Raw genomic sequence first — 57671 nt, forward strand, 5'->3', positions numbered from 1 at the left:
GAAGCTGACCATTTACCGCACCGCTCAGGAGGTCGACCCCATTCGGGTCAGGCTCAACGTCTAGCGGGTTTATCTCTTGCGCGTTTGCGACTGCGGGCAGCATCAATGCTGCGACCATTGCTAGAACCAAACCGGCAAGCTGCTTCGCAGCGCTCAAGTGGAGACGTGCAAACCAGATCATTTGTTGCGCCCTCCGCTGCGTCCCCATGGAGAAGAAACGATTTCAGCCATCGCGCACAGAACAGCTGGGCGTTCGCCCATGATTTTCTCGGCTTGCGCCTGAAAGTGCGCATCTGGCTCGGAGGCGAGTTCACATATCTCGTCGCGCCATTTGCGCCGCTGACCGACACCAGCAAAGTTCCGCTCACAGCTTTCGACCGCAAACCCCTTTGCGATTAGGGTTGGAGCGGACTGTACCGGCGCGATAACAGCCACCTTGCGTCCGTCAGCAGCCTCCCGCGCAAGACAAGCAGCACCCGGAACGAGCTTATCCGCTTCGACTTGTGCACTTGCCTCTTCAGGAGAGATCGAAATGCCGGTCGCGATCAGAGCGGTGGCAACTAGAATGCTGCGGTATTGCGACATGGAAAAGCACCTGTTGAGCGACATCTGCGAAAGATTGGATTGCGCCAATTTCTTCAAAGCTCCTCACCTCCACCGCCACCACAATTGCCGGTCAGCGCAGTGAGCTGTCCGGTTGAGGATGCACCGAGCGAATCCTCAACCGTGTATGTGAATTGAGAAGAACCGAAGCTTGTATTGTCGAAATCGATTTGGATCGTACTTGCAGAAAAGACAGACGCGCTCGATCCACCATTATTGTGCACCACGCTTGTAACCGTCAGCGGATAATTGCCCTCAGGGTCAGTATCGTTGGCGGTTACATTGACGAAGGTCGTCGCGAGGCAAGGACCTGACGCAGAGTCCGATGCCGTGACCGGGGGGTTATTACCCGGAGGCGGTGGTGGCGGCGGAGGCGGAGGCGGAGGTGGTGGCGGCGGAGGCGGAGGCGGAGGCGGTGTCGGCGGCGTGCACTCTGTCGCTCCAGCACTGGTATTGGTTGCGTATTCCGTCCGGTTATCGGCCTGATCATAACAGATCGACTGTGTTTCGCCGTCATTTTGGCTGCCAGTGCCGCTCGTCACAACTTTTACTAGCCTACCCAAGGAATCGTACGTGTATTCTTCAGTGCTTGATTGAGCGTGAGCCTGTTCGGCAACCGTAAGCGGCACCAATGCTGTACCCGCTAACAACAGGATTCGAAGAATCAAATCAGCCCCCTAGTATTTCAATATCCAAGCATGAGAATTTCAAAATAAGAGTCAATGATTCGAAACATATAATTGCGAAAAGGTGCCAATCCCTTCGGAGAAACACGAACTTTGGCACAACATGATCATTTGGGCTGGGCCTGATAGATCGTCCCGAAACCCTCAATTCTTGGGGTTCACTCCAACGCTGAACACTGGACGATTCCAATGATCGTCCGCAACTGGGTCGGAAGTGGAAGGTCAGGTTATGACAGTTTCACCATAATGGGTGGTCACTCCGGTGAGAGCCCAGTTGCGGGCTGTCTGCTTTTGAGATCTCGGCGCTCGGTCTGGACGCTCACCTGACGACCCAGTCACAGTTACTATCCACCTCTCAGTTTTCGCTTTGGCTTTGTTGAGCATTCTAAAGGTCTGGCGGGAGCACGACGACCCGAATGCCCTTTGATCATGCGCAGTTGATTGAGCATCGGTCGAAATCGCCAAAACTGCGCGGTCTAGGTTTTCGAGACAAGCTTGATCAGGTCATTCTTACGCTCAGTGATCCACTGGTTTATCAAATCGGAAGTCGCCTCGGAGGGCGCGAGCAGCACTTTCCTTCGGTCCGAATTAGTCGATGATTTCTGTATCCACCCTTGAGCAATTAGCCGATGAAGATATCTGGTAGCGGTTGCCTGAGGAACTCCACTCGCAAGGACTGCATGTTTTATGTAGCACCTTCTTTGCTCGGACTGAGCCCAATAGATTTCCATCACAATGTCCAATGCCGGACTTTCACACCAGTCAGCGGGTAGAACTCCGCGCCTTGACTGCTTCGAACGCTCTAGATCAACAAGAACATCGTTGCTTGAGATATGAGCACCTCCACTGACATGTAGTAAATCTGCAGCGGCGGCTTGCAGCGTGGCTGCAGCAGTCTGAATATTGATATTGAAATTTTCACCCATCTACACACCCTCAAAATCAATAGGCGATACGAAAAGGAATCGGTGTCCTTTTTTGCCTGAGTGAATATTTAGCGGTGCAAACAACCTTAAGTGGCACTACATATTTTCTATAGTACACCCATAAACTTCACTCATTTTGGGGATTAAAATTAGCGAATTTTTGCAAAATTCAAATCTTCGTGACTCAAATTTGATCTAGATTAATTCGGGCTATTATCGGGCGGAGTGGACAACCTCGCAGCTCGCCCGTGTCGTTTTGCGAACTGCTTCGTTCAATGACATCAAGAAATAGTACCAAAATGAGTTCTAGTACGTAGTTTCGCGCATAATCTATCCAATTACATTCCAGTACGCCAATTGCCAGTGTTCTAACTGAATAGGCCTTGATTGGAAAAATGGTTACATCAGTGCACAAGGATGAGCTCCTTACGAGCGGACCACCGACTTATGATGGTGACGCAAAGGGTTCCTCTCCAACTTCAGCGAAGGTTGCTCTTGGTACGATCAGCACTTTGGGCGCGGCGGCATGTGGAGGGAGCGGGGCAAACGGGAGTGCGCCGCCGATCCAATCGAACGGCAATAAAGGGTCGGGCGAACCCAAAAACGACGCGCTGAGCGAGGCGCAAGCTGCCCGCTTCTTGCTTCACGCGACCCTTTCTGCATCGGCCGAGCAAATCCAAAGCGTGATCGAGATGGGGTTTTCAAGTTGGTTGGAAAATGAAATGACAAGGCCCAATGATGGCACTGCTCGCCAATTCTTCAGCGATCGGAACTTCGATACCATCGATGAAAACAGCTATTTTAACGAGCAGCGGATGGCTGATTATATGCTCTGGAACCAGCTAATGGCTGGCGGAAATGGGCTCCGGAAGAGAATATCACTCGCACTATCAGAATTTTTTGTCGTGAACCTCGAGGACCTCAACATCAGGTGGCGCCCGCTAGCAATTGGCACTTACTGGGACATGCTCAACGACAATGCGTTTGGGAATTTCCGGGAACTGTTGGAGGATGTCACGCTGAGCCCGGTGATGGCTAGCTTTCTTGATGTCATTGGTAGCCAAAAATCCGACAAATCGACAAATCGAGAGCCGGACGAAAACTTTGCAAGAGAAATCATGCAGCTTTTCACGATTGGTTTAGTTGAACTCAACCTAGACGGCACACCGAAAGGACAAGCAGGTGAGGTTATTGAAACCTATACCAACGATGATGTGGTCGGCTTGGCCAAGTGCTTCACTGGATACAACCTCGATTTCTCAAATACGAGCATTTCCACGCATCCGACCGCAGGTTGGGCGCTAGAAGAGCCAGATTTCCTTTATGAGCCCATAACGGCTGATCCGCAAAAGTGGCGAAGGCCGCAATCATCCTCTCTTCATTCATTCGAAGAGAAATCATTTTTAGATGTGATCATTCCAGCAGGATCCGGGCCTGAGACAACGCTGGAGCTAGCTCTGGACACATTGTTCGCCCACCCCAATGTGGGACCATTTTTTGGCAAGCAGATGATTCAGCGTCTAACGACAAGCAATCCTTCACCCGGATACGTGAGCCGTGTCGCCAGCGCCTTCAATGACAATGGAAACGGCATAAGAGGTGATTTGAGCGCGGTTTTCAAAGCAATTCTTTTGGATGATGAAGCGCGTTCGGAAGCATCAGTAACCGATCCTCGGTTCGGTAAGCTCAGAGAGCCGATCCTGAGGCTTGCACAGTGGGGCCGATCTTTCCATGCATCGTCGATCTCAGGGAATTGGACGATTGATCGACTTGATCGAAACTACGACCAATTGGGTCAATCCCCATTTCGGTCGCCGACGGTCTTCAATTTCTTCAGGCCGTCATTTGTCGGTGGAGCGTCAAACGCACAGCGCAATGAAATGGTCGCACCAGAGTTTGCTTTGGCGAATGAAACCTCAGTCGCAGGATACCTCAATTTCATTCAACTTATGATCGACGGTCAAGGGTACGCATCTCGGGATGTTCGAGCTTCATTCTCAGATCAAATTGAGCTGGCAAATGATCCGCAAGCCCTGGTGGACCATCTCGATTTGGTCATGACAGCTCAACAGATGAGCCCTCGCACTAAGTTACTGATACTGGAGGCTGTGGAATCAATCGCTCTGGAAACGTCCGCCGATCAAGCCGGGAAACTGAAGCGCGTCCGGATTGCCGCATTCTTAACCATGGCCTCCCCCGATTACCTCGTGCAACGTTAGGAGCCCGCCATGTACATTGGAAAATCGAGCGAATTGTCGCGGCGTGCCTTTGTTAGGCGATCAGCCCAATTGGCTGCCGCTGGAGCAGCTTCATCCTATGGGCTTGGCCTTGCCGGGATCGCCGAAAGCGCCGCATTCGGAGCGACTGATGAATACAAGGCCTTAGTTTGCGTATTTCTTGCTGGGGGCAATGACCATGCCAATACTCTAATACCGTATGATCCTGTAAACCATTCAAAGTACTTCGCAATTCGAGGGCATCCAGACCCAGCGACCGGTCAGATCGTTGGTTTTGACAGGAATCAGTTGTTACCGACTGCATTGGTTCAGGATTCACACCAGGTACTAACCGACGATATTCGTTACGCCCTATCCCCATGGATGCCGCGCTTGAAGATGCGGTTTGACGAAGGTCGGTTGGCTCCTGTTCTGAATGTCGGAACTTTAGAAGCGCCTTTGACTAAGGCTCAATACGAGAATGGTGACAAAGCGAGATTCCCCCGCCCCCAATTCCTGTTCTCCCACAATGATCAGAGCTCGATTTGGCAAAGTTCACAGCCGGAAGGTGCGCGTACTGGCTGGGGAGGCAGGATGTCCGACCTTGCACAAGAGACGAACCAGAATTCGATGTTTACGTGCATCAACCTCGCGGGAGCAAGTGTATTCCTAAATGGCGAGACAGCAGTCCCTTACCGCATAACACCATCTGGGCCCGGAATGATCTCTGGCTTGAGGCGAAATGTGCAAGGCTCAAGTACGGCGAGCCGAGCGTTGGATGAACTGATTAGATCGACCGACCCCAATATCCTCAAGACGGACTATACAGATATCAGTCGCCGGTCGATCGAGTATGGTGCATTCATAAATGATGCTCTTGCTCGCTCAGCAGTCTCTACCGACTTTGGGTCCGGGAATGATCTGGCTGACCAACTCTCCGTTGTCGCTAGACTAATTGCCTCAAGAAACTCGCTCGGAGTACGCCGACAAGTGTTCTATGTGACCATCAAAGGTTTCGATAGTCACAGCGACCTCAATGCCCATCAAAGGCTGCTGGGTGAAGTTGACTATGCACTTGATGCTTTTTATCGCTCGACGTCAGAAATGGGGATCGCAAATCAGGTAACACTATTCACGGCATCCGATTTTGGACGAACCTTGAGCATCAACGGAACTGGAAGCGACCATGGATGGGGTGGGCATCACTTCGTTCTCGGAGGCGCTGTACGTGGGCACCGGTTTTACGGGACCGCACCTAAAGTGTCATTGAATTCAGAGGATCAAGTCGGCAGGGGACGCTTGTTGCCGAGCACTTCGGTTGACGAATATTCCGCAACACTCGCAAAATGGTTTGGTGTCGCGGAAACCGAATTGAGCAGCATACAACCGAACATCAGTAGGTTTGCCAACCCAGACCTTGGATTTATGTCAAATTCGAACCTGCATTAGTGCAGGCCGTATTTCCTAACTTGTGATCTTCCTTGCGTTGCGTCGAGGCTCGGCGCTCGGCCACATTCCCCGTCCGAATAGATTGCGCGGGTCGATCGCGCGGGTCGGCGAAGGGAAACCGTACAGCTTTCGTTGCACCGCCCAGTCAGTCGGTATATTCGAGTTCAATAGTACCTTCCTGTCCAGTTCTTTTGGTTGAGTTCCATCGATGATCGCCGTCTTGATATCGGGCGCGAGATAATTGAGCCTGATCAACCTTGCAAACTGCGCTGGGCGACAGCCCTGCCTTTTAGCGAGTGCCTCTAGATCAAGCTCACGATGCTCCTCCACGAGATGCTGTGCCCTGCGAGCGCTGCGAACCAGCTCAATCAGTTTCTTGTCCGGAACGCCTTTGCAGTTGTCTCTTCGAGGAGAGATCTGAAGCGATGGCCAACGTTCCGCTGTTACCGCCCTAGCCGCAACGTTTTGTATATATCGAGCATCGCTGCATGGCCAGTCGGCGGGCCGACCTCGAAAAGCCATTTCGCTGTCCCATTCCAAGTAGCGCCGGAGTTCGAGCACTCGGAACTCGATCGAGATTTGGTCTTCACCAAGCTCAACTCGATAAGCGATTGCAGCAAATAGCTCTTTCAATTGCGATTTTGGGGTCAACTCGAGGCGCTTGGCCGCTGCGCTACCTTTTTCACCAAGTCGGCCAAGCTCTTCATCAAATATTCCAAAAGATTTTAGTGCTTTGCGTAGCTTGCGCCGGTCTGAGAGAAATTCTGCAGTAGAAGCGAGTACTAGTGCATCTAGATGATCTGCCGTCGACCGATACTGTCGCTTGCACTCCTTTTGGGACCAGATGGCGTTACTCGATACGTACGTGGCATATGTTTTGCCACGATGCCAATGCAGGTCGAGACGCATATGCCGACCGAGTTCGTCCCAAAGGAGTCCTGCCAAAAAGTGATCTGTGTTTCGGCTGTCCGGATCACGCTTCTTTCTCGATATGCAGACTTTCTGGGCTCTCTTCCACGTATCTCTCGATATTAGTGGCTCATGCTGACCAACATAGTTCGTTTGATGCCCGCGAATTTCGCCAACATACATTGGGTTTTGCACGATACTGTAAACCGTGCTCGGGCTAATTGGTGTGCCGCCTCTAGGCTTTCCACGAGGTGAGTATTTCACGGAACTACAATATCCACGTTCACGGACTGCGGTCATGACCTGGGTATATCTGCGTGTTCGTAGGAACTCGGCGAATATGAAACGGACGATTTCCGCTTCCGGTTCGTCGACTACCAGACCCTCGGGCGTCGCGATATATCCGAACGGCGGTAGGCCGCCATGCATTTTCCCATGCCGCTTTCTAGTTCTGATGCTGTCTCGAACTCGCTCTGCAATCAGCTCTCGCTCAAATTGCGAGAAGGTCAGTAGGACATTTAGGATCATTCGACCCATGCTGTCAGATGTATCGAAGGCTTGCGAGATCGATACGAGCGAAATGCCGCGCCGATCAAAAATCTCAGTAAGTCTAACAAAATCAGCAAGGCTTCGTGTTAGACGGTCAACCTTGTAGACGACGACCACATCGATCTTTCCCGCCTCAATGTCTTTCATCATCTTTGACAGAGCTGGACGATCAATACCGCTGCCCGAGTGGCCGCCGTCGTCATAGTGATTGGGCAACGCTACCCAACCTCTGTATTGCTGGCTCTTGATGTATGCGCTGCTGATTTCTCTTTGAACGACCAGTGAGTTTACGTCATGCTCAAGTCGCTTGTTCGTACTCTTGCGAGTATAGATGGCGCATCTTTTCTGCGGTCTAACTGAGTTCATGTTCATTGGACGCCTCCGAATAGTTTGTCTTGTAATATCACAGAGCGTTCCGCGGGTAGATCACGGCCGCCGAAAACGATTCCAATCCAAAACTTCAACAAATGGCCAACACTAAGGCGATAGCGTACACATCATTCACTGGCAGCTACCTGGTTTTCGGATCAACGCTTTCCTGACCCATAGAGCTCTCCGGGGCGCAAACGTCCTGCTTATGGAAACGCGAACCGAGGGGTTGGCTGATCTAAAGATGGCTGCCTTCCTAGCTTGCGCGCCTAGAGCTGCGCACAACGATACCTCAAAGCGAAGAGTATTAGACCTCGTCAGAACAACTTGGCGGAGCTTCTCGAATTTTGTGCGGAATTTTACTGGTAAAACAATGGAATCTTGAGCAAAGTAACGATGCGACGCGGCTAATCGGCGAGCGTTGAAACACAGGGGAATTTATGAAGAAAGCAATTTTCGCGTCCTGTTTGGCAATTTCAGTGACGGCATGCGCCAATAATTCGCTAATGGTCGAGACACCTAACGCAAGTGAATTTCGCACCCAATACGCAAAGATCGAAGGGGGAAAATCCACCGTTTCAGTAGATGCCGAAAACGAAGCCTATACTTTGCGGAAGCTGAATGACGCTTTCTTTGGGGGGAGCACGCCATTGTTCAATGAAGGCGAAGGCATTATTGTGCGTCACCGCTACGTGACCTTCGACGAAGGAAGTCAAGTCGGTCGGTACCTCGGTGGCGGCCTATTTGGAGGCGGGTCCAAGGTGGTTCTTGAAGTCACATTTTCGAACCAAGCCGGTGAGGAACTCTCAGTCGTCCGGAGTGAGGCTTCTGTAAATGGTGGGTTCTTCGGTGGTTCAAATAAGTCGGGTATTGATGCGGCTGTAAAGAATATCGCTGAATATGCGGCAGCTGAGTTCCGCTAGGCAGTATGCTTTTGTCCTTGGTCTTTTTTCTTTCTGCCGTCCCTGCGGGTGAAACATTCGCCTGCACACCGACAGCCGTCTGGGACGGAGATGGCCCAGTATGGTGTGAAGAAGGACCAAGGATCAGGCTGTCTGGTATCGCGGCACGCGAACTGGACGGTTCTTGTAGCGACGGTCACCCATGCCCATCAGCAAGTGCGCAAGAAGCTCGGGACGCGCTGGTCAGCCTGGTTGGAGCGCCGACAGGTTTGGGTCAACACGGTCACATCCTTGTCCGAGGACCGACGATGACTTGTCGTTCAGATGGCTCGGCAGGCCGTAAGAGAATAGCGGCATGGTGTGTCTCACCCAAGGGCGGCGATCTATCGTGCGCGATGGTCGCAGGCAGGTGGGCTGCAAAATGGGATCGTTACTGGAAAGGCCACAGTTGCAAATGAGAGAATGGGGGCACAGCAGTGATCGAGCTAAGGCATCGGTACGTATCGAGTTCGCATTTCTCTCGATACCCTTGGTCATCGCGCTTGTTGCAGCGCTAATCTCCATCGCCCTGCCGGAGCCAGCAAGCGCGCATCCCGGAGGCTTGGCATCGGACGGTTGCCATAACGATAGGAAGAACGGGGGCCGCCACTGCCATCAAGGTAAGAACGCAGGAAAAGTCGTTTCGAAGCCTGCGGGTGGCAAAACCTATTATCCGAATTGCGCAGCTGCAAGGCGCGCTGGCGCGACACCAATCTTACGTGGTCAGTCTGGCTATGGAAGGCACTTAGATCGCGATGGGGATGGCAGGGCCTGCGAGTGAGGCTCGCCACGTCATTTTGTTGTTACCCTTTCCCTCATATATTGACGCTTGCGCTGGGCGCGGGGTCTTCAGGCGGCAGAATTACTGAGGAACCGTATGTCTATCACTCGTGACCAAGAATTATGGGCCATGGCTCTTTGGGTAGAGAAGCATCACGGGAAAGGTGGCTGGCTGCATATCGCCCAGCAACAAGATCGTCTTCTCGAACAAAACGACCTCGCAGGCGTCGAGATGTGGAGAGAGGTCTCGCAGCGCTTCGACAAGCTTTCCGAACCTGGCGCAACCAACTGAGCTCATCCGTCCGGTTTTAGGCTCGTGTGATGGATTGATTTACTTCGGAAATTGGGGGTGAAAACGAACAATTCATAGATCAGCCCGATTTTCTAGCTCGTCGTTGCCGCTAACACTTTGCTTACCCGCCGTTTGCCCTGCCGCCGCTCCAGCTGGACGAACACATCGACGCTTTCGCGCACATAATGCCGCACATCGTCCCGGCTTAGTTTCGATCCGGCTTGAAGCACCAACAATGCAAGTTGCTCGATAGCCCGCTGGGGCGTGTCGGCGTGAATCGTGGTCATTGAGCCCGGGTGGCCAGTATTGACGGCTCGCAGGAATGTGAATGCCTCAATCCCGCGCAGCTCGCCAAGAATGATCCGGTCCGGACGCATCCGTAGCGCTGCAATCAATAGGTCTTCCGCGCTAACCATCGCCTCACTCAGTTCGCCCCGCGCAGCGATCAAGCCCACCGCGTTCTCATGCTTGATATGCAGCTCGGCGGTGTCTTCGATGAGAACAAGTCGTTCTTCGTCAGGAATTTCCGCGAGCAGGGAATTCAGAAATGTCGTCTTCCCAGTCGAGGTGCCGCCGGAAATCAGGATATTGCGTCTGGCCTTGACTGCGCCGAGAAGAAACGAGGCGGCCTCATGCCCGGAAAGCGCCTGAAACTCTCGCTTCTGCTCCATATCGGCCTGACTGGGTTCCGTTTCCGAAAACGCATCAGCATCCTCCCAATCGGATAGAGAAAGGTTGGAAGAGACGTGTTTGCGGATCGCAAAGGCATAGCCGTCGCGGGTCGCAGGCGGTCCGGCAATTTGAACGCGTGAACCATCCGGCAGCGTGGCGGCGAGCAGGGGTTGGGCCCTGCTGATACCTTGCGAGGAATGCGCCGCGATCTGCCGAGCAAGGCGCTCCAACAGTTTGAGATCGAGGCTCTCTTCTTTGAGCCGCTCAATCCCGCCACGCAGGCTTTCTACCCAGATCTCGCCCGGCTGGTTGATCCAGATGTCGGTAACATCTTTGCGCTCCATAATGGGAGCTAGCGGGGCGAGGAAACTGTCGAGGTAGTATCCGGCTTCGCTCACGGATCGACGCTCGAAAAATCGAGATCGCGCGCTACAAACACCGAGACGCTGGTGCCGTGCTTCACTTTAAGTGTCGGCTGGATGCGGCCTGAATCAGACACTTGCACATTCTGAGTGCTGCCGGGCAGTGCGACAATCACGCCGTCGCTTGCCTGATTGACTGCGAGGCCCACTCCAACATCGAGTACGGATTGCAAGATAGCATTGCCGAAACGCTGAAAGAATTTGCCGTCGACCTTGCCCTTGATCCCTGCCCGTCCGAGCGGATCGGACGATGGGGAATCCAGTGCGATCGTGACCCCGTCCGGCCGGATCAAACGGGTCCATTGCACAAGCGCGCGATTTTGGCCGCGTTGCAGACCTGCTTCGTATTCACCGTAAAGGCGGCTGCCTCGCGGGATCAGTACGCGCGTGCCATCGAAACTATAGACGTTGCGCTGAACGAGCGCGCGGGCGCCGCCGGGTCTGGTGGAATCCAGAGCGGTTTCGAGAACGGCGGGAATGACAGTGCCCTGAGGAATTGTTCTTGCCGGATTCAATAAGCGCGCGGCCGTCACTCTCTCGCCATCTGTGCTCTCGTTCTGGACGTTTGTGTCACTTTGAACGGGTCCGCGATTTTCAAAGACCACTTGAGGGGCCGGCAAAGGAGGGGGAGGAAGTTGCTGCGGAAACGGGAAGCGGGAAACCGGGGGCGGCAGGATCCGTTCCGATGTAGCCGGAACAAGCGGTTCAGACCGAGAAGCGGGAACAAGAGGTTGTATCGGTTCGGCGGTATTGGTTGGTGCTGGTGCATCGCTGAAACGGTTTGGGATTTGCAAACTGTCTGGTGCGCTGATCCGGGTGTTAGACGGTGCGGCAGATTGCAGCATTTCCGGTGCATTGGCGGCCTCACGAGCGGCTGAGAGCGCGTTGAACAGCCATGCTCCTGCGATGGCCAACAGTCCAAGGAACAGCCACAGACTCCAATTGGCAGAGCCGCCAGTGGTCACCATCGGGCGAATATCATGGCTTTGGCCAGCTTCGCCCAGAGCGTCAGCAGTGTCCTTGCTCATCGTGGGTCATCCCTTTTCGGGTTGCGTCTGGCGGTGGCTTTTTCCTTGTCGATGCGGAAAACGAGCCGGTCGTGCACGCGGTCGATGATGAATTTGTCCCCGCGCATATAGCCCGTAACCACTTCCTCATCGCCCGAAGCCCCAATCGCGAAGACGGCTGGCAAGGGCTGTTCAGGCGCGTATTCGATGACAGTTTTCTCGCCATTGTCCCTGATCGAGGAAGGCCGAACCGATCGATCCCCGCGCAACCGGTAAGACCATTGGAGATTTTCGATTTCCATGGGGGCCATCGCGGTAGGTTCCGGTGTTGAAACAACCGTATATTGCAGACGGACCACATAGGCCGCTTGCAGTCCTACACCGGTTTCCAGCGTGAATTCGTAGAGGCGGAGGTTCGTCTCGATCGACAAACTCGCTGTAGGAGCACCGGCTGATGGCGTTACCTGAAAGCTGTCCGCCTCCGCTGAAACGCTCACTTCCCAAGCCCGGCTGCCGCCCAAAACTGCGCGTTCGATCCGCTCACCGGGCTCAAGCATGGTTGTGAGCGTGGTTTCCGGCAGCGCTGTCAAAACGATAGGCTCGCCCGACTGCCAAATGGCGCTCTGAATGCGCGGACTCTCGGGATTTGGCGTAGGAAAAACCTGCGCAGCAACAGGAGCCGCGAAGAGGATTGAACAGAGGGCAAGGGCGGTTTTCATCATGGCGCGGCGTCGATACCTGCTGGTTGCTCAACTCCGTTCACAATGCCCTCTTGCGGCAGAGTTTCGGGATCACGGCGGTAACTCGTGACCTGAAATCCCAATGGATTGAGATAGCGGTCCGCTTCGCTCATTTCGGCTGTGACAAACTGATAGCCAATAACTGCGACCCAGTGCTGCGAAGGCTGAGAGCGTGCGCCGGGATCGTTGCGCGTCGTGACAAAGCGGACCATAGCGCGATTGCCATCGAGTGTGGAAACGCTCTTAATCTCGGTCGAGATCATCGCTCTGCTCGGCAGATATGCCAGCGGGCTTGATGGATTGGTCGCGCTCATTGCGCGGCTATATTGCTGCCCCACCACCGTGTCTGACATCAAGACGACCTTTCGATAGTCCTGCTGCAATGCGTCCTGCAAAAAGCTCTCACGGGCGGTCACATACTGGACCAGCATTGATCTGGTCAGTGCGGTATCCGGCGCGACAACACTTTCACCGAGCGGTGCAAGCGCTTCCACGTTTCCGGTCTGACGGTCTACCAGCAATGTGTAAGGTTCAACCGTTTTGAGCGGCAGGAGAAAGACCAGCGCGACCGCCTCTAGCAAGGCGATAATTGCCGCGATTATCGCCACAGCCCATGCGCGGCGGTTTGATTTTTCCAGATCGTCGGTGACGCTTGTCGCCCAACTTTCGGAGACTGGCACATCAATAGTTTCGAAATCGGGCTGAACCGTCATTGTGAGTTATCCCGCATTGTCTTGGATCGAAGAGGCCGTGTGCCCCGCCTGCGATAGGAACTGCCAAGCCGGGGAGCAGAAACAGTATCCGATGAATAGGTCGCCGCCGCACCCCCCGATGTGCGCGATGCAGATGTGTCTGGCGCCGCGCCCGGTATTTGGGACCGTTCGCGCCGGATTGTGTGCTCGACACTATTGCTGATCGACTCCGCTCGCCGTCCGCCATTTCCCGCAAGCGCGAGGTCGTTGGACGATTGGGGGCGATGCATCGCAAATGGGCGCTGGTTGGCGAAGTCGCTGGCGCTTGTATCGCCGGATCGAGGGTTTGAATCGGGGATGGTCGGCCAACCGCGATAGAAGGTGACCCTCGCGAGCAACCACAACAGCGCGAAGTGTATCAGCATGAATGCGAACATGGTCGCGAACAATTCAAGCGGGGCAGAAGGGGTCGCATAGCCAAATTCCCGCACACGTAGCGCATCCGCAAGCCAGGGTTCCACAATGGCAAGCTGAACGGTCAAACCCAGTGTAATCGCGATCGAGCCACCAATCGTGAATACCAATCCGCGTGCCCAACCGGCGAAAATGCCGCGTGATTGAGTGAAGAACAGCAAACCGGCTGCAATCGGGGTAAGGGCAAGCAATATCGCGGCCCCAATCCTGAGCAGCGCCAGAGGCGCGATGACGCCTGCAAGAAACAACAGCCGCGAATATCCGAAAGCGGCATCATCCTGAAGCGCAGTGCCTGCAAAGGTGGCTTCCGGAGCGGTCTCATTCAGAAATTGGCCGGTATTGCGGCCCGTCCCGACTGTGATCAGAGTGACTATGTCATTGTCGACACCCTGAAGGCGTTCAACCATCGTTCCGGAGGCTGCTGACTGACTGGATGCTTGCACGGCACCCACAATTTCAGCCGGACCATCAAGGGTGACATCGTAAACGACCGTGCGAAAAGCGGGCCAAGAGAATGCGAGGGTCAGCACCAACCCGATCTTGATCACGCTGTATACGACATCCCGCGCTCCGGGTGGCGGACCAAACATCATCCTGATGCCGAACAGCGCGATAAAAATCGTCAGTAGTCCAGTGACGAGGACAGAAGCGGGCGATCCGGGCTCTCCGAGAGCTTGATAGCCGTAGCTGCCGATTATTTGCGCCTGACAATCGATATGGGTCAGAACCCGTTCGAGGAACCTGTCTCCCGTGATGATTGCAGGGCATGTCATCAGGCTGCCTTTTCCAATAGGACGTGCAACCAATTGGCAGGGTCAGGGCCGGTCCGCGAAACCAGCTCGTCAAACAAACGCACCGTTTTCTCCCGTCCTGACAGGATTGTAAGCAGGTCGCTTTCACCCGACAGATCAAGCCGTGCAACAACACTTTCGCGGCCATGCTTGATCAGGAAACAATGCGAGGTATCTGGCAAGGTCTTCACAAGCTCGAATTCGTGACGGCTGAGACCAAAGCCGTTGATGTAGTCCTCGGCACGTGCCTTGGGATTGATCATGAATATCTGGGTTGCGGCCTGCTCTATAATCGAGCTGGCGATCTGGCTTTCCAAAGCGTCTTGTGCCGATTGCGTGGCAAAGCCGACCAGGCCGTTGCGCTTACGGATAGTTTTTTCCCAGTCTTTTATGCGGCGAACAAACACTTCATCGTCGAGAGCTTTCCAGCCTTCATCGATCACAATGATCGCAGGGTCACCGTCCAGACGTTGTTCCACACGGTGGAAGAAATAGAACATGGCAGGCGTTCGCGCCTGCGGATCATCCAGGATCGCGGTCATATCGAACCCGACGGTCTCTGCGGAAAGGTCGGTCTTGTCTTTGGCGTTATCGAACAACCAAGCCCGTTCGCCATCGCCCCACCACGGGCGCATGCGCGAATACAAGTCATCGGGGTGCGGTCTGGTCTCGCCTCGGAATAACTCGACCAGAAAACGCAAGCGGCGCTGTTCGATGGGTTGTTTGAAGTTGGTTTCGATAGCATCGCGGATTTGATCAAGCTCGGCGCTCGATACTTCGCCAGCCAACAATGTCAGCCATTCGATCAGAAACTGCCGGTTGGTCGCATTGTCTTCAAGCTGCAGGGGGTTGAGCCCAGAACGCGCTTCCGGGGTCAGTCTGTCATAGGTTCCGCCAATCGCTCTAAGGAACAACTCCGCACCGCGATCCTTGTCGAAGAAGATAATGCGCGGATTGAACCGGCGTGCTTGTGCAAGCAGGAAATTGAGCACGACCGTCTTACCCGAACCTGATGGTCCGATGACCGTGAAGTTACCCAAATCCTGTTGGTGCCAATTGAAGAAATACGGGCCTGCGGCGGTCGTCTCAAACAGAGTGACTGCCTCGCCCCAGTGGTTGCCCGATGATCGGCCAACTGGGAAGTTGTGAAGGCTGGCGAGTCCGGCAAAGTTGGTAGTCGAAACCAAACCGCGCCGCCCGATATAGCGGAAATTGGCCGGAAACTGCGCCCAGAATGTCGGCTCAAGCGCGATATCCTCACGCACGGCATTGATCCCGAGATCAGCCAGCATCGCCGTCACTTCGGCAACATGATCTTCCAGATTGCCAAGTGTATCCGCATGAACGGCGATGGTAGTGTGATGTTCGCCAAAGCCTGCGCGTCCCGCTGCAACTTCATCCTTGGCGACGGTAAGCTCGTCTCGTAGAGATATAGCCTCATCTTCGGCCGAACGCATGCGCCGCAGCGCCATATTCATTTGCCCGAGCGCCTGAGTTCGCTCGACCATTGCGAAACTCTGTGTGACGTGCAGTTCGAATGGCAGCCGGTAAAGCTCGTCAAACATGCCAGGAAAGGTCGCGCCGGGATAATCCTTGATCGAAATCATCGCGATAAATCGGCGGGCGAGCGTGCCTGAAGGGGCCAGTTCGATTGCATCCTGGCCGAAGCTGATCCGGCGCGCGGGAATAAAATGACCCAGATCGCCGTGCGGCAAGGCAACCGGACGCATGTCTGCGTTGAACAGGCATGAGAGAAACTCAAGCAGCTCGGAACGCTGCCCTTCGGCAGTGTCATAGACGCTCAAAACTCTTGGATCGTACGCAGACAGTGATGCGACCAATGCTTCGCGGGCCCGGTCAAGCGCGCTCTTTTCGGCAGCAATATGATGCGCGTTGCGATTTGATTTTCGGGAGAGCCAATCGCGGGCACGATCAAGGAAACCGATATGCCCCTGCAGCGGGCGGCGCACGATTGTGATGAAAAGCTCGTTTACATAGAGCTGCTTACCACTCAATTTTTCGCGCCAACGATCATCCAGCCGGCTTGAAAAATCATCTGCAGTGACGGGGTCCAGCGCCGCTTCAGCGCGGCGGCGGATAACATGATGGTAGACGGCAAAACGCGATGACCCGAGCGCACGGAGCATGGCATCGCGAAGTCCGGCCCGGTAATTCAGTTCATCGCTATCAGCCGTCTCAAACAGCAACCCGCCGAGCCGGATCGTCTGCACCAGCATGCCGTCGCGGGTTTCGATCGTCACATCATCGATATGGCGGGCATAGGGCAAGTGAACGCCGGCAGGCGCTTCATCGCGGATCGTTTTGGGGTCTCTTGTTATGGCCGGTAGGAATTGCATTTCCATACCTTGTGGTTCTTGATCCTCGGGCAATTTCTGACCCGTGTAATCCAAAGGTCAAAAATTCGCGGATCGCGTAAGCTAACCAGCATGCCAACGCCGTGGATGGCCACAGCCACGAGCAAGACCCACCAGGCTCTAAAAACAAGGAACAGTTCGACTGCAACAATCGCGTTTATGATGAAGAATGTGTAGGTAACCCCGGCAAACATTTGCGGCCGGGTAAGCGCGACAAACAATGTGTCGCTGCGCAATTCTTCACTCATCGTTCCCCCTCATGCAATTACTTCTCCATCCCGCGAAGGATTGATATTGCATTTTTATCGACTCGTTAGCCGGAGCGTATATCATCATGGCGTGATCTACCACTCTCAAGGACACTGTCAGCGCAAATGCACCTGATTGAGAATTGAGGCGATTGGGTTAGGGCGGCGTGATGCCCAGACCTCGCAAATCCGCCAGTCCGTCCCGCTATTTTAACTCGTCGCCTGAGATCATCCGCTTGGTTGTGATGATGTGGTTTCCTTCCGGCTCTCGCTGCGGAACGTTGAAGACCTACTGGCAGAGCGAGGCAGTGACATCTGCCACGAGACGGTTCTGCACTATTGGAATCGGTTCGGCCCGCTGTTCGCGGCTCATGTCCAGCGTCGCGGGTAAGTCGAATGCGGGGCTTTCGACAATGGCATCTCGATGAGGTCTACGTAAAGATCAATGGCGAGCTGCATTACTTGTGGCGGGCGGTCGATCAGGAGGGCGAGATCCTCGAGAGCTACGTCACCAAGACCAGGGATCAGAAGGCTGCGCTTCGGTTCATGAAGAAAACACTGAAGCGGCACGGCGCGCCAAATGAGATCACCACTGACGGCCTCACCTCGTACCGAGCCGCAATGAAGGAACTCGGCAATACTGAGAAACAGGAGGTGGGACGCTGGGCGAATAACCGAGTTGAGAACTCGCACCTACCGTTCCGACGACGAGAGCGAGCGATGCTCAGGTTCCGGCAGATGAAGAGCCTGCAGAAGTTCGCTTCAGTCCACGCCAACGTCCACAACCACTTCAACCAAGAACGCCACCTCATCCACAGACAGACCTACAAGACCCGCCGCTCAGCCGCACTGGCTGAGTGGCAAAACCTTATGGCCTGACCCGACAGCGGGTAAGGGATAGCTGCGCCTACCAGAGACAAGTTGCGATTAGACTGACAGCACCGCCACCCACCCCCAGCACCAATCTCAATTTACAGGGCGCCTGCGCAAAGCCGCGGTTTCTGCGGGATTCAGCAGCCCAAACCGCCGCTCGCGCGATCTTCAGCATCAGTCTCAACGCGCATCAAGCGAGATCTACGCGGCCAGTCTCTGCGCCGATATTTGAGGATGGAGCTTAATCGGATTGATGCAAACTAGTCCGCGTCATCCAACGCATAGGCGATAACATATCCACCTTTCCCGTCACGCACACTTTGCGAGTCCAAATATTCGTTTGTCGCGGGGTCACGCGGATAGCGCCAACTTGGGTTGGGCACAGTCACGATCAGTGTTTGGCGGCCAGATTGAGGCGCGCGATAGGACATGGGAGTGGATTGCCCGTTGCCAGGTAGATCGGAGGCCCATTCTTCCTCACCCGTGCGCACGTTATAAGCGCGCACTTTTGCGTCCATGGTTGAACTTATGAAGGTCAGCCCGCCGCGCGTCGTCAGCGTGCCTGCTCGCACCGCAGTGCCGACATCAATTGGCAACCCGCTGCGCAAGTTAAACGGCCCCGCAGCGCTCATATCGCCAACCGGGCGGCTCCAAAGCAATTCCTTGGTATTGAGGTCGATCACAGCAATGCGAGCCCAAGGCGGTTCAAAGCACGGAATGGCAGTGCCCAATCGCGACATAAACGGCATTGGAATACCGAAATACTTCACGCGCATTTGATCGAAAGGATCGTTCGGATCGACTTCTGGCAAGTCTTGGATTGGAGCGTTCTCATCCATTCGCACTGCGGGGTGATCTTCGCCCAGAACGGCGGCGGCTCGCGGGCCGACTTCCTGCACTTGTTCGGGGGTCGCCAAAAGCACTCTGTGCGCAAGCAGCATCGGCGCAGCGATCAGCAGGCCATTATCCGCATCAACCGAAACGCTGCCCCAATTAAACCCGCCAAAGTTGCCCGGAGCCAGCAATGTGCCGCCACGCGTCGGCGGCGTAAACATGCCCTCATACCGCATCATCCGATATTCGATCCGGCACACCATCTGATCGATCGGTGTCAGGCCCCACATGTCCGCTTCATACCGATAGGGATGGAAGTTGGGCAATGGTGATTGCGGCTGCGTTGGTGAGAGAAAGTCGCCTAGCTCTGGGTCCTGCGGCACGTCCACCTCGGGGATCGGATGCACGGGGGTGCCATCACGGCGATCAAGCAGGAAGATTGAACCCATTTTTGTTGGCAATGCTACCGCAGGCACATTCTCGCCGTCGAGAGTTACATCGACCAAGACCGGTTGAGCGGGAGCGTCGTAATCCCAAACATCGTGATGAACTGTTTGATACTTCCAGCGCGGTTCGCCGGTTTGGCCGTTGAGCGCGACGATTGCAGAGGACCATTCTTCGTCAAAATCGCGGCGTTCTCCGCCGTAATAATCAGGATTGGCATTGCCCGTTGGCAGGTAGACGAGGTCAAGCTCCTCATCATAGCTCATTACTGACCAGACATTTGGGGTGCCGGGAGTGTATGTCTCACCCTCGGCTGGCTCACCATAATATCCTGGATTGCCCATATCCCACGCCCAAGAGAATGCGCCGGTGGTGGCATCAAAGGCGCGGACAACACCCGATGGCAAACCGAGTTTCTGGCTGTCGAGAACCAAACCTCCGACAACCAGGTTATCACCTGCAACGGTTGGGGGTGAAGTGTGATAGTACTCTTTGGGCAAATGTTCGCCCATGCCGGTGCGCAAATCGACGATACCGTTCTCGCCAAAATCTTCACACAACGCACCAGTTTGCGCATCGAGCGCAATCAGGCTGGCATCGACGGTGGCGGTAACAATCCGCGCCGGGCATTGACCGGCGTATCCCTCACTAGCCTCATGATACGCCACGCCGCGACAAGTGATGGCATATTGATGCTCATCTGGTGGATTGATTTTCGGGTCATATTTCCAGACCTCTTCCCCGGTTTCGGCATTCAATGCGATCACGACATTGGCCGCAGCGCAGAAATACAAATTGTCGCCAATTTGCAGCGGGGTGGCTTTGAAATCTTCCTCGCTGCCCGTTCTGTAGCGCCACACTTCTTTAAGCCCGCCAACGGTTTCAGGCGTGATGTCGTCAATCGCAGCAAAGCGTGTCCCACCCCCTGTGTTGCCGTAGCTGCGCCAGTCAGAGGATAGCTCTGCAATTTCCTCACGCACGGTGCCCGTGCCATTTTGAGTGTAACTTGGGATGCTGGCGACAAGCATGAGTGCCGCCCCAGCGAGAGATGGTGCCCCCACCAACCAACGATTGGGCGCAAGCGGTTCCGCGCCGTCTGCGCTGGCGCGTAGTGATTGGCGATACCAAGGCGTCAGGAAATAGAGACCAACGACTAACCACGCGGCGAGCCGGGGCAAGAGTGCGAAGAGATCAAGCCCTGCCTCAAACAGCGACCACACCACCGTTAGAGCCAATATGGCCCCGTAAATGAGGATTGCACGTGGAGACCTGCGGAACACGAAGAACGCCGTGAGCAATGTGGCCAGTCCGGCGAGCAGGTAATACGGGCTGCCGCCGAGATAAACGAGGCCCCCTCCTGGCACAGCGAGTAACAGGCCTATCAAGGCCAGCAGGATCGCAAAGACCCAATGGGCAATGGCTCGCATCGTTTTCACCTCTCCAAGGGGGCAGAAGTCTTACATGGGGTGGATCGTGTGCCCACCGTCCAAAATAAGCGTGCGCCCGGTCATAAAATCGCTGTGGTCGGAAGCAAGGAAGACCGCTGGGCCTTCCATATCCTCAAGTGTGCCGATGCGGCCAATCGCGGATCTCCGACGCGCTGCATCCTGAAACGCCTCGCTAGTGTTCAGCGACATTTCGGTTTCGATAAAGCCCGGCAGGATCGCGTTGACGCGGATGCCGCCCTGTCCCAGCTCCAGTGCAAGCGCTTGAACAAGCCCAATGACCGCAGCCTTGGTCGTGGAATAACTTGCCGCACCGCCAGTGCCGACCAATGCAGCCACAGATGATGTGACGACCAGCCGCCCACCTTCGCCCCGTGCAAGCATATGCTCTGTCACAGGTTTCCAGGTCTGCACGACGCTCATAAGATTGAGGTCGATGGAGCTAAGCCATGTTTCGCGGCTCGTCAGGTGCGACATACCGCGATATCCTCCTCCGCCTGCATTTGCGAAGCAGCTGTCCACTTTTCCAAACCGCTCGATAGTGCCTGCAAAAGCCTCTGCGATCTGATTTTCATCGGTCACATCGCAAGCGAAGGCCTCAGCCTCGCCGCCCATGCCGCGCAGCTCTTCAACCGCTGCCGCATTCTTATCCGCATTACGGCCCCATACGGCCACCTGCGCACCGCATTTTATCAGACCGCGTGCATATGCGAGGCCCAGTCCACCATTGCCGCCGGTGACCAGCGCAACTTTGCCAGTAAGATCGAACATTGAAACTCCTGAGATTATTTGGTGCCGTTGTTGGCGAAATTTTTGGCTGAGAATGGCGATGTGTCCGCAACTTTATGCAGCACCAACAGATTGCCATCGGGATCGCGCCCAAAGATCGCTTCGCCAGAGGCAAAGCCCTCTGGCCCACTGACAATCTCGCCGCCTGCATCCATCAGCCGTTGGCGCGCTTCATCCAGACTTGAGACATCAAGCACGATCATATTGTAGCCAGGCGCATCCAATGGTCGAGGTTGCGCGAGGGGGCTGGGCGTGTGGCTGTGATACTGGAATATTTCGAGCTCCAGATTGCGGATTTGGAACCACGCCATTTCCAACTCGCTACCGTCAAGGCCGGAGACCTTGTCCACGTTTTCACCCGAAACCAGTGAAAGCCAACCCACATGGCGCGCCTCTTGCCCACCAAGAAACGCCGAATAGAATGCAATCATCGCATCCAGATCTGGCGTTGCTAGCGAGACATGGCGGATACGATACTTGTTCTTAGGAGGTTCGGGCAGGTTCAGAGCCGCAACATCAACCTCTTCGATTTCTGTAATGATTCCCTGCGGATCCGCGACATATCCATAATAAACCGGATTTTGCGGGTTGAGGTGAACCAGATCATCGACCCCCAGGGGCTTTCCTCCTGCTGCAAGCATTCGGGCATGAGCGTCGGTTTCGCGCGCAACTTGGAAGCAGACATGCGCTATGCCTGTACCATTAACGGGCACAGCTTTGGTTGCTCCGCCAATGTCAGAACGATTGGTTGAACCCATCAAAAGCAATTGGGCGTTGCTGCTTCGGACCAAGCGTGACCCAAGGGCGGAATCGGAACTTTGCGGCTTGGCAAACTGAGAGAGGAATCCCTCTGGTAAGAGGTCATTGGCTTCAACCGCTTGGGTGCCGACCGAGTTCGCGTAATAGGCTTCCGCAGCATCCAAATCCTCGACAAATAGGCCGACGAAATTCACACCCAAGATGACAGAGTCAGGTTCAACCTCTCGCAGTGTAGCGGATTTGACCACCGTATAACCCAGCCAAGCCGCTGCAGCGGCAAGTGCCAAGACAACCCCAACCAGTGTTACGATAATCTTGCGCTTCTTTGTCATAATTTCCCTGACTGGAGGCCTTCGCATCCCGCATTCCATTTATCACAGATGATCATAAGTGCACTTTAAGTCAAATTAATTCCTTTGACATCGCTATTTTTTGGCATATCAAGCGGCATTGAAGGACGTAAAGTCCATTTAGATGGGAGAGGGAAAATGTCCGCGACAGTCGGGAAAACAATCAGATTTGCTTTGCTAGCGGGGGGCGCGTCGCTTTCCGTCACCGGCCTTGCTGCGCCTCTCGCAGCTCAGGAACTGGATGAGACGTCAAGTAGTGATGCCGATAACGGGAACGGCAATGTCATCCTAGTTACCGCTCAAAAGCGTTCGCAAGACATTCAGGATGTTCCGATCGCCATCTCGGTATTCGACGGCTCGACTATCGATGACAAAGTGATCGACGACGCCGTTGATCTGAGCTTCTCAGTCCCAAACCTGACGGTTGACCAGTTTGGCGCATCTTTGCGCGGGGTAGGCAATCTTGCCATCTCTTCAACGTCTGAAGCAGGCCTCGGCTTTCATGTGAACGGCGTCTATCTCGGCTCAGCGGCGACAGAGGCCGAATTCTATGACCTCGAGCGGATTGAGGTTCTGCGCGGGCCGCAGGGCACACTCTATGGCCGCAATACGACGGCGGGTGTCCTCAACATCATCACGCAAAAGGCGACAGATGAATTTGAGGGTTATGTCACTGCAGGTTATGGCAACTTCAATTCGATCAAACTGCGCGGGGCGATCAACGTGCCGCTGTCCGATAATCTGTCAACGCGAGTTGCGGGCTTTTATCTTGACCGGGACGGTTACGCCACCAACCTTTTCACCGGCAATGATGTTGATAATCGTGAAATGTTTGGCGTACGCAGCAGCACGCGACTTGATCTTGGCGATACGCGTGCTGACCTTGTTGTTTCATACTTCCGTGAAGACGACCGCCGTCATTTGCGGACCAAAGTGCAATGTGTAGCCGATGCAACCTTGGGCTGCTCGCCGCTTGAAACAGGTTTCGAAGTGCCCAATGCACGTTCAACTATCTTTTCGGCCGTCGGCAGCGCGCTTGGCCTGATCGTACCAGGTTCCAACTATTTCGATGGCAGTCTCAATCCCGCTGATACGCGGCTTCTGAATGAGGATGTTGACCCATCATATTTCGTTGAGGAGTGGCAGGCTTCGCTAGAAATTGAACACAGTTTTGGCGACATCACACTTACGTCGCTCAGCGGCTATTCCGAACTTGAGCGCGACAGTTTCCGTGACTTTGATCGTTTCGTTTCAACCGCAACCTTGCCGATCCCAGTCACATTCGACTTCTTTGGCGATGGCAGTTCGGTAACTTCCAACTCAATCCTGGCAGGCCGTCGGGACCAAAGCGAGGCGCGCGAATATTATCAGGAGCTGCGGCTTGCTTCTGATTTTGACGGACCTCTAAATTTCATTCTTGGTGGGAATTACTATGATCGTCGCAGCTCGGGCAGGTCGCAGTTTACAAGCTCCATCTTCGCAGTCCGGCAACAAGTAACAGGTCTGAGCACAGACTTCGCTTCACTTACCAACGAATCCGACCCCTCAACCACCAAGAGCTTCGGCATTTTTGGAGAGGTCTATTTCGATCTTTCAGATCGCACCCGAATAACGGGAGGCCTGCGCTATTCTGATGACAAGAAGACCATTCTCACCCGCCAAATTTTCTTCAACCCTCAGGCCGATGGCAGCGTGCCAGACTTCACCTTTGGCGAATTTGAGCGCGGTGTAGTGACCGGTCGTTTTGTGGTTGATCACCGCTTCTCCGATGATTTGCTTGGCTATGCGAGTTTCTCTCGCGGTTATAAGGCAGGCGGCATCAACCCGGGCGAGGTGGATGTCGAGCTTCAGGGTTTCGATCCTGAGTTTCTCACCGCCTATGAAGTTGGACTAAAGGGCGCCACGTCTGACGGAACGCTTACAGCATCCCTGGCGGGCTTTTACTATGACTATGAAGGGCTGCAGTTGGGCCAAACCACCCCAACTGCGGCGCGCACAGTGAATTCTGATGCAACCGTTTGGGGTGTGGAAGCCGAGTTCGCGCTACGCCCGTCCAGCCGTTTCCAAGTTGACGGAAGCTTTTCCTACCTCAACACTGAGATTAACGGGTTCCAGTCGATTGATGAAACCGACCCGTTCGGAGTGGCTCCCGGCACAGTTATCGTCGGCGCAACACCTGCTGGCGTTATCAAGGATGCGGATGGCAACCCGCTCCCATTCTCACCTACGATCAAGATTGCGATCGGCGCGCAATGGGAAATCCCGGTGGGCGCCTGGACTGTCACGCCCCGCATTGATCACTATCTGCAAAGCGAATTTGTCAGCTCGGCTTTCGACAAACCAATCGATCGCTTCGATGGATACGGCCAGACGGATTTCAAAGTCCTCTTGGCACCTGACGATGGCCCATTTGAAATCCGCGGCTTTGTCAAAAATCTATTCGACAATGACGACATTACCCGTGTGTTGCCAGCTGGTCGCTTGGTAGGTCGGTTCCGCGAAGTCGTAATCTTGGAACCACGCACATACGGGGTTGAGGCAACGTTCCGGTTTTAGAGCTGGCTCTCCAATTAAGCTCTCTCCTGATGGCTCGGTCGACATTCTCGATCGGCCATCTTTGCTTTTGCGCCTAAGTTGATGGGATGTAAGTGGATGGCCGACTGACCTCTAGTGGTTAGACGATCATTGGAGGCGGCCTTGGCATCAGCGTTACCTAACGGAGGTCGCTGGCAACATCTTGAGGTTGACGAAAATGTGGCGGCTTGGATTACCCACTAGCGCTTAAGCGCTCTCTTGCGCACGAGGTAATCATCACGCACACCGTTGATCGTGCCGATGATCATTGAAACCGTAATGTCTTCCAACTGAGCCATGTCGACTTTCTGTCGCAAGAGATATGATCCCGCGGACACGGGCACACCAAAGGATATGTCGGTCACGGTTCGTGCAGTCTCGATCGGTAGATCGAAATTATCGTGCACAATTTTCGCAAAATATTCGACAGCTACCTCGCGATCAAAGGTGGCTGGATCGGTCAGATCAGATATCGCTGGATCGGACTGAAGGCGCTCAATGAGGAGGCCTCGTTCTTCAATGTAGCGAAGATAGACCTTTGTCACACCGCGAACCATATCTTCAAAAGTTCGAGCATTTTCGGCAGCCGAGAACTGTGCTTTGCGCAGAGTGATAAGCTCTCGATCCAGTAGCTCTCGCAAAATCACAGTACTGCTATCAAAGTATTTATAAATCAGTGATTTACTGATCTCCGCGCGCTTGGCAATACGTTCCATCGAGACTTGAGAAATGCCCTCCTTTTCGACCATTTCTGCCGCTGCATCGAGGATCATTGATCTTCTTATCTTAGGGGAATAGCGCCGTTGCACTTTGGCTTTCTCCGCCGTTTTCACCATCCTTCAAACCTCCGCTAGGCGACAGCACTTCATCCAAACTCATTCCTAACAGGCGGCGCCATTGGACTCCATCCTAAGCCTTGCAACTCCTGATTTGACAACACTGCTCATTTGGACACCCTGGTCTCTGCAGAGCTTGGTCCGCGAATTAGACCTTTGCGAATGTCGGCAGTTGGATCGTAAGCAGTTAGTCTGCTTTCTCAACCTCAAGGGCTGGAACCAGCCATTCCGCGATCGGCTCAAAATTGCAAACGTAGTGGCCCAGCTTTTTCGCGCCTTACAGCGGACGTTCTCCGAGATCATTCTGGTTTAGGAGAGATAGGATGGCTTACTCAACAATATGATCCAGCAAATCCGGCTAATCTCATCGGTATTGCGCTTTAGCGTCGCGGAAGAATGTAGGCAGAAACGGAGCGCCGCTCATCTCCAAAAATCTGCTTTGCAAGCGTTTCGATCTGTTCTGGCGTTGTGCCTCGATAGGTTGGCTCTTGCGCGCGGAACCGTGCCAGTCCGTCCGCACCGGTCTGCGCATCGCCTAAGACACTAAGCCAATATCCGTTGTTCTCCAACGTGCTATCGAGGTCTTCGATCAGCGGCCTTAGCGCACGTTCGAATGCATCATTGTCTACGCCAGCCTCTGCCATTTCTTTGGCAACCCGAAGTATTCCATCGCGCACTTTATCAACCTCCTCAGGCTGGGCAGTGACGCGCGCAATGACGTATCCGTAGCCATCAAACAGCGAACTTGAGAATGCACCAGCACCCGGCGAATAGGTCGAGCCCATCTCTTCGCGTAGAACATCCGTCAGCCGGTTGCGAAATAATCCGCGCAGCAAACGCATCCGGTAAGCATCCGCAGGGTCGCTCGCATCGGGGGCGGGCCAGTAGACATAAACCAGTGCCTGCTCCTTTGCGCCGCGGTGATAGAACTTGGCTGGAGTGTTGGTGCCTGCGGGAAACTGCAGGTCGGCATTCGCGCCAAAGTCTGCCTTTTGATCAGCTCGCTTAGGTAACGCTCCAAATGTTCGCGCGACCTCTTTTACAATCACCTCCTTTTCGACGTCGCCGACGACAGTGATTTCGATCAGGCCATCGCGCAGCTGAGGTTCGATCCACTCCCGCACTTCGGAAAGTGTGGGCGAAAGAAAATCAGCGAGGCCGTCATAGCCGTAACGCTTGTCACCTGATCGCACGAGGCGCGGAAGATACTTGCCTGCAACGCTGGCTGGAGAGGAATCGTGCGTTGGATACCATGCCCGCATCTTGCGAAAATGCTGTTCCGCGATTTCTTCACGAAAAGTCGGTGCGCTGACCTTTGCTGCCATCAAATTGAGCTGAGAGGTTAGATCGTCTCCGCCAGTGCTGCCGATGATTTCAAACGCATCGCTATCGATCCGCGTGCGAGTGGCCGCAGAAACGCGCTTCCCAGCAAACAAGGTGCGCAACTCATCGGCGGTGTGGCCAATGACGCCGCTTTGATCGAGCACGTTGAGTCCGAGGCGCCTCAGCCCCTCGCTCTTGCGTGGCATCGACATAAAACCGCCGCCTACCCGGACACGGACATTGATCGAGCCGGTATCGTACTCGGTTCGCTTGAAATTGAGCCGAACGTTGTTGGCGAATTTGATCAAGTGTGCATCTGCATCCGCCACATGTGTGTCGGACACGACTTCACCGGGATCGCCAAAATGAGTGTAGGCAAAGGTGCCAACATCGCGCTCTTCCAAAGGAGAGACAGCAACCTGCCGCGATTGTTCTAATGCTGATGCTATACGCATCTCGGCATCGTCGAGCGGCTCACTCGACACATAATAGATAGCGGGGTTACCATGCGCTTTCCACGCCGCTCGAAACGCTTCATTGACCTCATCAAGAGTCAAATCAGCGACAGCCGCGTTAAACCGATCAAGGCTGGATTGCGGCGCAGTAAACACTCGCTCATCAGCAAAGGCATCCACCAATGCTTGGGCATAATTATATTCAAATCCCCCCGCATAGGTTTTGCGTGTTCCGGCGCGCTCCACGGCGGTCTCTTGGGCTTGGCGCGAGGATGCAATCTGCTCATCCAATTCTTGCTGGGTGAAACCATATTGCAAGGCGCGCCGCAGATCTTGCTCGCCCTCGGCCAGCGCGTCTTGCCAGTCTTCAGGCGAAGACCTGAGCGATAACACCATGCCATCGACCGCTTCATAGACGCGGTACCGCCCGCTGCTCGCGCCGAGATAGACAGCATCGCTATTGCGAACTTTGCGCGACATCCTTTGATTGAAGATGCTTGTTCCGAGCCGGCGGATCAGGTTTTCGCGTCTTGTAGCGCTGGTGTCGACCCGCTCAACATAGGGCTCCAGCGCGGCGAAGGTTATCGAAGTCATCAGCCCTTCATCGTGATAGGTGCGAACTACGCCAGGCTGGATCACTGCCTGAGATCGAGGCTTGGTGGGCAGGGCTGCGCCTACTGGCCTCCAGTCGCCGAAGTACTCTTCGATCCGCGCGATCGCATCCTCGGTTTCAAGGTCACCTATCAAGGCGACAAAGGTGTTTTCAGGACGGTAGTAGCCGCGATAATAGCGCACGAACTCTTCGCGCGGCATGCTCGCGATCGTATCATCAGTGCCAATCGGCAGGCGATCAATGAGCCCGCTGCCTTGGGTAAAGAAGCCAAGCCGATCAACAAAGGAGCGAAAATCGATCGAATCGCGTGCGAGCTTTTCCGACGCGATAACGCCGCGTTCACTTTCTATCGCCTCATGATCCAGCAGCAGGTTCTCAGCAGTTTCGCGCATCAAGAAAAAGGCTTCATCAAGCACTTCATCGTCAACCGATGGCAGGTTCAGCTTGTAGGTGGTCTGATCAAAGCCAGTGCTGGCGTTGGTGTCTGCGCCAAAGGATAATCCAAAGCGCTCCAGCCGCTTGATCATCTCGCCTTCTGGCACATTGACCGAACCGTTGAATGCCATGTGCTCAAGAAAGTGTGCGAGACCTCTTTGTGCTTCGGTTTCGTTAAGTGAGCCAGTGTCGATCCGCATCCTCAGCGCGGCAACACCGCTTGGCGTTTGGTTCTTCATTACCGCATAGCGCAGGCCATTATCCAGAGTGCCATAGATAACGCGCGGGTCAGGCTCCAAATCGCTTTGCTCGTGCGCAAAAGCCGGTTCCGCCTCCTCCCGTGCGGCAACTGCTACTCCAGAAAAAGTGATGCCTATGAAAAGCGACAGTGCCGCGACGAACGTGGGGGCAAACAGTCTGGGGTTTATGGCTTTGGGCATCACAGGCTCCGGTGAAATAAGCGGGTTAGGCAGCGAAGAACGGATGTCTTTTGCCTGCCAAGTAAGATGCGTCGCTCTGCGATTTCCTCATTTGCCCGGCGCAAAATCGCTCCGCTTCAAGAACGGAAAACGCCGCAGCTCAGAATCTAAGCTGCGGCGCCGAAACGTTAGATCAAGGCCTTGGGTCAGAACCGCGCGCGAATGCCCGCTGTGATCGTACGACCGCCATTGAACTGGTAGTTTTGAGGGAAATTGAAAGAGGCGTCACCATCCCCAAATTGAGAACTGACAGTCGAACGGATGTCCGCCGATTGGGCATCACGCAGGAGATCATCGCCTTCGACGAATACTGTCCATAGGCCGCCAAAAATGTCGAGATTGTAAGATAGCCTCAGATCTAAAGTAGAGTAGGCTGGTGAGACGACATTGCGGTTGAACTCATCAAACGTCACAGCGCTCGCTGATTGCCCAGAGTAAATGACCCGTCCTTCAAACCCGTCCTTGGCATAGTCCAACGACAAATTGTACGACCACTGCGCTTGATCAGCCAGAGGCCGATCGAAAGACTGCGGCTCCAACGAACCTTCCAGATTTCGAACCGTGATCAAGGTTGGATAGTCAGATTCGGTATAGGTGACATTGGCCAAAACACCGAAATCACTCAGAAAGCCGGGCAGAAAATTGAGTCTGCGGATCACTTCAAACTCCGCTCCCCAGATTGTTCCGCCTTCGCCATTGATCGGCCGGTTTATCAAGAGATCAGCGCCAGCCGGGACCGCCAAAAGATCTGGCCGCGTATCGGCCAACGGTGCAAGATAATCCAGAAAGCGCTCCAAAACATTGTCGCCTGGCACTGAATCAAAACTGACATTGGTGAAATTGTTTGTTGTCTTTTTGTAGAAAAGACTGCCGCGAATAAGACCCGGTGAGTCCGTAAAATAGTAGGCGACATCAAGATCGAAATTGTCGGTTTTTGTTGGTTGTAGATCAGGGTTCGCTTCCCGGATCGTAACGGCCTCAAATCCTGCTCTGTAATTTGCTTGAAAGAGTGTGTTTCGACTCAATAAGCGAACATCAGGGTGAACCGTCGAACGGAAATAACCCAGCCGCGCGACAATGTTCTGGGATGGGCGCCAGCTTGCAAGAAAGCTCGGGGTGAACGTCTCGACAGTACCGCTAATGTCGGTGAAATCATACAGCCCGACAGCGATGAAGGTCGCAGCAGGTTCGGCTGCGAAGCCTGGGCCGGGAAGGATTGAAGGGAAAGTCAAATTGGTGCCGCTGCGCTTTTCACGTTCGTAACGACCACCTGCAATCAGCGAGAAATTGCCGAGAACAATTTTTGTCTCAAGATAAGCAGCCAGTTCGTCTTCGGTTACTGCTGTAGGAGCGAGCGCACTAGCGCCGTCAGCCAACGGGTCCAAAACAGTACGATCTGTAAAAGTGAACCCAAGTTCATTAAAGTCAGGCGTTGATGGATCGTCTGCCGTAAACCCGGGCAGCTGAGCGAATATGCTGTCTGAATCACTGCCGCGCAGGAATGGAATCTCAGTTCCAGATGCGCCGATCAGACCAAGGTCCTCAGCAAAGAAATCCACTCCAAAGTCTGACAAGAAAATCCGGTTGCTAAAAATGCCTGTATAGCTCGTGTTTCTTGTGTTTAATGGGTTGGTTGTATCGTCTGATGTACGGCGTGTGCGTGCGTCATATTTACCCCCGATTTCGATATATTCGAGAAAGTCGACCTTGGGGCTATAACGGGTTTTTAGTTCAGCAATGTAGGCTTCCGTCGGATTGTCGAACTCATTCGTGAATGCGCTCAATATATAATATTGTGACGGGTCAAATATTCGCGTGATCCCCGCGTCGCTTAGCGAGGGGATAGGCAGGCCATTGGCAGCCTCAACAAAAACGCCATCAACCACACGCGGCGTCATAGCCGCATCATCATCCGGGTTTATCACAATCGTGGCCGGATCGACGAAGCCGATGAAATCGAGGTCTTGGTTCGTACCAAGCGATATGGACGAGCCACTGCCTTTTGTGCGCGCCCGAGAATAGCCGAGTTTGTATTTGAATGACCAACGGTCGAGATCAGTGTCTCCGCGGAAACTGATCGTATCAAATTGGCCTTCGCTGTCGCGTGTTTCAAAACCGCCCGTCGGCGCGAAAGACCTCAGAACTCTACGACTGCGAACCTCCCCATCCAGCTCTTCGATTGGCATGCTTACTGTGGTCGGGAAGAAATTTACCGATGCCCGCGATTGCACGCGAGTTTGGTTGTTCACATTGCGCTGGAAATCAAGACGCAGCCGAGTATGACTTGCGACATCCCACGCTAGGTTGATCGAGCCCAAAATGCTCTCTTCCTCGCGATCTCGGCGCACATAATTGACTGAGCGTACAAGCTGCTGTTGGACTTCGGGATCGAATGGGAACACGGCATCCACCGGAATGCGCGAGTCCGAAGTCACGCCAGCGGGAAAGACAGTGGGCAACTCATCCAGAATAGATGCATTGTAGTTCAGCCGTTCGGTGTTGCGATATTGGCCGGTGACTGAGACCGCGAAATTGGGGGTGATCTTTTTGGTGAATGTGCCGCTCGCCTGAAACTCTTCGCCAAATTTGCGATCAAAGTTGGTTTCCCCTTCGATCGCAAAATTGAATGCAAAATCACCGTAATCCAGCGCCGACTTCGTCTCGATCTCAACCAGCCCGCCAGACCCGGTTGATTCATGGCTGGGTAGCAAAGATTTGTGGATTGTAATTTGGGAAATATTGTCAGTCAGGAAACCGCTTAGGTCGATTGTGCGCTCAAAGCCGGTCCCTTGAAGGTCTAACCCGTTGAGCTGGACATTGATCGCTTCTGAACCGAAGCCACGCACTGTAATCCGCGATCCCTCGCCTGTGTCGTCGTCCCGGCCAAATGCCACGCCAGGTACACGGCGCAGCGCTTCGGAGACTGTTTCTGCAGGGAAGCCGCCAAGCAAATCAGACGATACAACAGTCGAGGCGTTATCTGCGTTTTTTTGCTGATTTAGAGCCTTCTGAATACTGCTGAGATAGCCGACCACAACAATATCGCTGGTCTGCTCGCCGCCAAAAGCGATGCTCACACGGGCCCGCTCAAATGCGCCAGCAGGAATAGGAAAAACCGCCGCTGGCTGACCCAGATAGGTCACCCGCAATTCGAAAGCGGTGCCAGCGACTTCTGGGAAATAGAAAAAGCCGCGTTGATCCGTAGTCGTGCGCAAATCCGTACCGACCACTTCGACCTGCGCGCTGGGAAGCGCGGTTCCTGTGGCAGCGCTTGTTACGACGCCGCTAACCGGTGATGCGCTGGCGTCTCCGGCAGTTGCTGTCCCTTGCGCTTTGAGCGAGTAAACATTCGCTGAGACTTCTGCCGCCGTTAATCCGGTTCCGCTCAGCAATTGGCGCAGCGCCTGTGCGGCGGTGAAATTGCCCACCAGCGCAGATGATTGCTTTCCAGAAACGAGATCGGACGCATAGAGCAGATCCGAGCCTGAGGCTTCGGCAAAAGAGTTGAGTGCGCCCTGTAATGATTGAGCGGGGATATTGTACGACCGGGCCTCGCTGCTTGCCGCTTCTTGCGCCGTCGCCGCGGTTGAGATTGCTGCTAGGCTGCAACCAGTAACCAAAGCTGCAATTGCCAGTTTCGTGCGGATCATAGTGTCCCCCCTTGGTTGGGTATTTTGTATTCAAAGCGCAATGATCGCGCTTTGCCCTCAACAAGAGAGATGCACGCCCGACAATTTCCCTCAGCAAAAAGCATAAATTAGTGGCAGATGAAGCTCGCCAAGCTGGCAATTAGTTATCAGCCAGAGTGCCTTAGGAGCCCGAATCTTGCGCGGAGGTCACCTCGAGAACCGTTCCTCCTGCGCGAGCCCTGACCAAAACCGGGAAGCCTGCTTCCAGAGTTGCAGCAAAATGCTCGCTCGACTTGATGCGGAAGGTTCCACTCACCAAAAAGCTACCTAGTTCCTCATCGCGCAGCACATGTTTCTCGTTCGAATAACGGTTGAACTCATCGAGAACCTCGCGAAGCGGAGTTTGCTCAAAAACGAGCCGCCCCTCGCGCCAGCTGGCGATTTGGGAAAGCTCTGTCTTGCTGATCGCAAATGGTCGATCGGGAAGAATACTAAGCTGTTCGCCGGGCGTCAGCTGCGTGCTCTTTCCGCTTCCTACGGTTCCGTCTCGATCAACTCGAACTCGTCCTTCGATCAAAGTTACTTGCGCCTCGCTGTCGCGCTTGCGAACGGAAAACACTGTACCAAGAGCAACGACCCGGTTCTGACCCGCTGCCACAATGAACGGGCGCTGCGCATCTTTGGACACAGTGAATACAGCCTCTCCGCGCACCAGTGTGAGGTTGCGCTCAGCGGCCGAGTAATTGACCTGCACCTCTGAGCCCGTGTTAAGCTCAATCACCGAGCCATCTGGCAGTGTGAATTGCGCCATCTGCCCGACCTTGGTCGAATAGCCAGAACGAAAATCGACTGTTTCCGGCGTGTCGCTGATTGGCGCGCTTGGCTGACTCGGTGCATCTTGTGCTGGGGCGCCAGCTTCATTGGCGGCAATAGTCGGGCCCGGTGAGACGCTCGGTGTAACAGAAAATGGCGAACCGCCTGTTAGCATGATGGCGCTGGCTATGAATACCACGGCAATGGACGCCGCGAGAGCGATCATGGGGTATCGCCGCAAGCTTGTGCTCGCCTCGGGTTGTTCTGCTAGCGCCCGGACGCGCATTTCCAGTATTGAAGGCGCATCAGCATGTTCACCCGCAACATCCCAAATCGCAGCGATGCGATCATAGGCGTAGGCATGTTCAGCCGACGCGTCGCGCCAAGCGCGGTAAGCAGCATAATCACCTTCGCTTACCTGATCGCCAGAAAGCCGCGCGAACCATTCAGCCGCTTCGTCCTCCAAACGATCACGCTCGCTTGGAAAGCCTATTGAACTGTCATGGTCGGCGGATTTCGTCATTACTTCCGATCTAACCGTTGAGTGATATGCCGCGCAGCGGCTGCGATATGTTTTTCAACCGAGCTGACCGATACGCCAATACGCTCCGCGATTTCCCGATACTTGAAGCCTTCAAACCGGTGCAGCAGGAACACGGTTCGAGTACGGGACGGCAGCTCTGCTAGTGCTTTCTCCAACTGTTGGAGTTCGTTTCGCCCCTGCAAGATGCGCTCGGGCGTGATTTCCTCACTTTCGGAATGAAAAAAGGGCAAATCTGCCATCGCTGCATCGCGCGTGCCGCGCTTGCGATAACGCTCTTTCAGGAGGTTTGCTGCGGCTTGAAAAATATACCCATCCGGGTTCTCGATAACCTTGTCACTGGCTGAGGCCCACAGCCTCCCAAACAATTCCTGAACAAGATCATCGACGTCTTCGAAGCGGTTTACTCGTTTGGCAAAATAGGAGCGCAACGGCCCTACGTAGCGCGCAACAAAGGCCTCTCGAGTGTCCAAACCCGGATCAATTGAGGGCGTGTTCGTCACAGCTAAAACCTCGCAATGGCGGCTTGGGCCCTGCTACCTAGGGCGTAGACAAATATGAATCAATGCAGGGCGCGAATGGCTGCATCAAGCCACTTGATCGTAAACCGAAGATGGAAGTGGACCGTGAGCATAACAGGTCGAACTGGCCAATACGCGTCGCTGGAATTTGTGTTGAACGACGGCGGTGTGAAGGCGGCTAGCGCCGTGTCCGATTTGACGCCCCCCCTTTTTCTGACCTTAAACTTTTGAGCTCGGTTTGATTGTGTCGCGCAAGATCGTACCATCCGATGGTGGATCAATCGCTGTTTGGTCAACGAGAAAGTCATGCGAGGTTTGCGCTGTTGGAGATACCTCGCGGCGCTAACGGACTTGCATCAAACTACCTGCCCGGTTGATGGATGGGTTGAGGCAATTGTCCTTCGATACAAATGCCAAGTGGCATGACCCAGCACGGGGACCACTATCAATAGGCCAAGAAATGCCAGTGCAATTGCCAAGGCCATGATGATCGCGATGAACACGGCCCAAATGAGCAAGGCCATGCTGTTATTGCTGACAGCCCTAAGGCTGGCAAAGATCGCGGTAAGGAAATCAACTTCGCGATCAACCAACATCGGCAGGCTGATCACTGTCACGGCGTAGAACACGAGAGCGATTACACCGCCAATCAAGCTGCCAACCGCGAGCATTGCGAGACCCATTGGCGTGATCAGGAATTCAAGAGATTCCGAACCTGCTCCGGCCTCCACAAGGAAGACCGAAAAAATAAGGTGAGCGATGATCACCCAAAAGCCGAAGCCCACGAATATGAGCACACCCATGCTCAATATTTGATCGTGCCCGCGGCCTCTGATCGCGCCCAGAACTGCGGGCCAATCCACTGCAATCCCGTATTCGCGCCTGCGACTGACCTCGTAAAGACCCACTGCTAGGAATGGAGCCAACAAGGGGAAGCCGGCCGCCGCAGGGATGAGCCAAGAGACCTCCCCAAGCACAATAGTAGCGTAAGCGAGGGCGATCCCGGCAAACGCGAAAATCGCGCCAAAGAACAAGCCATATTGCGGCATGGCAAGAAAGTCGCTCCATCCGGCAGCCAAGGCCGCACGCAGATCTGAAATCGTTAGATCGCCTGCGACCTTGAACGGGACAGGAGAATTGCTTCCTATATCTGCCATGTCATTCAGTTGCCCCTCCCTTTGGCGCTGGTTGCTATTTTAGAACCGATAGCTTGCACCCGCGCTCAGAACCCACGGATCGAGATTGTGGTCTGTTTCGATCACAAGCGTATTGCCAGCAAACCAGCGCGCCGTTGTCCCGATGAAGTACCGCTTGGCATCGAATGTGACGCCAAAACCATCATCTCCAACAGGCACATCCACGCCTGCTTGTAGGACAAAACCGAATTCATCCGAGAGCGTCGTCTCCGTGACGCCCAATGGAATGACAGCTGCACCTGGGTCCACATCAAGCCAAATGAAATAGGACGCGCCAGCCCCGATATAGGGCTTCACGCCGCCGGTTTTGAAATGCACTTTGGCAGTGACAGTTGCAGGCAAGAGCAACGCGTCTGAAACCAGCTCAGTGCCTGGCGCAAATCCCGATACCGCATCGACATCGTGCTGCGTTGTGCCTGCGATCGTTTCAATCGAGAAACTATCCGAGAAGAAATACTCTACGGCCACAGTGGGCACATAATTGTCATTGGCGGTGGTATCAGTGCCAGCAGGCAGGCCGACCAAATCAACATTGACCTGATCAATCGCGCTGTCGGGCAGAACTCCTGTCGCGACCAGTTTGATTTGGACATCCCCGCTTTCGTCCTGTGCGACGGCCGGAGAAGAAGCAAGCGCGATTGCCGCGCAAGCTGAGGCGAGAAGATATTTCATTATCCTTCCTTCATGAGCAGCAGTGGCCAGAGGAACGGCCCAGGGTTTTTGCTGCTGATGGTTGGATAGTTGCACTCAGACTATGCTGCTTTGATCCAGATCAATGTGCTGCGCATGAATGTGCAGCAACACGCACTCATCCTGATTTTCCTAGGAAAGAATGCGATGACCTTTCCCGACCTTTTCGACGAGTTTCGCACGGCAGTCTTGCCTGGTGGCGCTTCCGACCCAACGCTTTCGAACCTAGAATCGGTCGCGCGCTATACCAGTGCGCGCGAAGGCGATGCTCCGTTCAACGGGATCGGTGTTGATCAGATTGTCTTCATTGCTGGCGGCAGCACCAAACTGGTCGCCCATGTTTCACAAGGTAGAGAGCAAGTGGTCGCGTTCCACTTTAGAGGCGATCTGGTTTCAGTGCCGGCAAGCGCCGCCCACGCATACACTCTTTGCGCGTTGGAGGACTGTGAATTGGTCTTCTTCCCAGCGGACGACTTTTTGCAAATCGCGCAGCAAGAGCCGCATCTGGTCATTACTATTCTCGAGAGAACTTTGCGTTCGCTCGCTCGAAGCCGTGAAAAATCCGTGGCGCTGGGGCGCAAGACAGCGGAAGAGCGGTTGGCGAGTTTTCTTGTCACGATGGCGGAACGTATCGGTTGGAGCCGTGATGGAGCCGTGGAGCTTGATCTGATCATGTCCCGCCGCGACATCGGTGACAGCCTTGGCCTAACAATCGAAACGGTTAGCCGTCAGCTCAGCGAACTGCGCAATGCTTGCCTTATTGAAACGAGTGGCCGTTCTCGTTTCCGCTTGCTTGACTTGCCAAGCCTGCACCGAAGGGCCGGTCACCTTGAGTTGGCCGGATAAATTATTTTCAAAAATTGATGCAGATCAATGCGAATTGCGAGCGTCCAGAATAGTGGGTGGCGATGCAGGCAAACACGTGATGAGCCTGCGGGATGGGATAATCGACTGATTTTATTTTGATCTTTCCGGCGACTGCGCCGGTTGAGGCGCGTTGCAGCAATGAGTCTCAACTGATTTCGACGCCAGTTTGATCTGCATCAAATACAGCACTTTTCTGGCCCTTTAACGGGGGCAGGAACAAGAGGGATCGACGTTATGGAAGCTGTGTTAGGCCGGTCAGGCCTCTATGCCATCGCATTGATGGCGGTGATCGCCGCAATGGTGGGGGCGCAAGACACCGGTTTTGCCGTTCATATGGGCATCATTGGATTGGTTCTTGCCATAATGATCTTGGCAACCCTGAAAGCGTTCGACCCGCTCGCCAAAGCCCAGGGCATTTTCAAAATGCCTCCGGGCCCATCGCGTTATGACGATGACGTGGTGCGCTGGGGTGTCATTGCTACAATGTTTTGGGGCCTTGCGGGTTTGTTGGCTGGGCTTTTCATCGCCCTGCAATTGGCCTTCCCGATTTTGAATGTTGAGCCATTTTTGACATTTGGCCGGGTTCGCCCGCTCCACACTTCGGCGGTTATCTTTGCTTTCGGTGGCAATGCCTTGTTGGCGACCAGTTTCTATGTCGTGCAGCGCACTTGCCGCACCACTCTGGCTCTGCCCGGCCTCGCTCGCTTTGTGTTCTGGGGTTACCAACTCTTCATCGTCCTGGCGGCGACCGGCTATTTGCTCGGCGTAACCCAGTCCAAAGAATACGCCGAGCCGGAATGGTACGTTGATCTGTGGCTGACCATTGTTTGGGTCGCATACCTTGTGGTGTTCGTGGCGACTTTGCTGCGCCGGAACGAGCCGCATATTTATGTCGCCAACTGGTTCTACCTCGCTTTCATCATCACCGTTGCGATGCTGCATGTGGTGAACAATCTCGCGATGCCGGTGAGCTTGCTCGGTTCGCAAAGCTATAGCGCGTTTGCCGGCGTGCAGGATGCGCTGACGCAGTGGTGGTATGGCCATAACGCAGTCGGTTTCTTCCTGACCGCGGGCTTCCTTGCGATGATGTATTACTTCGTGCCCAAGCAAGCGAACCGGCCGGTCTATTCCTATCGCCTATCGATCATCCATTTCTGGTCGCTGATCTTCCTGTATATCTGGGCGGGTCCGCACCACTTGCACTATACCGCGCTGCCGGATTGGGCGCAGACGCTGGGTATGGTGTTCTCGATCATGCTGTGGATGCCCAGCTGGGGCGGGATGATCAACGGACTGATGACGCTCAACGGAGCATGGGACAAAGTCCGCACCGACCCGATCATCCGTATGATGGTGATGGCGCTCGCATTCTACGGAATGAGCACATTTGAAGGGCCAATGCTGTCGATCAAAGCGGTGAACAGCCTGTCGCACTACACCGACTGGACCATCGGCCACGTCCATTCGGGCGCCCTGGGCTGGAACGGAATGATCACATTCGCCTGCGTCTATTTCCTCGTGCCCAAGCTTTGGAAGAAGGATCGCCTGTATTCGTTGAGGATGATCAACTGGCATTTCTGGCTCGCGACGCTCGGCATCGTTTTTTACGCTGCCAGCATGTGGGTCGCTGGGATTACTCAGGGCCTGATGTGGCGCGAATATGGCTCTGACGGGTTCCTAGTGAACAGCTTTGTCGACACCGTCGCGGCGCTCCATCCGATGTATCTGATGCGCGCATTCGGCGGGCTGCTCTACCTCGCTGGCGCTGTCATCATGGCCTACAATATCTGGATGACCATCGCCGGATATCGCCGTGAGGAAGCGCCGATGGGTGACACCGCTCATGACGAGCAAGCGGACCGTCCGATTGTCACCCGCCCTCAACCAGAACCTGCTGAATAAGGAGGCTGAGAAGATGAGCACCAACTCACCCAAACCCACTCCTTCTCAAGGCGCTTTCGAGGGCCACAAGAAAATTGAGAAAAACGTCACCATACTGGCGGCGGCAACCCTTGTGACAGTGGCCATAGGCGGGATCGTCGAAATCGCTCCGCTGTTCTGGATCGATAACACGATCGAGAAGGTCGAAGGCATGCGGCCTTACACCCCTCTGGAGCAAGCAGGGCGCGACATCTACATTCGCGAAGGCTGCTACACCTGTCATAGTCAGATGATCCGGCCCTTTCGCGATGAGGTGGAGCGCTATGGCCACTACTCGCTGGCAGCCGAAAGTATGTATGATCACCCGTTCCAGTGGGGGTCGAAACGCACTGGTCCGGACCTTGCGAGAGTAGGCGGTCGTTATTCGGATACGTGGCATGTCCAGCATCTGAAAAACCCGCAAAGTGTGGTGCCGCAAAGCATCATGCCGAGCTATTCTTTCCTAGCCAAAACGAAACTGACAGTGCCCGATGCATCAGCCAAGCTAACCGCGCTTAGCCGCGTTGGCGTGCCGTATTCGGACGCGGACATTGAGATGGCCGAGAATGATCTCTTTGCCCAAGCCGATCCGGAGCGCGATGCGGGAGATCTGCAAGAACGGTATCCCAAAGCGCAAATCCGCGATTACGACGGCGATCCCACGCGCGTCACCGAAATGGATGCGCTGGTCGCCTATCTGCAAATGCTGGGAACTCTGGTCGATGTCGACAAGGCTGCTGCTCAGACCGAGCTGGCAGAGGAGCTGGGTCGATGAGCCTCTATGAAACGCTGCGTCATCTCGCCGACAGTTATGGTCTGGTGGTGATCTTCGCACTCTATCTCTTGCTGTGCGGATGGCACTTCCTCCCTCGTGCACGTGCCGGAGTTGAGGAAGCCAAGCACTCGATTTTCAAGGACGATGATGATGGCTGATAAAAATCGTGTTGATGAACCCACAGGCACAGAACTCGTCGGCCATGAATGGGATGGGATCGAGGAGCTCAATACCCCCCTTCCGCGCTGGTGGCTTTGGACCTTCTACGCGACCATCGCGTGGAGCGTCGTCTATGTCGTGCTCTACCCTGCATGGCCGATGGTAAGCCAAGCGACCGAAGGCGTGCTTGGCTGGTCAAGCCGCGGAGCGCTTGCTGACGAAATGACAGCAGCTGACATGGCAAGGGTAAGCACATTCGAACGGATCGCGGTGACGGATATCACCAAACTTTCTGCCGATCCCGAGCTCATGGGCCAAGCCATCGCTGGGGGTGCAGCGGCATTCAAACAACATTGTGTTCAGTGCCATGGCGCTGGCGCAGCGGGCTATGAAGAATATGGCTATCCCAACCTCAACGATGATGACTGGATTTGGGGCGGTGAAATCGGCGATATCGAATACACCCTGACCCATGGCATCCGCTGGGAAGGGTCGGACCAAACCCGTATCTCTTACATGCCAGCTTTTGAGGGCATCTTTGAGCGCGAACAGGTTGATGCTTTGGTCGGCCATGTCCTTTCGCTTAGCGGGAACGGATCGAGCAATGCGGTGGGCGCTGAATTGTACGCCGCCAATTGCGTGGCGTGCCACCAAGCGTCTGGAGAAGGCGACCAATTGCAGGGTGCGCCTGCGCTCAATGATGCAATCTGGCTGTACGGCAACAGCGAAGCGAGCATTCGTCAGCAGATCCTCGCTCCGCGTCATGGCGCAATGCCGGGCTGGAGCGATAAGCTCGACCCGGTAACAATTCGCATGCTTGCCGCATACGTCCACTCACGAGGCGGCGGGGAAGATACCGCCCAAGATGCACCAATTGCAGAAACCAGTGAGCAAGAAGCCGCTCAGCAAGAGGTATCGGGAGCGGAGGGTGATGACCGCCTCTGACCAACTCGAACAGCCCAGCAAATGGGTTCGTGCTCTCGACAAGACTGGCATCACTCGCGGCGGCCCGCCGAGTAACGGCCCGCTCTATGAAAAGCGAAAGAGTGTCCATAACAAACGGATCGATGGCCCGTTTCGCCGATTTAAATGGCTGGTTATGGTGGTCACACTTGCGATCTATTACATAACGCCGTGGCTGCGCTGGGATCGCGGCCCATACGCGCCTGATCAAGCGGTGCTTATCGATCTTGCAAACCGCCGTTTCTACATGTTCGATATCGAGATCTGGCCGCACGAGTTTTATTTCGTTGCTGGCATGCTGATCATGGCGGGTATTGGCCTCTTCCTGGTGACAAGTGCGGTTGGCCGGGCCTGGTGCGGCTATGCCTGCCCTCAAACTGTGTGGACCGACCTCTTTCAGCATGTTGACCGCTTTATCGACGGAGACCGCAATGCACGCATGCGGCTGGACAAGGCACCGTGGGGGCCGTCCAAGATCGCCCGACGTGGCGGTAAATGGGGCATCTATCTGCTGATCAGCCTCGTCACTGGCGGCGCCTGGATTCTGTATTTTGCCGATGCGCAAACTTTGTTTGTTGAATTCTTCACGGGAACGGCTTCCCCGGTCGCCTATATGACCGTTGCGGTGCTTACTGGGACTACGTTCTGGCTAGGCGGCTTTATGCGCGAACAAGTGTGCATCTACATGTGCCCATGGCCCCGCATTCAAGCCGCTATGCTCGATGAGCAATCCTTGATCGTTACCTATAAGGATTGGCGCGGCGAGCAGCGGGGCAGCCTCAAGAAAGCGCAAAAAGAACTCGAGAAATACGGCGATTGCATTGATTGCCGTGAATGCATCGCGGTCTGTCCCACCGGCATCGATATCCGCGAAGGACAGCAGGTTGGTTGCATCACCTGCGCCCTTTGCATTGATGCATGCGATCGGGTCATGAAGGATATCGGACGTCCGCGCGGCCTGATCGACTACGCAACTCTGGATCAATGCGAGGCAGAGGCCGCGGGTGCGCCAGCGATGCCCGCGTGGAAGGCATTGCTGCGCCCGCGGACATTTATCTATTTCGGTATATGGGGGGCAATCGGTACCGCGATGCTGTTCGCTTTGGGCACCCGCTCGCACACGGGGCTGACCGTTTCTCCCGACCGCAACCCACCCTTTATGTTGATGAAGGATGGATCGGTACGCAACGCATACACTTTGCGGTTGCGCAATATGGAAGGGCGCCCGCGTGATATGGAAATCGCGCTATCGGGCCTACCGCGGGGCGCAGTGATGTGGACCGACCGCATCGGGCGAGATGAGGCTGCTGCGACTCAGAAAATCGCCGTTCCTGCCGACGAAACCCGCGTTGTGCGTGCGTACGTGACGATCCCGGCGGGCAGCAGCGCAGATCAATTCACATTTGAGCTGACATCGCTTGATGAACAGCGCGAACAGGACGCCGAACCAACAACATTCGCCATGCCCGGAGGCAATTGATGAGTGCAAAGCCAACAAAATCCCGGTTCACTGGTCGGCACATGGCGGCAATCCTGATCTTTGGCTTTGGTATTGTCGTGGCGGTCAATTTCACCATGGCAGGTTTTGCGACGGGAGGTTTCCACGGCGTCGTGGTCCAAAACTCCTATGTCGCAAGTCAGCAGTTCAACACTTGGCTGGAAGAAGCCGAAGCGGATCAAGCGCTGGGATGGGAAGTCGACGCGAAACGCGATCAGGACGGATATCTTGATCTCACCGCTAATGGCGTTCCCGAAGGCGCCCTGATCACCGCAGAGCTGCGCCGCCCGATAGGCGTGCGCGACTATGCGTCTGTGACGTTTGAGCAATCAGAAAATGGTTCATACCGTTCGACCACTCCGGTGGATGAAGGGCGATGGACCATTCGCATCTCGATTGAAGCTGATAGCGAAACATGGTCCGCAGAAGACGAGCTGAGATGAACACGCTTGCTGCCCCTGTCGCCACGGACGAAGGTGCAATTAGCACGACGCGATTTACGGTGCCGGGCATGCGCTGTGCTGGCTGCATAGCCAAGCTTGAGCGCGAGCTTCCTAAGATTGCGGGCGTAAACGGTGCACGGGTCAATTTTTCGGCCAAACGCGTCGCAATTGAACACGATGAGGGCATGCGCGAAGATGATCTCGCCGAAGCGATCCTAAAGCTAGGGTTTGAAGCGCAACAGGTCGAAGATAACCCGCTTGGCCAGGAGGTCGCAGAGCGCAAAACTTTGATGCGCGCCTTGGGGGTTGCGGGCTTTGGCATGATGAATGTCATGCTGCTTTCGGTAAGTATCTGGTCTGGAGCCGAGGGCGCGACGCGCGACCTCTTCCATTGGCTTTCTGCGCTGATCGCCATGCCTGTGATCGCCTATGCCGGGCGTCCTTTTTTAGCATCGGCATGGATGGCGCTCAAACATGGGCGCACCAATATGGATGTGCCCATTTCTATCGGAGTGGTTCTGGCAACCGCTTTAAGCCTGTACGAGACGATAACTGGCGGCCCGCATGCATATTTCGAAAGCGCCGTCATGCTGCTCTTCTTCCTTCTCGCAGGGCGCGCGCTTGACGCGGAAATGCGCACGCGTACGCGCGCAGAAATCGGTGCTCTGTTAGGGCGGATGGGCAAGACAGCGAGCGTGATCGGCCCCGATGGTTCAACCCGGCGCCTACCAGCGCGTGAGCTTGAACCGGGGATGTTGGTGCTGGTTGCTGCGGGTGAAGCCTTGGCCGCCGATGGCGAGGTCGAACAGGGCGCCAGCTCGATCGACAATTCGATGCTGACCGGAGAAAGCGCGCCGGAGCGCATCGGTGTTGGCTCTGCAATTCACGCAGGGGCAATCAACATCACCGCCCCCATCCGTTTGCGCCTCACCCGCACCGCCGAAGACACTGCAATCGCCGAAATCGCACGATTGATGGATGAGGCGGGCCAATCTCGCAGCCAATACGTACGGATCGCCGACCGCGCCTCGCGCCTTTACGCACCCGTCGTTCACACGCTTGCCGCACTCGCTTTTGTCGGGTGGATGATCGCCGGGGCTGGCTGGCATCAGTCTCTGGTCATCGCCATTGCCGTGCTAATCATCACATGTCCGTGTGCGATGGGCCTTGCGGTTCCCACCGCTCAGGTTGTGGCGTCGGGCGCACTGTTAAAGCGGGGTTTGCTTGTCAAAGATGGCAGCGCGCTGGAACGGCTCGCTGAGGTGGATGTGGCGCTGTTCGACAAGACTGGTACGCTGACCTTGGGGGAACCACGCGCCGACATCGCGGAGCTTGATAGCAAGGCGCGCAGTGTTGCCTTAGCGCTGGCCCAAGCGAGCAGGCATCCATTGAGCAAGGGGCTGGCCCTAACCTTGCGCGAAGCAAGTGTTGCGCCAGCACCTGTCTCGGACATTTCAGAGCATAGCGGGCAAGGCATTAGCGGTCAGTGGAATGGGATGCGGGTCGCACTCGAGCGGCCTGGCAACGCTGAAGAAGGCCTCGCCGCCGCGCTAGTCATTGGCGAGCATCACCATGTTCTGCACTTCACTGATCCTATGCGCAGCGATTGTGCGGCAACGCTTGCGACGCTGGCCAAGCATGGCGTTGATGCGAGCATACTGTCGGGGGATCGTCATGCACCGGTTGAACACGCCGCGAAGCAGCTCTCGATCCCCTTTGCTGCAGAGGCGTCTCCGCAAGATAAGCTGGCCGCTCTCGCGTCGCTGAAAGATCAAGGGCGAAAGCCGCTTATGGTCGGCGATGGCCTCAATGATGGACCTGCGCTTGCTGCCGCACACGCTTCGATAGCGCCAAGCACTGCCAGCGATGCCAGCCAACAGGCGGCAGATGCGGTGTTTATTGGCGAAAAGCTGTTTCCGGTTGCTCTTGCAGTCCGGGTCGCGCGGCGCACGATGGCCGTCGTGCGGCAGAATTTCGGCTTTGCTATCGGGTATAATGTGCTGGCCATACCGCTGGCTGTGTTTGGCTATGTCACGCCGCTCATCGCGGCGATCGCCATGTCGTTGAGTTCACTGGTCGTGGTCGCCAATTCACTGCGCCTCGCCAGCAGCGCAAAAGGAAACGCGCCATGACTAATCTGGCTTTCTTGATCCCGATCGCGCTCTTCATGGGAGCGGCTGGTCTTGCCGCGTTTTTCTGGGCCATGCGGTCTGGTCAGTACGAGGATATGGACGGGGCTGCGGCTCGTATTCTAATCGACGAAGAGGATACGGAACAATGAATGCCGGCCTTATCGTATCGCTGGCTGCGGTCATACCGATGGCCACTGGGCCATTCCCGCAAGAACAGCGCAGCTTGGTCGCGGGCCTCTGCAATGGCGAGCAAATTGTCATTCCTATTGGAGATGACGAGCAGGAGCCTGGACGCGACTGTCATCAAAAGGCCTGCCATGCGGGTGCTTGCCGCGAAAAGGCCAAGAGGTCTCGCACGGTTTGATCTAGCGCAAAGACGCGCTGCCGTTGATCTTGTTCAAGGCTTCTTATGTGGCCTTATCATCCAGAATTGCTCGAAACGCCGGTGCCGCGTTACACGAGCTATCCGACTGCCGTCGATTTTGGCGAGCTTCCAACCGCTGCTTTGACGCATGCAATCGAAGGGGCGAGCGGGGACATCTCGCTTTACCTTCACATTCCGTTTTGCGAGAGCATTTGCCATTATTGCGGGTGCAATACGGGTAAAGCCAATCGCAAGCAGCGTGTGGAGAGTTACCTCGCTGCTCTCCATACCGAAATTGAAACGGTCGCTTCGCTCCTGCCGCGCGACGCCAGAGTTCGCCGGATCGCCTTTGGCGGTGGCAGCCCCAACGCAATCGAACCGAGCCAGTTCATTGCGCTTGTCGATGCACTGGGCCGCAATTTCTGGCTGGGCGACTGCGAGTGGTCAATTGAATTGGACCCGCGCTCCATGAGCAGCGTCTGGGGTGAGGCCGTTGCCGAGGCAGGCATCACACGCGCCAGCATGGGAGTGCAGACCTTTGCCGCGCATTGCCAGAAAGCAATCGGGCGCGAGCAGAGTGACGCGATGATTTGTCGCAGCATTGATTGGCTGCGAGACGCGGGTGTGACATCGCTGAATTTCGATCTGATGTATGGCTTGCCCCATCAAAGCGCAGACGACCTCGCGGACAGTCTCGAATACACAAAGCTGCTTGGTGCCGACCGGATTGCGGTGTTCGGCTATGCCCATGTGCCGCATTTGATCGCCCGCCAGAGAATCATCGACGCGGGCGCTTTGCCAGATGCGAAGGCACGCTTTGATATGGCCGCGATGGCGCATGAGTTTCTCACCAACGAGGGCTATGATGCAATTGGGTTCGATCATTTTGCCTTGCCGAGAGACCCGATGGCAATCGCGACCCAATCAGGCCGTTTGCGCCGCAATTTTCAGGGCTTCAGCGATGATCCGGGTGAAGTGCTGATCGGTTTGGGCGCAAGCGCAATCAGTGGCTTTCCCCACCTCATCGCTCAAAACGAAAAGAACAACGGTCGATACCGGATGAAGGCATCGCAAGGGATGCTCACATCAAGTGTTGGCGTGGTGAGAAATCGCGAAGATCAGATGCGAGGCAAGGTGATAGAAGACTTGCTGTGCAAGGGTTTTGCCACACTTCCACCCTGTATCTACGCCTCGTGCGGGATCAAACTGGACCGTTTCATCGGACGAAGCTTGGCGCGGTTTGATGGGATGACCTTTGTAATTCAACCAGCAGGCCTGCCATATGCGAGAGCCATAGCGGCGCAATTCGATCAGTTTAGAGAGGTCTCACAGCGGCGCTTCAGCTCTGCAATTTAAAGCCCAGGTCAGATGCGGCCTGTGACTTAGCCGAGCTCTTGGAAGAGTGTCCGATAGAATGAAATTGGGTCGGGAGCGGACTTTCCTCTTCTAGCGATGTGCAACCAGAACCGGACCTTCCGCTTCCGACCCAGCTCCGGCCGTTCCGATACGCGCACCAGTCCCAGACGCACCGAATTGAGGCCTTAAAGGTAGGCCGGAACGCAGTCTTTGAGTTGACATTGCGTGCGAATGGAACAAAATAAGAACATATGTGTGATTCGGAGCAATCCATGTCCAGTTTACGTGGGCGGCTAACTGATGTTGCGTGTGTAAATGAAGCCTCTTGCAAAGAGCGATTTGCTTCAGGTCACGCATCTCTCGACGCCTATCTTGATGGAGGTTTTTTGCGTGGGCAGCTGCATGAAATCTTTGCCGACTCTGATGAGGATAATGGGTGTGCAGCAGGGGTTGCAGCCATGCTTTCATTGCGCGCCAAGCAGACAGGTAAGAGCATTTTGTGGCTCCGCACTCTGGCGGCATCGCGCAAAGGCGGACGCTTTAATCCCGCTGGTTTCGCGGAATTGGGCGGAGATCCATCGGCTTTGTTTATCGTGGTCGCTCCTGATGAAGCGACGCTTCTCAGATCAGCTGTCGATGCGTTGCGCTGTGACGACTTTGGCGCAGTGGTAATCGAATGCTGGGGCTCGCCTGCCATTCTCGATCTAACCGCCAGTCGCCGACTGACGTTGGCTGCCGATCGCAGCGGCGCGACCGCAATTATGTTGCGCCTTGGTGCGCGCGAACAACCCAGTACGGCAAGCACGCGGTGGGCGGTGCGATCGGCATTCTCCCGCCCTCTCGAAGCCAACGCTCCGGGTCATCCGACCATGGATCTGACCTTGCTGCGCAGACGCTCTGGCCCTTCTGGCAAAAGCTGGCGGGTGGAGTGGAGCCGTGACAACCAGTGCTTCCAGGAACATCAGCAATCCACCTTCAGACAAAAGCCAAAGACGCTTTCTGGCTCTGTGGTTCCCTTTTTTGGCGTCGGACAGGCTGCAGCGAGAGAGAGAAGTAAGCTTATCGCCTGAACGACCTCTTGCGTTTGTTGAAAAACAAAAGGGGGCGATGCGTCTTGTGGCGCTCAACCGGGCCGCACTGGAATGCGGGCTTACCCTAGGATCAAACTTAGCTGATGCGCGGGCGGTTGAGCCAGAGTTGATCGTGTACGATCACAACCCTCAAGCCGATGCAGAACTGCTCGATCAGATTGCTGATGAATGCGTGCGCTATACGCCAATGGTCGCCGTGGAACCACCAGATGGCCTGGCACTCGATATTACAGGCAGCGCGCATCTTTCAGGGGGAGAGATGGAGCTTCAACAGGATGTTCGAGGCTGGTTCGCGAGTCAGCAGATTGCAACACGCCTGGCATGCGCATCCTCTGCTGAAGCGGCGAGCGCTTTGGCTCGCTTCCATCGCGGCGAGGTAGCGGACGAAATGCAGGCAATTCGTTCTTTGCCTGTGGCTGCGCTGCAGCTTGATCCCGAAGCCGATTTGGGATTGCGCCGAGCAGGGCTGAAAATGATCGGTGATGTGATGGACCGCCCGCGCAAAGTCATCGCCGCGCGTTTCGGAGCCGCAAGCGTTTATCGGCTGGAACGTTTGATCGGGAAAAGTGCAAAGCCGCTTGATACGCGTAGACCCCAGCGTTCTTTCACCTTTCACCGCCGCTTTGCTGAGCCCATCACAAGCAAGACCTATTCTGTCAGCGTGCTGCGCGAATTGCTTGATGAAGCCAACGCAGAACTCGCTGGTGAGAACCTTGGTGGCCGCGCCTTTGAAGCGCGTTTCAACAGGGTCGATGGTGCAGTCCAAAGCCTGTATATCGAAACCGGCCGATCGACCCGAGACAGCACCGCGATTGCCAGACTCTTCGATGAACGATTGGATGGTTTGGCCGACCCGCTCGATCCCGGTTTCGGTTTTGACAGCGTCGAGCTTGCTATCGTTCAGACCGAGCTTTTGAAGTCGCAGCAGGAAGATATCGAAAAAGAGGTAAGGCGCGACAATACACTGGCGGAAACTCTGGATATTTTGCGCGTCCGACTGGGGCGCAACCGGGTGCTGCGTTTTCGCCCGAACGACACGCATATTCCCGAAAACACCCAAATTGCGCTGCCTGCTATAGATGCAGGGCATCCCTTTGCCTGGCAGTCAGCAGAGCTGGGGGAACCTCCTTCACGCCCGCTGCACTTGTTCGATCCGCCGCAGCGCATTGCTGTCATCGCAGAAATTCCCGACGGGCCGCCAAAACGGTTTCGCTGGCGCAAAAAAGTGCGCGATGTCGCGCGGCATGAGGGGCCAGAGCGGATTGCATCGGAATGGTGGAAAGCGAGCGAAGACCCGCTCGGGCGTACGCAATTGACGCGCGATTATTATCGCATCGAGGATACAGAGGGACGGCGGTATTGGGTGTTTCGTCATGGCCTTTATGGCCGCGAAGCCGATGATCCGAACTGGTATTTACACGGGCTGTTTGCCTGATGCCGGATAAAACACCTGTGGCTTTTGCAGAGCTTGTCGCTGCGACCAATTATTCATTCCTGCGCGGGGCATCGCACCCTTCCGATATGGTCGCTCAGGCAATCAACCTTGGGATGAGCGGCATCGGCATTGCGGATCGCAACAGCGTTGCCGGCGTGGTGCGCGCGCATGTTGCCCTGGGTGATGCTCTGGAGAAATTGCCCGAAACACAGCGATCTGCTTTCGGCTTTCGCCTGGTGGTTGGATCGCGGCTCTGCTTTGTTGACGAGACGCCCGACATTATCGCCTATCCGACCACGCGCTATGGCTGGGGCCGACTGACACGCCTGCTTACCCTCGGTAATCTACGAACATCAAAAGGCGGCTGCCTGCTGCAATTGTCCGATCTGCTCGCCCATTGTGAGGACATGGTTTTCATTGCCATGGCAGAGCCTCGTGATGCCAAGCACAAGGCTGCGCTCGCTGCCTTGCATGGTGCTGCGCCAGACATGCTGTGGCTTGGTGCTACTATGCACCGATCTGGAAAAGACGAGCGTCGGCTTGCCCAATTGACCGCTCTATCCAGCGATCTGGCTATTCCCCTGCTTGCGACCAATGATGCGCTCTACGCAGAGCCAGAAGACCGGCAATTGCACGATGTGCTCACCTGCATAAACGAGGGCACAACGATTTCCGAAGCCGGCAAGCGGCTGGCTCCCAATGCTGAGCGGCATTTGAAGGGTCCGTGGGAAATAGACCGACTATTCAAAGCGGCTCCACAAGCCATCGCTGCCAGCCAAGATATTCTATCGCGGATCACGTTTACGTTCGACGATTTACGGTATGAATATCCGCATGAGCCAGTGCCCGAAGGTTGGGAGCCACAGGATTGGCTGGAACATCTCGTGATAGAAGCCGCGCGCGAACGCTGGCCCGAAGGCATTCCGCCGAAAGCAACGGCAATGATGGAGGAGGAGTTCGCCCTCATCCGTAAAGCAAACTATGCCTATTACTTCCTGACAGTCCACGATCTGGTTAGATTTGCACGCAGCCAGAAGCCGCCAATTCTATGTCAGGGGCGCGGCTCGGCGGCGAATTCCATCGTTTGCTATCTGCTCAAAGTGACGTCGGTCGATCCAGTCGAGCACAATTTGTTATTCTCTCGTTTCATGTCCGAAGAGCGCAAAGAACCGCCAGACATTGATGTAGATTTCGAACATGAGCGACGCGAAGAGGTGATGCAATATGTGTATCGCCGGTATGGCCGCGAGCGCGCCGGGATTTGCGCCACTGTGATCCATTACCGCCCGCGCAGCGCTGTGCGCGAAGTTGGCAAGGTGCTTGGCCTGTCGGAAGATATGACCAACCGTATGGTCAGCACCGTTTGGGGCAGTCATTCCGGCTTGCTTAAAGATACACAGATTGAGGAAAACGGGTTCGATCTCAGCAACCCCCAGGTCGCGCGCCTTAAGCTGCTAGTCGATCAGATCCTCAAATTTCCGCGCCATCTGTCTCAGCATGTTGGGGGTTATGTGCTGACGCAGGGACGGCTCGATGAAATAGTGCCGATTCATAATGCCGCGATGGAGGACCGCACATTTATAGAATGGGACAAGGACGACATTGACGCGCTGGGCCTGATGAAAGTTGATGTGCTGGCGCTGGGCATGCTCACCTGCATTCAGAAAAGCTTCGACTTGATGCGCAAACACGGCCTTGGCGATTTTGAGCTGGACACAATCCAGCATGAAGACAGCGAGGTTTATGACATGCTGTGCGCGGGCGACAGCATCGGTGTGTTTCAGGTCGAAAGCCGTGCGCAGATCAACATGTTACCGCGCATGAAACCGAGGGAATTCTATGACCTCGTCATTCAGGTCGCGATTGTTCGTCCCGGCCCTATTGAGGGGGATATGGTTCACCCCTATCTGCGCCGCCGTTCTGGCGTGGAGGCTGTGAACTATCCTTCTCCCAAACCACCGCACGATCCCGACGAACTGAAAAGCGTATTAGGGCGCACCAAAGGCGTCCCGCTATTTCAGGAACAGGCGATGAAGCTTGCCATTGTGGCAGCAGACTTCTCTCCCGAAGATGCCAATCGTCTGCGCCGGGCAATGGCCACATTTCGCAATGTCGGCACGATCAACCAGTTCGAGAAGAAGATGGTCGATGGCATGGTAGCGCGGGGTTACGAACGGTCCTTTGCTGAGCGATGCTACAAACAAATTCAGGGTTTTGGCAGTTATGGCTTCCCTGAAAGCCACGCCCTGTCCTTTGCACGCTTGGTCTATGTTTCCAGTTGGATCAAATGCCATCATCCGGCTGTGTTCGCCTGCGCATTGCTGAATTCACAGCCAATGGGTTTTTACGCGCCCGCGCAACTGGTGCGCGATTTGCGCGAACATGGCGGAGAGGTGCGCGCGTCTGACATCAATGCCAGCGACTGGGATAACAGTCTTGAACCGTGTGAGAGTGGTAAGCTCACACTACGGTTAGGATTCCGCCAAATCGATGGTTTTCGCAAAGAATGGTCGGAGCAACTGGTGGCAGCTCGCAGCGGTGCCAACTTCACCAGTATTGAAGATCTGGCTCGCCAAGCCGACTTGCCCCGGCGAGCTTTAAGGTTGCTCGCAGATGCAGACGCTTTCCGTTCTATTGGTGAAGACCGGCGCCAAGCGCTCTGGAATGTTCGGCGCATGCCCAAGGGAGAGCTGCCCTTGTTCGCTGCTGCAAAGGCACGTGAATTGCGTGAGGAAGAGGACACGCCGCTCCCTCCAATGCCGTTATCCGACCATGTCGTTGCAGATTATCAAACCACGCGGCTTTCCCTGAAAGGGCATCCAATGGGCTTCCTGCGCGAGCGTTTCCAATCCGAAGGTGTGCTGAGCTGCGCAGAAGCCGACGCAGCGAAAAATGGCGCGAAAGTACGGACAGCAGGTGTTGTTTTAACCCGTCAACGACCGGGCAAGGGCAATGCCGTTTTTGTCACTATCGAGGATGAAACAGGGATCATCAACGCGCTGCTTTGGGCGAGGCATATGGAACGATTGCGCCGCCCGGTAATGGCCTCTCGCCTGATGCTGTTGGAAGGGGAAGTCCAGCGCAGCAAAGAAGGCGTCGTGCATCTTATGGTCAGCAATGTGATCGACCGTACAAGTGATCTCAATCACATGTCAGAGACACATCACGCGAAGCTCGACACTTCCTTTGGCGACAAGGTTGCTGATCGTCATCCCGCACCCGGCCACCGCCATCCCCGCGATGTTCGTATCCTGCCGAAATCACGAGATTTCCATTGATGTGATCGGGTCAGTGTCTGCCTGCTTCGAAAACGGTAAGGGCCAAGTTTCTTGGCATTGGACAGCATCAGTCTCAGCGGCATTGTCAGAGCAAATGCACCTGATTGACGGCTGAGGCACTGGGGGTAGGGCGGTGCGATGCCCAGACCTCGCAAGCCAATCAGCCCGTTTCGTTATTTCAACTCTTCGCCTGAGGTAATCCGCTTGGTAGTTATGATGTATGTTCGGTTTCCGCAGAGCTTGCGTAATGTTGAGGACCTGCTGGCCGAGCGCGGGATCGACATTTGCCATTCCACGAAGAGAACGGGCGATGATCAGATTCAGGCAGATGAGATCGCTACAGAAGTTCGCTTCCGTCCACGCTAACGTGCTCAATCACTTCAATTTCCAACGTCACCTCGTCGACAGAGAAACTTACAAGACCGCTCGCGGCAAGCACTCATGGCCTAAAAAGCGGGTGGGTAGGGGCAAAACTGCCAAACGGAGACAAGTTGCGTTTAGGCTGACAGCACACCCAGGACCGTTGGAGAAAAAAATTGGCAGATCAGTTTTTATGTTCGAATTCTGCCTGCTTTGTCGCATGCGCGCTTGTTGCTGTTCGTTGTCAACGACATTAGAGTTTTACTGGACGTTCAGGAGGGTTCGCAGAATGGTTTGGCTGATGACAAATGCGGTGAAGCCCGCAGAGAAGCTTCGACGCGATCACTACCTTTCCCAGATTGCAGTTCGTTTTGAATTCTCACGCGGCTGATAGGAATGCTGAACTGGCTACCCGGTAGGCCGAAGCCTGACATACACACACAGATTGCGGCTTTGTCCCGTTTTCAGGATCGCTTGCCCGGACGATCGGACATACGAGTTAAACTGGCCGGCCTGTATCTGCATCTTGGAGAGTTTGGCAAAGCAGAGTCAGTCCTAGGTCAGAAAGTATGTCTGGATAGTCCGGATGCGCTGCTTTGCCACGCAAGGCTGGCGCGTCACCGAGGGCGAGCTAGCATTGCCGAAGGGCATTTTTATGCTGCGCAAGCGCTGGGCTCGAAGGTCGCTTTGGCTGAACTGGGAAGGCTGCTTGTCGAACAAGAGCGGTATGAGGAGGCAGTGCCGCTTTGTAGGGAGGCATTGGCTACTGATCCAGGAGACTTCGTTGCAGCAATGGCGCTATGCAGGAGTTTGATCGCGCTGAATCAGATTGACGAGCTCGGGCAATGGGGTGGAGCTTGCCTTGCTCTTGGACAATGGAACGCGCTGGCACCAACCGCGCTTGCCCACGCGAACCAGACGGAACTGCTCGAAGGGATCGTTTCCCCGAAAAGCAGCATTACCTCCATGACCAATATCGTGGATGCGGACACGCCGGGCCAATTGTTTGAACAGTTGACAGAGCACACGTCGCGCTCAAAATTACCGGCATCAAATGCGGGCAAAGGCGGAGGGTGGCGTATAAGCCATTTGCTGGAGCTTGGTATTCCGAGCGTGGAAACCTTGTTCGAGCGCATCAAGCAAGGCATTCGAGAAAGAGCGTTGGGCTTTGATGCACCGACGGACTGGCATCCGCTACACTGCGTGCCAGAAAATGTTGGGCTTGAGACATGGGCCAACATATTTGCAGGTGACGGATATGAAGATTGGCACTGTCACCCCGCTGGCTGGCTAAGCGGTGTTTTTTATGTCGACGTTCCTGTTTCGGAAGAAGGCAGCTCTCCCGATGGGCAAATAGAGTTCGGACCATTGCCGATAAGTGGGCAAAATGATCTTGAGGCGTGGCCTAAACAGTTGATCATGCCGCAAAAGGGCGCACTGTTGCTCTTCCCATCTTACTTTGGTCACCGCACTTACCCGTCGCAGTCATCTCGCCCACGAATCTCGATCGCATTCGATGTCGTTCCGAAAACGGGCCATTAGGATACTCTTATGACCGAACCGCTCTTGCTAGTATCGGGATTGCCGCGATGCGGAACGTCGCTGATGATGCAAATGCTGGAAGCTGGCGGCATCGAGCCTTTCACAGATAGGGTTCGACAGGCTGATGATGACAATCCCAAAGGGTATTTTGAATGGGAGGCGATCAAGCAGATTGGGCGGGATCACCGGATCCTTGAGCCTGCGCTCGGGTCGGGCAAAGCGATCAAAGTTATATCCGCATTGTTGCCCAAGTTACCGAAAGCCCACCACTATAAGGTCATCTATATGGAGAGAGATCTCAACGAGGTGGTCCGATCACAAAACAAGATGATAGCAGCGCGCGGGGAGAGGCAAGATAGTGAAGCGCTGGCACAAACAGTCGATAGAATGCGCGCGCACAACGAAGAAATCAAAGGTTGGATGCGTTCCGCCCGCCATCTGGATTTCATCACCGTCTCCCACCGCCAGCTTATCCGAAAGACCGCCAAGCAGCTGCCGCGCATTATAGAATTTGTCGGTGAAGAACTGCTACCCAAACACGAAGCCATGCCCAATTCGATCGAGCTTGGACTGTATCGAAATCGCAATCATAGCCGTTGGCGTGATCGGCTCGGTTTTTGAGAGCAGCGGCTGTTCCGTTGGTCTGCCTCCAATACCTGAATGGCTGGGCATTAGGCTTGATTGACACTGGAAAGCCGGCACCATATCCACGCCCACTGCAACAGTGAGACGAACGGAGACACATGTCGGACCCTACACCAGCAACTGACTTACCAGTCCCAAGCGGCAGCATCACAATTTCTGCCAACGCATTGCTGGAGGATATGGGTGACGAGGCCGTGATCCTGAACCTCAATAATGAGCGTTATTACGGACTCGACAAAATTGGCATGAACTTTTGGCATTGGCTCAACGAGGAAGGTGATGTCGACAAGGCTCTGGCTCGCGCCGTTAAAACCTATGACATTGCGCCGGACGTGCTGAAAAGGGACCTTGGCGTCTTCGTAGTCGAATTGCACAATGCGGGTCTGGTCACGTTCGGAGAGGCCGACAGTTGAACCTGCATATCCTGCAAAAACTTGGGGTGTACATCGACCAAGAGTTTTTGAGCAAAGACGAGTGTAAGGAGATTCGGCAGGCGATCCGTGAGGGAGAGCAGGTTGCTGCCAACGTTTATAGCAAGCGCGATCAATCAAGAAAAATTGATCCCGAAAAGCGGCAGTCGCTTTTTGCGAAAGTACCAGCAACGCTTGCAGCCAAAACGGATCGGAAAATTGAAGCACTCCGTCCCAGGCTGGAGGAGAAGTTCAACGAACGCTTTGCGGCACAAATGGAAGCCGCCAAATTTCTCCTATATCGAGAAGGGCACTTTTTCGCGCCGCATACAGATGACCAGCTAGGTCGACGCGTCAATTTATCGATCTACCTTAACGATCAAACTGACCATGGCGACGATGGCACTTACAGTGGGGGGGAGCTCAAGCTCTATGGGCTGGTCGATCGACCCGAATGGAACAATCGCGGCATGTCGTTGCGTGGACAGGGCGGCATGCTGGTGGCCTATCGGGCGGATTTGGTTCATGAAGTTACACCAGTCCTTTGCGGTGAAAGATACGCAATCGTCGCGCGTTTTTTGCAACATCAAGGCAATAGCTGAAAATGGCTCACTTACGCTTGGCGATCCTGCAGAATATCGTACTGGTGCCCTTGGCTGAGTTGGGTCTGAGAACGGCTGGTTTGCGAAGAACATGGCGCATTCTCGAAGCTGCCACGGGCGGTGCGTCGCCTTTGGAAAACCCTCCGATGGAAGATGTTCTAGACAATCTGGCCGCACTCAAGCGAGCGATGGCAATCACTCCGATTAAGAACAAGTGCTTGGCGCGCTCGCTGGTTTTGTGGTGGCAGCTGGAGCGGCGCGGGCTTCACGCCTCGCTCAATATCGGCATTCGCAAAAAACAGATTTTCCGCGCGCATGCCTGGCTCGAATATCGCGGCAGACCGTTAAATGCCAGCAAGCAAGTCTATGGAAATTACAAATCGATAGGCCGGTTTGACTATCCCAGAGATGTCACTTGAGCGGCATTTGCGGCTATTTCCGCTATGATGGCAAGCAGGTCGAAGGCGACGTGCTTGCCGATATGCTCCACATCTTGCGCGCGCAAGGGCCGGACGAACAGGCCTATTGGCAAGCGCCAAACATTGCACTGGGTCACACGCAGCTCAAAACAACCCGAGAGGCTGCGACGGAGCAGCAGCCATCATCGCTAGATGGCCAAATCTGGGTTACTGCCGATGCGCGGATTGACGGCCGTCTGGACTTGATCGCAAAGCTGCGTGGCAAGGGCGTGGACGTTGAACAAACTGTGTCCGACGATCATCTCATATTGCATGCCTATATGGTCTGGGGCGCGGATTGCCTTAAGCATCTGATCGGCGATTTTGCGTTCATCCTATGGGACGACAGGCGACAGGACATGTTCTGCGCGACTGATCAGATGGGGGTTTCACCGCTCTATTATGCGCAGATTGACGGGGGCATTCTCGCCAGCAACAATGTGAATGCCATTCGTGCTCATCCGGCGGTTTCGTCCATTCTAAACGAGCAAGCCATCGGCGATTACTTGCTTTTCCGGATGAATCACGCGGCCAAGCGCACGACCTTCCGGGACATCCATAAACTCGCTCCGGGTGAATGTTTGACTGCAAACCGTGGCAAGCTTCTTGTCGGACAGTATTGGGCGATGTCTG

At 55.0% G+C, this 57671-nt stretch carries 47 protein-coding genes and 1 pseudogene (2 of these 48 cut by a window edge); 27 read left to right on the top strand and 21 right to left on the bottom strand.

Annotated elements, in window-relative coordinates; genetic code table 11:
- The 3 genes in view from MWU39_RS02540 to MWU39_RS02550 are tightly spaced (at most 53 nt apart) and all read right to left on the bottom strand, a layout consistent with a single transcriptional unit that may run on beyond the window.
- Window positions 1–181, bottom strand: partial view of an RHS repeat-associated core domain-containing protein gene (locus MWU39_RS02540; protein ID WP_247158404.1) — the beginning only. 4007 nt of this gene lie to the left of the window's left edge; the window shows 181 of its 4188 coding nt (coding positions 1–181); the start codon lies at window positions 179–181; its stop codon lies beyond the left edge, outside the window.
- Entirely contained in the window at window positions 178–585 is a 408-nt protein-coding gene (locus MWU39_RS02545) for a hypothetical protein (RefSeq protein ID WP_247158405.1), read from the bottom strand. The genes MWU39_RS02540 and MWU39_RS02545 overlap by 4 nt, the downstream gene beginning before the upstream one ends.
- Before the next feature lie 53 nt (window positions 586–638).
- The gene (locus tag MWU39_RS02550) at window positions 639–1271 is read right to left on the bottom strand and encodes an Ig-like domain-containing protein (RefSeq protein ID WP_247158406.1); all 633 of its coding nucleotides are present in this window, start codon (window positions 1269–1271) and stop codon (window positions 639–641) included.
- Window positions 1272–2610: 1339 nt separating this feature from the next.
- On the opposite strand from MWU39_RS02550, the gene MWU39_RS02555 reads away from it, so the two are divergent.
- Window positions 2611–4434, top strand: coding sequence for a DUF1800 family protein (locus MWU39_RS02555; protein ID WP_247158407.1), 1824 nt, complete (start codon window positions 2611–2613; stop codon window positions 4432–4434).
- A gap of 9 nt (window positions 4435–4443) precedes the next feature.
- The gene (locus MWU39_RS02560; RefSeq protein WP_247158408.1) at window positions 4444–5880 is read left to right on the top strand and encodes a DUF1501 domain-containing protein; all 1437 of its coding nucleotides are present in this window, start codon (window positions 4444–4446) and stop codon (window positions 5878–5880) included.
- 15 nt (window positions 5881–5895) lie between these two features.
- Here the strand turns inward: MWU39_RS02560 and MWU39_RS02565 are convergent, their stop codons facing one another.
- Window positions 5896–7710, bottom strand: coding sequence for a recombinase family protein (locus MWU39_RS02565; RefSeq protein WP_247158409.1), 1815 nt, complete (start codon window positions 7708–7710; stop codon window positions 5896–5898).
- Window positions 7711–8147: 437 nt separating this feature from the next.
- Here MWU39_RS02565 and MWU39_RS02570 point away from each other — a divergent pair, with 437 nt between their 5' ends.
- The 3 genes from MWU39_RS02570 to MWU39_RS02585 all read left to right on the top strand — a co-directional run bounded on the left by MWU39_RS02570 (window position 8148) and on the right by MWU39_RS02585 (window position 9720).
- The gene (locus MWU39_RS02570; RefSeq protein WP_247158410.1) at window positions 8148–8630 is read left to right on the top strand and encodes a hypothetical protein; all 483 of its coding nucleotides are present in this window, start codon (window positions 8148–8150) and stop codon (window positions 8628–8630) included.
- A 433-nt stretch (window positions 8631–9063) separates the two neighbouring features.
- On the top strand, window positions 9064–9429 hold the full coding sequence (locus MWU39_RS02580; protein WP_247158412.1) for an excalibur calcium-binding domain-containing protein: 366 nt from the start codon (window positions 9064–9066) through the stop codon (window positions 9427–9429).
- A gap of 96 nt (window positions 9430–9525) precedes the next feature.
- Window positions 9526–9720 (top strand): hypothetical protein, encoded by a 195-nt coding sequence (locus MWU39_RS02585; RefSeq protein ID WP_247158413.1) that lies wholly within the window; start codon window positions 9526–9528, stop codon window positions 9718–9720.
- A 92-nt stretch (window positions 9721–9812) separates the two neighbouring features.
- Here MWU39_RS02585 and virB11 read toward each other — a convergent pair whose 3' ends face one another.
- Genes virB11 through MWU39_RS02620 form a run of 7 tightly spaced genes read right to left on the bottom strand, consistent with a single transcriptional unit; the run spans window position 9813 to window position 17141 of the window.
- A complete protein-coding gene (gene virB11, locus MWU39_RS02590) occupies window positions 9813–10790 on the bottom strand; it encodes a P-type DNA transfer ATPase VirB11 (RefSeq protein ID WP_247158414.1) in 978 nt (325 codons plus the stop codon).
- Window positions 10787–11842 carry a TrbI/VirB10 family protein gene (locus MWU39_RS02595; protein WP_247158415.1) on the bottom strand — a complete coding sequence of 352 codons (1056 nt, stop codon included), beginning with the start codon at window positions 11840–11842 and terminating at the stop codon, window positions 10787–10789. Before MWU39_RS02595 ends, virB11 begins: the two co-directional genes overlap by 4 nt.
- Entirely contained in the window at window positions 11839–12543 is a 705-nt protein-coding gene (locus MWU39_RS02600; RefSeq protein WP_247158416.1) for a TrbG/VirB9 family P-type conjugative transfer protein, read from the bottom strand. Before MWU39_RS02600 ends, MWU39_RS02595 begins: the two co-directional genes overlap by 4 nt.
- Complete coding sequence (locus MWU39_RS02605; RefSeq protein ID WP_247158417.1) at window positions 12540–13274, bottom strand: VirB8/TrbF family protein; 735 nt, start codon at window positions 13272–13274, stop codon at window positions 12540–12542. Before MWU39_RS02605 ends, MWU39_RS02600 begins: the two co-directional genes overlap by 4 nt.
- On the bottom strand, window positions 13271–14500 hold the full coding sequence (locus tag MWU39_RS02610) for a type IV secretion system protein (RefSeq protein WP_247158418.1): 1230 nt from the start codon (window positions 14498–14500) through the stop codon (window positions 13271–13273). The genes MWU39_RS02605 and MWU39_RS02610 overlap by 4 nt, the downstream gene beginning before the upstream one ends.
- On the bottom strand, window positions 14500–16875 hold the full coding sequence (locus tag MWU39_RS02615; protein WP_247158419.1) for a VirB4 family type IV secretion/conjugal transfer ATPase: 2376 nt from the start codon (window positions 16873–16875) through the stop codon (window positions 14500–14502). The genes MWU39_RS02610 and MWU39_RS02615 overlap by 1 nt, the downstream gene beginning before the upstream one ends.
- Entirely contained in the window at window positions 16854–17141 is a 288-nt protein-coding gene (locus tag MWU39_RS02620) for a type IV secretion system protein VirB3 (RefSeq protein ID WP_247158420.1), read from the bottom strand. Before MWU39_RS02620 ends, MWU39_RS02615 begins: the two co-directional genes overlap by 22 nt.
- A gap of 396 nt (window positions 17142–17537) precedes the next feature.
- Here MWU39_RS02620 and MWU39_RS02625 point away from each other — a divergent pair, with 396 nt between their 5' ends.
- Window positions 17538–18020, top strand: coding sequence for an IS6 family transposase (locus tag MWU39_RS02625; protein ID WP_247158421.1), 483 nt, complete (start codon window positions 17538–17540; stop codon window positions 18018–18020).
- A 254-nt stretch (window positions 18021–18274) separates the two neighbouring features.
- Here MWU39_RS02625 and MWU39_RS02630 read toward each other — a convergent pair whose 3' ends face one another.
- Genes MWU39_RS02630 through MWU39_RS02640 form a run of 3 tightly spaced genes read right to left on the bottom strand, consistent with a single transcriptional unit; the run spans window position 18275 to window position 22617 of the window.
- Window positions 18275–20719 (bottom strand): PQQ-binding-like beta-propeller repeat protein, encoded by a 2445-nt coding sequence (locus MWU39_RS02630; RefSeq protein ID WP_247158423.1) that lies wholly within the window; start codon window positions 20717–20719, stop codon window positions 18275–18277.
- A 30-nt stretch (window positions 20720–20749) separates the two neighbouring features.
- Complete coding sequence (locus tag MWU39_RS02635; RefSeq protein WP_247158424.1) at window positions 20750–21508, bottom strand: SDR family NAD(P)-dependent oxidoreductase; 759 nt, start codon at window positions 21506–21508, stop codon at window positions 20750–20752.
- Window positions 21509–21522: 14 nt separating this feature from the next.
- Entirely contained in the window at window positions 21523–22617 is a 1095-nt protein-coding gene (locus MWU39_RS02640; protein WP_247158425.1) for a VOC family protein, read from the bottom strand.
- A gap of 156 nt (window positions 22618–22773) precedes the next feature.
- Here MWU39_RS02640 and MWU39_RS02645 point away from each other — a divergent pair, with 156 nt between their 5' ends.
- Entirely contained in the window at window positions 22774–25191 is a 2418-nt protein-coding gene (locus MWU39_RS02645; protein WP_247158426.1) for a TonB-dependent receptor, read from the top strand.
- A gap of 218 nt (window positions 25192–25409) precedes the next feature.
- On the opposite strand, the gene MWU39_RS02650 is transcribed toward MWU39_RS02645, so the two are convergent.
- The 7 genes from MWU39_RS02650 to MWU39_RS02680 all read right to left on the bottom strand — a co-directional run bounded on the left by MWU39_RS02650 (window position 25410) and on the right by MWU39_RS02680 (window position 36722).
- Entirely contained in the window at window positions 25410–26045 is a 636-nt protein-coding gene (locus tag MWU39_RS02650; RefSeq protein ID WP_247158427.1) for a TetR/AcrR family transcriptional regulator, read from the bottom strand.
- A gap of 380 nt (window positions 26046–26425) precedes the next feature.
- On the bottom strand, window positions 26426–29311 hold the full coding sequence (locus MWU39_RS02655; protein ID WP_247158428.1) for an insulinase family protein: 2886 nt from the start codon (window positions 29309–29311) through the stop codon (window positions 26426–26428).
- A gap of 185 nt (window positions 29312–29496) precedes the next feature.
- Window positions 29497–33000, bottom strand: a complete 3504-nt coding sequence (locus MWU39_RS02660; protein ID WP_247158429.1) for a TonB-dependent receptor — start codon at window positions 32998–33000, stop codon at window positions 29497–29499.
- 160 nt (window positions 33001–33160) lie between these two features.
- Complete coding sequence (locus tag MWU39_RS02665; RefSeq protein ID WP_247158430.1) at window positions 33161–34315, bottom strand: FecR domain-containing protein; 1155 nt, start codon at window positions 34313–34315, stop codon at window positions 33161–33163.
- A complete protein-coding gene (locus MWU39_RS02670; protein WP_247158431.1) occupies window positions 34315–34836 on the bottom strand; it encodes an RNA polymerase sigma factor in 522 nt (173 codons plus the stop codon). The genes MWU39_RS02665 and MWU39_RS02670 overlap by 1 nt, the downstream gene beginning before the upstream one ends.
- Before the next feature lie 374 nt (window positions 34837–35210).
- On the bottom strand, window positions 35211–36011 hold the full coding sequence (locus MWU39_RS02675; protein WP_247158432.1) for a DUF2189 domain-containing protein: 801 nt from the start codon (window positions 36009–36011) through the stop codon (window positions 35211–35213).
- Window positions 36012–36050: 39 nt separating this feature from the next.
- The gene (locus tag MWU39_RS02680) at window positions 36051–36722 is read right to left on the bottom strand and encodes an OmpW family outer membrane protein (RefSeq protein ID WP_247158433.1); all 672 of its coding nucleotides are present in this window, start codon (window positions 36720–36722) and stop codon (window positions 36051–36053) included.
- A 165-nt stretch (window positions 36723–36887) separates the two neighbouring features.
- On the opposite strand from MWU39_RS02680, the gene MWU39_RS02685 reads away from it, so the two are divergent.
- From MWU39_RS02685 to MWU39_RS02780, 20 genes and pseudogenes are all read left to right on the top strand, one after another.
- On the top strand, window positions 36888–37586 hold the full coding sequence (locus MWU39_RS02685; RefSeq protein ID WP_247158434.1) for a helix-turn-helix domain-containing protein: 699 nt from the start codon (window positions 36888–36890) through the stop codon (window positions 37584–37586).
- 255 nt (window positions 37587–37841) lie between these two features.
- A complete protein-coding gene (gene ccoN, locus MWU39_RS02690; RefSeq protein ID WP_247158435.1) occupies window positions 37842–39509 on the top strand; it encodes a cytochrome-c oxidase, cbb3-type subunit I in 1668 nt (555 codons plus the stop codon).
- Window positions 39510–39522: 13 nt separating this feature from the next.
- Window positions 39523–40302: a cytochrome-c oxidase, cbb3-type subunit II gene (ccoO, locus tag MWU39_RS02695; protein ID WP_247158436.1), complete on the top strand. Its 780-nt coding sequence runs from the start codon at window positions 39523–39525 to the stop codon at window positions 40300–40302.
- Window positions 40299–40460: a cbb3-type cytochrome c oxidase subunit 3 gene (locus MWU39_RS02700; RefSeq protein WP_247158437.1), complete on the top strand. Its 162-nt coding sequence runs from the start codon at window positions 40299–40301 to the stop codon at window positions 40458–40460. Before ccoO ends, MWU39_RS02700 begins: the two co-directional genes overlap by 4 nt.
- Window positions 40453–41406 (top strand): cytochrome-c oxidase, cbb3-type subunit III, encoded by a 954-nt coding sequence (gene ccoP / locus MWU39_RS02705; RefSeq protein ID WP_247158438.1) that lies wholly within the window; start codon window positions 40453–40455, stop codon window positions 41404–41406. The genes MWU39_RS02700 and ccoP overlap by 8 nt, the downstream gene beginning before the upstream one ends.
- Window positions 41393–42904: a cytochrome c oxidase accessory protein CcoG gene (gene ccoG, locus MWU39_RS02710; protein ID WP_247158439.1), complete on the top strand. Its 1512-nt coding sequence runs from the start codon at window positions 41393–41395 to the stop codon at window positions 42902–42904. The genes ccoP and ccoG overlap by 14 nt, the downstream gene beginning before the upstream one ends.
- On the top strand, window positions 42904–43365 hold the full coding sequence (locus MWU39_RS02715; protein WP_247158440.1) for a FixH family protein: 462 nt from the start codon (window positions 42904–42906) through the stop codon (window positions 43363–43365). The genes ccoG and MWU39_RS02715 overlap by 1 nt, the downstream gene beginning before the upstream one ends.
- Complete coding sequence (locus MWU39_RS02720) at window positions 43362–45497, top strand: heavy metal translocating P-type ATPase (protein ID WP_247158442.1); 2136 nt, start codon at window positions 43362–43364, stop codon at window positions 45495–45497. The genes MWU39_RS02715 and MWU39_RS02720 overlap by 4 nt, the downstream gene beginning before the upstream one ends.
- Window positions 45494–45646, top strand: coding sequence for a cbb3-type cytochrome oxidase assembly protein CcoS (ccoS, locus tag MWU39_RS02725; RefSeq protein WP_247158443.1), 153 nt, complete (start codon window positions 45494–45496; stop codon window positions 45644–45646). The genes MWU39_RS02720 and ccoS overlap by 4 nt, the downstream gene beginning before the upstream one ends.
- A gap of 260 nt (window positions 45647–45906) precedes the next feature.
- Window positions 45907–47217 carry an oxygen-independent coproporphyrinogen III oxidase gene (hemN, locus tag MWU39_RS02730; protein ID WP_247158444.1) on the top strand — a complete coding sequence of 437 codons (1311 nt, stop codon included), beginning with the start codon at window positions 45907–45909 and terminating at the stop codon, window positions 47215–47217.
- Between the two features lie 458 nt (window positions 47218–47675).
- On the top strand, window positions 47676–48287 hold the full coding sequence (locus tag MWU39_RS02735; RefSeq protein WP_247158445.1) for a hypothetical protein: 612 nt from the start codon (window positions 47676–47678) through the stop codon (window positions 48285–48287).
- A 37-nt stretch (window positions 48288–48324) separates the two neighbouring features.
- A complete protein-coding gene (locus MWU39_RS02740; protein WP_348646362.1) occupies window positions 48325–49743 on the top strand; it encodes a DNA polymerase Y family protein in 1419 nt (472 codons plus the stop codon).
- Window positions 49743–53021 (top strand): error-prone DNA polymerase, encoded by a 3279-nt coding sequence (locus tag MWU39_RS02745; RefSeq protein ID WP_247158446.1) that lies wholly within the window; start codon window positions 49743–49745, stop codon window positions 53019–53021. Before MWU39_RS02740 ends, MWU39_RS02745 begins: the two co-directional genes overlap by 1 nt.
- Before the next feature lie 138 nt (window positions 53022–53159).
- Window positions 53160–53306, top strand: a pseudogene (locus tag MWU39_RS02750) (IS6 family transposase); the annotation flags it as partial.
- 471 nt (window positions 53307–53777) lie between these two features.
- Window positions 53778–54923: a putative 2OG-Fe(II) oxygenase gene (locus MWU39_RS02755; RefSeq protein ID WP_247158447.1), complete on the top strand. Its 1146-nt coding sequence runs from the start codon at window positions 53778–53780 to the stop codon at window positions 54921–54923.
- A gap of 9 nt (window positions 54924–54932) precedes the next feature.
- Entirely contained in the window at window positions 54933–55544 is a 612-nt protein-coding gene (locus MWU39_RS02760) for a sulfotransferase (RefSeq protein ID WP_247158448.1), read from the top strand.
- A gap of 122 nt (window positions 55545–55666) precedes the next feature.
- Window positions 55667–55981: a PqqD family protein gene (locus MWU39_RS02765; protein ID WP_247158449.1), complete on the top strand. Its 315-nt coding sequence runs from the start codon at window positions 55667–55669 to the stop codon at window positions 55979–55981.
- Window positions 55978–56580: a 2OG-Fe(II) oxygenase gene (locus tag MWU39_RS02770; protein WP_247158450.1), complete on the top strand. Its 603-nt coding sequence runs from the start codon at window positions 55978–55980 to the stop codon at window positions 56578–56580. Before MWU39_RS02765 ends, MWU39_RS02770 begins: the two co-directional genes overlap by 4 nt.
- 2 nt (window positions 56581–56582) lie before the next feature.
- A complete protein-coding gene (locus tag MWU39_RS02775) occupies window positions 56583–56999 on the top strand; it encodes a lasso peptide biosynthesis B2 protein (RefSeq protein WP_247158451.1) in 417 nt (138 codons plus the stop codon).
- Window positions 56996–57671, top strand: partial view of an asparagine synthase-related protein gene (locus MWU39_RS02780; RefSeq protein ID WP_247158452.1) — the 5' end (the start) only. 1235 nt of this gene lie beyond the right edge of the window; 676 of the gene's 1911 nt are visible here — the first part of the coding sequence; it begins with the start codon at window positions 56996–56998; its stop codon lies beyond the right edge, outside the window. Before MWU39_RS02775 ends, MWU39_RS02780 begins: the two co-directional genes overlap by 4 nt.

Source organism: Erythrobacter sp. F6033 (assembly GCF_023016005.1).
Classification (GTDB): Bacteria; Pseudomonadota; Alphaproteobacteria; order Sphingomonadales; family Sphingomonadaceae; genus Erythrobacter.

Bases quoted from the DNA above. Each gene is read 5' to 3' on its own strand.
- MWU39_RS02545 (WP_247158405.1), bottom strand. From the start codon at position 585: ATGTCGCAATACCGCAGCATTCTAGTTGCCACCGCTCTGATCGCGACC.
- MWU39_RS02555 (WP_247158407.1), top strand. From the start codon at position 2,611: ATGGTTACATCAGTGCACAAGGATGAGCTCCTTACGAGCGGACCACCG.
- MWU39_RS02560 (WP_247158408.1), top strand. From the start codon at position 4,444: ATGTACATTGGAAAATCGAGCGAATTGTCGCGGCGTGCCTTTGTTAGG.
- MWU39_RS02565 (WP_247158409.1), bottom strand. From the start codon at position 7,710: ATGAACATGAACTCAGTTAGACCGCAGAAAAGATGCGCCATCTATACT.
- MWU39_RS02570 (WP_247158410.1), top strand. From the start codon at position 8,148: ATGAAGAAAGCAATTTTCGCGTCCTGTTTGGCAATTTCAGTGACGGCA.
- MWU39_RS02580 (WP_247158412.1), top strand. From the start codon at position 9,064: ATGAGAGAATGGGGGCACAGCAGTGATCGAGCTAAGGCATCGGTACGT.
- MWU39_RS02585 (WP_247158413.1), top strand. From the start codon at position 9,526: ATGTCTATCACTCGTGACCAAGAATTATGGGCCATGGCTCTTTGGGTA.
- MWU39_RS02595 (WP_247158415.1), bottom strand. From the start codon at position 11,842: ATGAGCAAGGACACTGCTGACGCTCTGGGCGAAGCTGGCCAAAGCCAT.
- MWU39_RS02600 (WP_247158416.1), bottom strand. From the start codon at position 12,543: ATGATGAAAACCGCCCTTGCCCTCTGTTCAATCCTCTTCGCGGCTCCT.
- MWU39_RS02605 (WP_247158417.1), bottom strand. From the start codon at position 13,274: ATGACGGTTCAGCCCGATTTCGAAACTATTGATGTGCCAGTCTCCGAA.
- MWU39_RS02610 (WP_247158418.1), bottom strand. From the start codon at position 14,500: ATGACATGCCCTGCAATCATCACGGGAGACAGGTTCCTCGAACGGGTT.
- MWU39_RS02615 (WP_247158419.1), bottom strand. From the start codon at position 16,875: ATGCAATTCCTACCGGCCATAACAAGAGACCCCAAAACGATCCGCGAT.
- MWU39_RS02620 (WP_247158420.1), bottom strand. From the start codon at position 17,141: ATGAGTGAAGAATTGCGCAGCGACACATTGTTTGTCGCGCTTACCCGG.
- MWU39_RS02625 (WP_247158421.1), top strand. From the start codon at position 17,538: ATGCGGGGCTTTCGACAATGGCATCTCGATGAGGTCTACGTAAAGATC.
- MWU39_RS02630 (WP_247158423.1), bottom strand. From the start codon at position 20,719: ATGCGAGCCATTGCCCATTGGGTCTTTGCGATCCTGCTGGCCTTGATA.
- MWU39_RS02635 (WP_247158424.1), bottom strand. From the start codon at position 21,508: ATGTTCGATCTTACTGGCAAAGTTGCGCTGGTCACCGGCGGCAATGGT.
- MWU39_RS02640 (WP_247158425.1), bottom strand. From the start codon at position 22,617: ATGACAAAGAAGCGCAAGATTATCGTAACACTGGTTGGGGTTGTCTTG.
- MWU39_RS02645 (WP_247158426.1), top strand. From the start codon at position 22,774: ATGTCCGCGACAGTCGGGAAAACAATCAGATTTGCTTTGCTAGCGGGG.
- MWU39_RS02650 (WP_247158427.1), bottom strand. From the start codon at position 26,045: ATGGTGAAAACGGCGGAGAAAGCCAAAGTGCAACGGCGCTATTCCCCT.
- MWU39_RS02655 (WP_247158428.1), bottom strand. From the start codon at position 29,311: ATGCCCAAAGCCATAAACCCCAGACTGTTTGCCCCCACGTTCGTCGCG.
- MWU39_RS02660 (WP_247158429.1), bottom strand. From the start codon at position 33,000: ATGATCCGCACGAAACTGGCAATTGCAGCTTTGGTTACTGGTTGCAGC.
- MWU39_RS02665 (WP_247158430.1), bottom strand. From the start codon at position 34,315: ATGACGAAATCCGCCGACCATGACAGTTCAATAGGCTTTCCAAGCGAG.
- MWU39_RS02675 (WP_247158432.1), bottom strand. From the start codon at position 36,011: ATGGCAGATATAGGAAGCAATTCTCCTGTCCCGTTCAAGGTCGCAGGC.
- MWU39_RS02680 (WP_247158433.1), bottom strand. From the start codon at position 36,722: ATGAAATATCTTCTCGCCTCAGCTTGCGCGGCAATCGCGCTTGCTTCT.
- MWU39_RS02685 (WP_247158434.1), top strand. From the start codon at position 36,888: ATGACCTTTCCCGACCTTTTCGACGAGTTTCGCACGGCAGTCTTGCCT.
- ccoN (WP_247158435.1), top strand. From the start codon at position 37,842: ATGGAAGCTGTGTTAGGCCGGTCAGGCCTCTATGCCATCGCATTGATG.
- ccoO (WP_247158436.1), top strand. From the start codon at position 39,523: ATGAGCACCAACTCACCCAAACCCACTCCTTCTCAAGGCGCTTTCGAG.
- MWU39_RS02700 (WP_247158437.1), top strand. From the start codon at position 40,299: ATGAGCCTCTATGAAACGCTGCGTCATCTCGCCGACAGTTATGGTCTG.
- ccoP (WP_247158438.1), top strand. From the start codon at position 40,453: ATGGCTGATAAAAATCGTGTTGATGAACCCACAGGCACAGAACTCGTC.
- ccoG (WP_247158439.1), top strand. From the start codon at position 41,393: ATGACCGCCTCTGACCAACTCGAACAGCCCAGCAAATGGGTTCGTGCT.
- MWU39_RS02715 (WP_247158440.1), top strand. From the start codon at position 42,904: ATGAGTGCAAAGCCAACAAAATCCCGGTTCACTGGTCGGCACATGGCG.
- MWU39_RS02720 (WP_247158442.1), top strand. From the start codon at position 43,362: ATGAACACGCTTGCTGCCCCTGTCGCCACGGACGAAGGTGCAATTAGC.
- ccoS (WP_247158443.1), top strand. From the start codon at position 45,494: ATGACTAATCTGGCTTTCTTGATCCCGATCGCGCTCTTCATGGGAGCG.
- hemN (WP_247158444.1), top strand. From the start codon at position 45,907: ATGTGGCCTTATCATCCAGAATTGCTCGAAACGCCGGTGCCGCGTTAC.
- MWU39_RS02735 (WP_247158445.1), top strand. From the start codon at position 47,676: ATGCTTTCATTGCGCGCCAAGCAGACAGGTAAGAGCATTTTGTGGCTC.
- MWU39_RS02740 (WP_348646362.1), top strand. From the start codon at position 48,325: ATGCGTCTTGTGGCGCTCAACCGGGCCGCACTGGAATGCGGGCTTACC.
- MWU39_RS02745 (WP_247158446.1), top strand. From the start codon at position 49,743: ATGCCGGATAAAACACCTGTGGCTTTTGCAGAGCTTGTCGCTGCGACC.
- MWU39_RS02755 (WP_247158447.1), top strand. From the start codon at position 53,778: ATGCTGAACTGGCTACCCGGTAGGCCGAAGCCTGACATACACACACAG.
- MWU39_RS02760 (WP_247158448.1), top strand. From the start codon at position 54,933: ATGACCGAACCGCTCTTGCTAGTATCGGGATTGCCGCGATGCGGAACG.
- MWU39_RS02765 (WP_247158449.1), top strand. From the start codon at position 55,667: ATGTCGGACCCTACACCAGCAACTGACTTACCAGTCCCAAGCGGCAGC.
- MWU39_RS02775 (WP_247158451.1), top strand. From the start codon at position 56,583: ATGGCTCACTTACGCTTGGCGATCCTGCAGAATATCGTACTGGTGCCC.